Origin of the sequence: Mesorhizobium prunaredense, assembly GCF_900156895.1 — a bacterium.
Classification (GTDB): domain Bacteria; phylum Pseudomonadota; class Alphaproteobacteria; order Rhizobiales; family Rhizobiaceae; genus Mesorhizobium; species Mesorhizobium prunaredense.
Window position 1 is genome coordinate 265,248 of record NZ_FTPD01000056.1, and the last position, 57,671, is coordinate 322,918.

Genomic DNA, 57,671 nt, shown 5'->3' on the forward strand with positions numbered 1-57,671 from the left:
GATCGTCGACGCATATGAACCTATGCTGCCGCCGCGCATGCCGAACGAATATCGCAAGAACATGCGCACGGCGCTGCGGGAAACGCCGGGCCGCAAGGAGATCGAAGCAAACCTCGCTCGGGAGCCGCTGAAGACGATGATGGGCTGACGGCGCTTGCCTGTTTGGCGACCAAGCGCCGTTGACCTGCAGTGTTCCTGACCGGTCACTGCTTGGTGGCGCTGGATGTCTTTTCGCTCGCGGAATCTGGGCTGGATTGCCTGGGCGGGTCCTGCCCTTCGGATTGACGGGTTTTGGCCTCAACCTCGTCCCTTGACCGGGTCAGGCCCATGCCGCCGGCAGGCTTCTTGTTACCGGCCGCCTCCTGGGAAAATGATCCGACGCGTCCGCAAATTTCTTGGGAGGGTACTTGGTCGCGCCATGTTCGTAACGGGTCTTGTTTTCAGTCACGGCGTTTCTCCGATTGCCTGACTCGCTTGCATAGCGATTAAACGGTCCTGTGACGTCAGGGCTCCAACTGCCGGCACTCCTGATGGCCGCCAAATGCGACGCGGGCAGCACCCCGCGGTCACACGGCTGCCGAAGTTCGGCGACGCTCAGGCGTCCTGCGCCGGTCAGGCGTCCTGCCATGGCGCATGCAGGATGTCGGCGCCCGGCTGCTCGTCGAACAGAACCGCGCAGCCGCGCTCCCACGCCACCGGCGACAGTGCGTTGGCCACGATTTCGTCCGGCGAGATGAAATCACCGGTCAGCACCCGCAACTCTTCGACGGCTTTGGCCATCGACACCAATCGCCCTGCGGCGCGGTCGGTGGTGCAGGCCTCGATGACGGAAACGAGTTCGATTATTTGGAACTGGCCCATCATAGGCCTCCGCAAACAGCATCCCTTCGCGGCTATGAACGTCGTAGCGATCAACAATGTTCCCCGGCCTGGTCAAACGGAGGCGAGCTTTCCGAACTTTGCCGCCAACGATTCGGCTTCAGCGCAGTGCATGCTGCTAATTTAGGCGGGGTCTATCGCGTCCTTGAGCTTGCTCAGGAATGCCACCAGGGCATCCTCCGGCCGATCGGCCTCGTCGGTCAGCATGTCGATACCCCAGCGTCCGAGAACCGCTTCCTGGACGACGCTCGGTTGCGGCATGAAGACGAACGATTTCGGACGATTCCTTTCATAACCGGACCGGCGCCAGGTTTCCCAAAGCCGATACAGCAACAGGCGGATGTTCATGTCTGACATGCTGTAGCCGATGAACAGGACGGTGCGCCCCAATGCGTCGGCGCGAAACTTCACGTCCAACGGCGACTCGAACGACAGCCGCTCGAAATAGTCGGACTCCGCCAGAACCAGCGATGCGTCGTCGTCGAAATCGCCGTGGTATTTAATGATCTGGGTAACCTCGCCGTTCACCTTGGCGATATCCTTGGCATTGGCGACTTTTACGAACGCGCGGTCGTGGACTTCGAACGCAACCTCAAGGTTTCGATCATAGTTGGTGGTGTAGATGATCGGAAAATCGAGTGACACGATCAGCTTGTGGATCGCCGATCCCTTGACTTTTTCCCGCGAGACGCTCCATTCGCGATCCATCCAACTGCGCAAGGGGCCGAGACTGCCATGTTTTAGCCGGTAATATTCGGCAAGAGCCTGGTAGCTGGACTCGGGCCTGTCGACCACGTCTCGCTCGAGGCCGAGTTCATCCACCATATGCTCGATGAGCTTCTCCCAGGATGGCAGGCCGACGCTCATCGACACCCCCGCCCCGACGAACAGGATCGCTCGTCGCTCTTTCACGGATTGAGCCAGTTGCTCAAGTGCAGACGGCATGGCCAACTCACCGGGCAATGATCCAACACAACTGCGAACGGCGTCCTCTGTTCCGGAGAAGCCGGATCAGCGCCAGATCTGTTCAGAAAATCGGGTCTGTTCAGAAATCGGGTCTGTTCAGAAAATCGGTCTGCTCGGAAAATCGGGTGTGTTCAGCAAATGCGGCGCAGACTGGAACCGCTGAGCCAGATCGAAGTTTGGTTGCCAGGGAGACACCATTATGGCCGCACGACGAGATCAGACCAAAGCGAGAGGCGATATTCAGGCCGGCGCGACACAGGATAAGACCCCGGGGTTCGACCCTGCCGCGGCACCTGAAAAGACCGACGCCGAAGCGGCCGGCGTGCCAAATCCTGTCGCCGAGGCTCGTCCACGGCGACAGCCTGAGTTCACGAATGAAGCAAGTTTCGGCGATGCGATGCGGCCGGCAGGAAGCGAGCCTGGTCTTCAGCCTGGCAAGAACTGGCCGGTGCTGGTGATTGCGGCAGTCGTTCTCGTAGCGGCCGCGGCCTTCGTGCTAGCAGCCATGCTGCGCTAGCGAGGTAGGTTTCGAGAGCTTATCGGCCCCCGAACATGAAACGGGCACAGATATACGTGAGCCATCCCCCGTGAACTTCCGTAAGGATCTGGCCGGATCCCCGCGCTGCCCTATCACGCCCGGAAGCATAGCTCAGTTCGGTGAGCGCCGTGATGAACCTAGCCGATCTTGCCGAAGATCGAGCCGATGATGCCACATGACGGCAGGTAGATGCCGAACAGCGCCGAGGCCATAACGTGGATGGCACCCAAATAAATCGATTCACCAATTCACAAGCCACTCATGATCATTTTCCCGACTGCCAAAAGGCTCGGGTAATAGCCGCTGTACTTGGGCAGGCTACCGGGCATGTCCAGCACACGACGGTGATAGAATATATCCATCCGAACCGGCGGCAGCCGGGCCCCGGGCTCGAAATTGCTGGTCGGGATGAACATCACCTTGAACGGCCCAAAGCCGGCAACCTCCACAACCGGCTTGCCGCAAGTCCGGCAGACCCCGCGATTGAAGTTCGGCGGCGGACGGTATTTCTTGAATGAAATGTTGCCGGCGTTTTTCAGCACGACACCCTTGGCGCGAACGGCGACCACATCCGCGAACGGTTTGCCGTTGAACGCCTGGCAGATCAAACAGTGGCACCGGAACCTGGCTTTCGGCGACGTATGCACCTCGAACGAGCAAGCGCCGCATTCGCAGGAGCCGTGTAGCGGCAACGATGGGTCGGTGGTCATGTGCTGATGCTCCTCGGTTTCATTGGAAAACGGAATTCCGATCACCGAAGCATCATATTGAGGATGGTATCGATCGGTTGTCTGAACGGGGCGTGCGAGGAGACTGCCTAGCCGATCTGCGTCGGTGATTTTTTGCGATTGCGTTCATGGTCCACTCCGATGTAGACAGGAGAAACTTTCACCCTTGATGTAGCCGCTTAAGTAGCCACTGTCAACAATGTATTCACAAGAAACTTTGAGGTACCATGCAGGACGCACCCAACCGCCCCTATCACCACGGTGATCTCCGCCGTGCGGTTATCGAGACGGCGTTGGATATGCTTCGGGAGGAGAAGGGCTGGCAGTTCACGCTGCGGGAAGTCGCCCGCCGGGCTGGCGTAAGCCACGCGGCACCCTATAAGCACTTCCCCGACAAGGCCGCGCTGCTTGCGGAGATCGCAATGATTGGGTTCGACCGGCTGCGCGAGTCCCTATCGGCAGCGAAGTCTGAAGCGCCGAAAACTCTGCGCGACGAAATTACTCCGATAGCTCGAGCCTACGTCGCGTTCGGAACGGACAACCCGGCTCTCTACCGCCTTATGTTTAGCGCGGAGGAAGGGAAAGCGGTGGGCATGCATCTCAATGAGCGGGCGCTGGCGGTATTCGATGTTCTCCTCGAAATCCTCCGGCGCGGCCAGGCCGCGGGGAGCATTCGCAAGCGGCCGATAGAAGGTCAGGCGGCAGCCGGCTGGGGGCTCATCCACGGCATGACCATGCTTGCGATCGATGGGCTCCTGGTGCCCGAGAAGGTTGGATCGGCGCCCTTGGATGCGGCCTTGAGCACACTGTTGGAAGGGCTGGGGAACCCAGCAACACAACACTAGCTGGCGCCATCCCGTTCGCCCTATAATCCGCCTACCGTATATCTGTGCCCCTTTATTGTTCAGGGGCCTTATTCGTACCCGAAGGCAAAATCATTGTGCGCATCGGTCGCGGCGATCACAGCCTGGCCGAAAGCGACTGCGATCTGGTTCAGGGCACTGACCAGGTCGCCTATGGCATACACCCCATCGACCGAAGTCCGCTGATGCTTGTCGACGACGACATAGCCCTCGTCGCAGTATTCGATGCCCATTGCCAGCGCGAGTTCGGAACGCACCCGGCATCCCATCGCCGGATAGATGACGTCGAAATGGCGCATCTCGCCGTCCTTGAGGACGGCCTGGTAGCCGCTGTCGGTGGGAACAAACTTTTTGAACGCGTCGCAAACAGCAATGTTCTCTTCCATGGCCACGCGCCGTGTGCTGGCGGAGAAATCTGGAAGATAGCGTGCGAGCATTGTGACGTGCTGCGTATACTGCTTGAGGAACAAGGCCTCTCGCAGCACCTGCGCCTCGTGACCGATGACCGCGACCTGACGATCTATGATTTCGTAGCCGTCACAAACCTGGCAAAGGCGTACGCTGCCTCTGGCGATGGCCTCGCGCAGACGCGGAATTGCAGGCACGACGTCGACGATACCTGTCGCCAGAAATACCTTGCGGGCGACGATCCGCCCGCCGTTGGTCTCGGCGCCAAACCCGCCTACGGTCGGCTCGACGGATGACGCCTGGTCTTGGACCAGTGTCGCTCCGAACTTGGCGGCCTGGGCGCGAAGCCGCCGCAGAAGATCGGGACCACTGATCCCTTCCGGAAATCCCGGACAGTTGCGGCTTTCCGCAATCAGCATCGCGCGCGATTCACCCGCGTCGACCACGACGACCCGATGACGGAACCTGCCGAGATAGATAGCCGCCGCCAGCCCCGCAGGTCCACCGCCAACAATGAGAACATCCGCTTCAGTCGCGGATGAGGCTGAATGTCGGCGTTTGCGCGCGGGTTGATCCATCCGCGCCGAACGCATTCATGGGAAAGATGTTCCAGTGCCGAAATCGAGCCACGAAATCTGTCGCGGCAAGGCGTTACCACTCGATCGCCGGCCGCGCGATCATCAGCCAGAAAATCCCGAGGACGGCAGCAAAGGCGGGAAAGCCGAAGGCGAACCACAGCCAGAAAAGCCTGATGTACCGGGCCGGCAGCGGGGTCCCCGTTTTGGCGGCTTCGGACGCCAGATTGCGCATCTCCATCTGCATCCATACCACCGGCAGCCAGAATGCGCCGGTGACGATGTAAAGCGCGATGGACAGCACGATCCAGCCTTCGGAGAGCGGGTAACCCGCCTGCCAGGCGAGCGCGACGCCGGTTATCGGCTGCGCCACGACGGCAGTTGCCGTGAAGAGAAAATCGGCGACCACCACGATGCGCGCCACCGCCGCAATTGTTGCCGCATTGCCGGTCCTGTGGGCGAGAAGCATGAAGAAGGCAATGCCGGCGCCGGTGCCAAGCAGCACGCTGGCACCGATGACATGCAGGTATTTCAGCACGAAATAGAGCATCAGCGCTCCTCCAGGATCGCCAAGGCGACGAAATGAAGGACGATGATCGGCAAGACCTTCAGGAATGGCCCAAGCGGTTCGTTCCACAGGTCCGGGCGCAGGAAAGTGCCCACGACCAGGTAGAACAGCGAGAGCGCGATGCCAGAGTAGAGACCTTTTCGCGCCGTTGGCCGCCAGGCTATGAGTGCGCCGACGACGATGTCGGCAAGAGCGCCGGCGATCACGGCAGGCGCCGACAACATGCCAGCCCCCGTGCTTTGCATGAGGTCGATCCCGTTGCCGTAGCCAGTGGTCAGCGACACAATCCCTGTCATGATCCAGAACACCGGCAGCACGACGAAGATTGCAGGCTTGATGACATAAAGCCCGGCAAACCATTTTTCCTGCACCGTCGCAGGATTGAGCGCGAGGAACTGCGCCAGGCTTTGTGGCCGCATGCCGGTCAGGGAAATCCAGTCCGAGGGATCTCCGAGCGCGCCCCGTGCGATCTCCCTGGCGGCATTGGTGCGCATTGGAGGCCGCCAGCCGAGCATCGCGGCAAAATCGCCGAGGCGGTAGAGAAGCCGCGCACCCCATCCCGGCAAGTCCAGCCTGGCTGCAGGAGCCCAGCCGAGCCAGCGGCGGAAACTACCGACGATCTCATCCATGGTCAGCTGTTCGGGACCGGCAAGCTCCAGCGCGACACGAGACGGACTGCCGGGATTGAGAAAGAAGAGCACAGTCGAGACCACATCCTTGAGTTGCACAACCTGCAGCCGGCCGGTATCTGGCATTGACGGCAGGACCGGCAGCGAGGCCAGCCCGCGAAACAATGCACTGGCCCCAAACACAGGCCGGCCGAGCACCACGGAGGGGCGAAGGATTATCCAATCGAGGTCAAGCGCCATCAGCGCCTGATCGCCGGCATATTTCGTCGCCGAGAACGACGAAGGCTGTGCCCGATCCACACCCATTGCCGAGAAGTGGATCACCTTGGCAACACCGGCCCGCGCGCAGGCGAGAAAAAGAGCCGCCGCCGCATCGCGATGGACTTGCCCGGTCTTTTCGCGCGGGCTGTCCTGCAGAACGCCGGCACAGTTCACCACGGCATCGACGCCAGTCAGATGCGGCAGCCAATCTTCAGGGCGTAGCGCGGCGGCCATATCCAGCACCAACGTTTGATAATCACGGGCTGCATTTGCCCGAGGGCTACGGGCGATGCCGACCACCTCATGTCCTTCGGAAACGAGGCGGGTGCAGATCGAAGCGCCGATCAAGCCGGTGGCTCCAACAACGAGAATTCTCATCGGACCCCGATCTCCGGTAGCCACAAGATCGTCGCCGTTCTATTCGGCGCGGATCTCCTCCATATCATCGATGTCTCTCTGGCGCTGCGAAAGCACACGTCTTCGGGCATCTGCTCAGGGTTGATGATCAGGCATTCAAGTCGAAGGCGGTGACGTCTACTGCTGTTTATGGTGCGCGCTTGCAGCTTTGCTCCCACACAATTGTCCTCCCGAGGCCGGATGACCACGGTCTCTAACTCGAGGGCGCGGAATCCTCACAACGGCTGCTTCTCCGACCGAAACGCTGGGGCTGGTCCAGCTCTAGTGGTAGAAATCTGACGCTTGATACCCGGTGCGGATTACCTGTTCTGACCCAAAACGGAAGTTCGCTTCCGCTCGGTCGAGCTCACGCCCATACAGCATCGGTGGCTTCACTGTCGGCATTGCGAATGGCAGCAATGCGCCTGATTTTCGGTCGTTAGGCGGAGTTTGCCTCCGGCCAAAAGCAGACGATACCGGCTACCAGCCTGAGCCTGCAGTTGCACTGAAAGTTGCCTTGGTGATATGTAAATGTATGATATCGGACTTGCAGCCAATGGCCTTTCGGCACGTGGATCGAGTGCAATGAGCAGCGATGAGAAAAACAGCATCGCCCACATCGATCTGCGTAGACAAATGCATACGCAAATTCCAATATGATGGAAACTGCGGACGGTTTACTGGACGAGCCCCCGGCGTGGGTCGAGCGTCCCTTCCAGCTGATACATAGCTGCGGCCCTGCACCTTCATCTCCCACCATACGCCCGCCAATTAAACCAAAGGGGATCGAAAGTGACCAAGCTTGTTTTGAATCGCCGAAACACACTGCAATTGCTGGGAGGCAGCGCTGGCGCCCTGGCACTGCCCTACATCATTCGGCCGCTGCCATCCTGGGCGCAATCGAACGTGCTCAACGTGACCACCTATGACAAATTCTTGCCGCAGGAATTTCTCGACAAATTCCAGAAAGACAGCGGAATCAAGGTCAACGTCCGCCTGACCGACGATCAGGGCAAGCAGTACAATTTGCTGGCGGCAGAGGGTGCCAACCCTTCGACGGACATGGTGACAGTGGCTGGCCACAGATATTCGCAGTTCATCAGTTCGAACCTTCTGCAGGCTCTCGACACCGGCAAGATCCCGAATTGGAAAAACTTGAACCCCGCCTATCAGAACGCGCCTTGGGCTCAGGTCGACGGCAAGCTCTGGGGCCTGCCGATCCTCGCCGGCTATGAGGGCCTGGCCGTCAACACCAATTACGTGAAGGACCCGCAGAGCTGGGACGTCATGTTCGACCCTCAGTTCAAGGGTCTGACTTCCTACATTGTCAGCGACTTCATGACGATCACGATGCAATATCTCGGCTTCGACGGCGACTTCGTAAGCTACACGGACAAGCCCGAGGAGGCTTTGAAGGCCACCAATGCCGCGCGCGATCACCTGATCAAGCACAAGGACATGGTGCGCAAATATTACGACGCGGGTTCGGAAGTGCAGCAGATGTTCATCAACGAGGACATCTATCTCGGGCACGCATGGTCGGGTCCGGCCGCGAAGCTCATTGCCGACGGCCATCCGATCAAGCTGTCGGTTCCGAAGGAAGGCACATACGGTTTTTGCTATACGCTCAATGTCGTCAACAACGCGCCCAATGCAGAGAATGCCTACAAGCTGCTCGACGCGATCCTGGCAACCCCGGAGGTCGGCGCCTCGATGCAACGCCAATCGGGCTTCGCCTCGACGATTTCCGGCGTTCCGGAGGCGCTGACCGACATCGAGCGTGCGGCCGGCACGCTGCCGCAGGAACAGGTCGAGCGCATCGTCTTCTTCTCGCCGGTCAACCGCGACATGAAGAACGAGATGATCGACAAGGCGACCGCCGAAGTCAAGGCAGCCTGATCTTCTCCTAAGAGTCGCCGCCCGCGATCATTTGCGGGCGGCAACCATCAATCGTCCGGCGGGGTCGGGCGCCTCCTTGCGCAGGTGGACAAATAATGGCTAGCAACTCGACCCTTGCCCGTGGCGGAGCGATGCCAGCTGTCACCGCGCCGGCGTATTCGACGCGGCTTTCCGCACTCTTCAACTCGGGTCTCTACCAGTCGACGCTTGGCGCGCTGGTCTCAAACAAGACGACGCGGATGGTGCTGCTTGCGGCGGTTCCGATCGTGTGGATCGTCATGATGCATATCGGGCCGATTTACCAGATGCTGAAGATCAGCCTGCTCAGCAACTATCCGATCCAGCATGGCCGCGCGCCAACCTTCACCTTCGCCAATTACGCGATTTTCTTTTCCGAGCCGCTGTATTTCATGCCGCTCATTCGCAGCTTCGTCTATGCGACTTCGGCGACCGCGGTGACGCTGCTGGTCGTCTATCCCGTCGCTTACTATGTGGCGAAGATCGTGCAGCCCGATCGCAGGTCGAAGGCGCTGCTGCTTCTGCTGGTGCCGTTCTGGGCGGGCGAGCTGATCCGGACCTTCTCCATCATCATGCTGCTCGCCAATCGCGGCGCCCTCAACGTTTTTCTGCGCGACATTGGCATGATCGACCGGCCGATCCCTCTGCTTTATACGCCGTTCTCGCTGGGTTTTGGCCTGGTCTACCTGATCAGCCTCTACATGCTCCTGCCGCTCTACTCGGCCATCGACAAGATCCCCAAACATCTGCTCGACGCTGCAGCCGATCTCGGCGCTGGGCCGTTCACGCGCTTCAGGCGCATTGTGCTACCGTTGTCGCGCGACGGCATCGTGTCGGGATGCTCGCTGGTGTTCCTGACCTCGATCGGCGTCTTCGCCACGCCGATGCTGTTGGGCGGCCCAACCACCGTGCTGTTCCCTGAGACGATCAGCGGCTTCTTCCACGGCGCCAGCGACAAGTGGCCTGTCGGTGCAGCCTTTGCCATGATCATGCTGGTCTCGGCACTTACCACCGCTGCCATCTTCATGCGGATCGTTGGCGGTAAATCGACGAGGCTGATGTGATGCGCACGATGCTTGCCGACGCGCCGCGCACCGCGTTGACGATGGCCTATTGGGGCTTCGTGCTCTACCTCTTCCTTCCGCTCACGCTGATGATGGCAATGAGCTTCAAGAATGCCGCCTTCATCGCCTTCCCCATTGGTGACTGGACCTTCGACTGGTACTTGAAGGTTATGCAGGACAAGCCGTTCCTGGAAGCCTGCGCCTATTCCGTGCTGGTGGCGGGGCTCACCACGCTTGCGGCGACGGTCATCGGCGTGTGGATCGCGATGCTGATCGCAACGACCGAAGGGCGCTGGGGCGCCGTGCTGTTCGCGCTCGCCTGCCTGCCCGCGGTGGTGCCAGGAATGATTTCCGCCATTTCGCTGCGCATCTTCATCAGCACCATCGACATGCCGACCGGCACGTCCGCGATCGTGCTTGGCCACACCGTTCATGCGGTGCCTTTCGTCGTCGTTATGGCGCTGACGAGGCTGCGCTCGATGCCGGCCAACCTGGTCGACGCGGCACGAGATCTCGGCGCCGACAGCGTCGTCGCGTTCTTCCGTGTCACCCTGCCTTATCTGGGGCCTGCCATCGGCGGCGGCATGATCTTTTGCATCCTGTTGTCGATCGACGATTTCGTGCGCACCTTTTTCCTCGGCGGCTATCGCCCGACGCTGCCGATGCTGATTTTCGCCAAAGTCCAGGGCGGCATGTCGCCAGAGATCAATGCGATGGCGACACTGGTGCTGCTGGTGACCGGGGCGGTTGGACTTTACGCCGAATATTACACACGCCGTTCGAGGAGCCGCTGATGGATCCGGTCGTTCAATTTCAGAATGTGACCAAGGCCTATGGCCAGGCAGTCGCGGTCGATGATCTCAACCTCACAATCCAGGCCGGCAAGTTCGTCACGCTGCTTGGGCCGTCCGGCTGCGGAAAGTCGACCACGCTGCGCATGCTCGGCGGCTTCGAAATCCCCAATTCGGGACGCATCCTGCTGGCCGGAAAGGACGTGACGCGGCTACCGCCGAACAAGCGCAACGTCAACATCGTCTTCCAGGACTACGCGCTATTCCCGCACATGAACGTCGCGCGCAACATCGCCTTCGGGCTCGAATTGAAAGGGCTCGATTCATCGGCGATCCACAAGCGCGTCATGGAACTGCTGGCGCTCGTGCAGTTGCAGGACTACGCGGCGCGCATGCCGTCGGAGCTGTCCGGCGGGCAACGACAGCGCGTCGCGCTGATGCGGGCGCTGGCGCCAGACCCGCAGGTCTTGCTGCTCGACGAACCCTTGAGCGCGCTCGACGCCAAGCTGCGCCAGCAGATGCAGATCGAGCTCAAGTCGATCCAGGAGCGAACAGGCAAGACTTTCCTGTTCGTCACGCATGACCAGGAGGAAGCGCTGACCATGTCGGACCAGATCGTGGTCATGAACAATGGAAAGGTCGAACAGATGGGCGACCCGCATACTCTGTACTCGCGACCGCAGAGCGTCTTCGTGGCGAACTTCATCGGCGACGCCAACCTGCTGCGGGCCAAGGTGGTTGGCGCGGACGCGCAGGGAACCGCCCTGACCTGGAACGGCAGGCAGGTCGGCGCACTGCCCAGCGCGCATGCGATGAAACAGGGCGACTCTGTCCTGATCGTCGTGCGGCCGGAAGCGCTTCGCTTCTTGTCCGTGCCGAGCGGCGAGGGCTTCGCCGGCAAAATCAGAAAGCGTGTCTTCAAAGGCAACCACACGTCGATGACGATAGAGGTCGACGATGGTAGCCAGTTGAACGCGCTCGTCCATCCCGGCGAAAGCGAAGCCATTTCCGGCGAGGATGTGTGGCTAGGCTGGAACCCGCGTGCTGCCACCGTCATCCGTGACGAGTCTGCCGCGGGATGACCAAGGTTCGCCACACCGACATGGCGGATAGCCTGGAAAAGCTCGCTCGACGTGTTCGGGACGATCTGGCGTGTCTGTGCGCGCCACCAGTCAACTGGGTGGCGCCGAGAGCGCCAGCAGACGGCCGGCCGGTGCATGACGTGGTGGTAATCGGCGGCGGCATGTGCGGGCTGGTCGCCAGCTTCGCGCTCCAGAACGCCGGCATCAGGAACATCCGCATTTTCGATCGCGCGCCGCGCGGGCTCGAAGGGCCATGGGTGACCTATGCCCGCATGGAGACGCTACGCTCGCCGAAACAGCTGACCGGTCCCGCCTATGGTATGGCCTCACTGACGTTTCGGGCGTGGTTTACCGCGCAGTTTGGCGAAGGTGCATGGGAAGCGCTCGACAAGATCCCGCGGCCGATGTGGATGGACTACCTGCGCTGGTACAGACAGGTGCTTGCGCTGCCAGTCGAGAACGACGTCGATGTCAAGCGGATCGTTCCCGAAGGCGATCTGCTGAGGCTTGATCTGGCTGGAACCGGGCGACGCGAGGACGTCGTGCTGACGCGCCGCGCCGTGATGGCGACGGGACGCGACGGCACTGGCCGGCCGAACATACCCGACTTTGTGCAACATCTGCCCAAGACGCTTTGGGCGCATTCGTCCGAGACGATCGACTTCGCCGCGTTGAAGGGCAAACGCGTCGTCGTGATTGGCGTCGGTGCTTCCGCTGTTGACAATGCGGCCGAGGCGCTGGAAGCAGGCGCCGCCGAAGTGCGGCACCTCGCGCGGCGACGCGAGATGCCGACCGTTAATAAGCTGATGGGTATCGGCTCGATAGGGTTTACGGCAGGCTTTCCCGACCTGGGCGACGACTGGCGCTGGCGCATCATGCACTATTCCTTCCAGACGCAGACGCCCGCGCCGCGCGGCTCGACCTTGCGGGTCAGCCGTCACGCCAACGCCCATTTCCATTTCGACGCAGGCATTGACCGGGTCGATCTTGCGAATGGTGCGCTGGAGATCACGACGACATCCGGCAAGGTGCTGGACACCGACTTCATCATCCTCGGAACCGGCTTTATCGTCGACCCTTTGGCGCGTACCGAGCTCGAAGGATATGCCGACCGCATCGCCCTGTGGCGCGACCGCTACCAGCCCCCGGCCGGACTGGCAAACGAGCAGCTCGGCGCCTTCCCCTACCTCGCCGACGATTTCAGCTTCATCGAGCGCAATGCGGGCGAGGCGACGTGGCTGTCTCGCATCCATTGTTTCAACTATGGCGCCAGCGTGAGCCTCGGCAAGACCAGCGGTGACATCCCCGGCATCAGCGAGGGCGCAGGCTGGCTGGCGCGGGCCATTGCCGCCAAGCTCTACAGCGAGGACATCGAGGTCCATTGGCAGCGACTGCTCGACTACGAGACGCCTGAACTCAAAGGCGACGAGTGGACGGCGTCCGAGCTTCCCGACCGCGGCTTCGATCGACCATCTCAGAAGCGAGGTGCGCTATGAACGATGTCGTTCTGCGCCTGTCAGGAATCGATCCCCAGAGCGAACTCGCCAAAGTCATTGCCAAACGCGCCGACATTTTCGAGCTGACGGAAAAAACCCATGACGCGGCCTTGCGTCCCTCCGATCCCGGTGGCCTGTCGCATGCGATGCGCGCGGCCATCGCCTGCCGCATCGCCAGCCTGAACGACGATGCGGCGTTTCGCGACCATTTCGGCGCGATGCTCGATCAGGCCGCTCCTGATGAAACTGAGCGGCAGGTCAGTGACCTCGACTTTAGAGCTAGCGACCCCCGCATCAGCGCGTTGATCCGTCATGCCGACCTGGTCGCGGCCAACCCGCGCGCGGCGAGCGGCAGAGATATCGAACTGTTGCGCCAGGCTGGTATCGTCGAGGCGGATGTCGTCCGTCTCTCCGAACTGGTGGCCTTTGTCAGCTACCAGATCCGGGTCGTGGCCGGACTGCGACTGATGAGGCAATCGGCATGACACGCGTGTTGCAGGATTTCACCACCAAAGTTCCGATCTGGAAGCCGCATGTCATGCCGGTCGATCTGGATCATGCGACGCCAGCGCAGCTGGACGCTTTGCAGGTGACGCCGTCGAACCGAAAAATCTCAGACTATGTGCTTGTTCTGGCGCATGATGCCGAGACGCTGAAGCACCGGTCGCCGCTGTTCAATGGCATCATGTATAATCGCGGTGGCATGTCACGCGCCGAGCGCGAAATCGGCGCGGTCGGTGCCTCGCTGGTCAACCGTTGCATCTACTGCGCCGCCGTCCACGCGGAGCGCTATGCCCAGCTTTCCAAAGACGAAACCTCCATCGGCAAAATCTTCGCTGACGGCGTGGATGCCGAGCTTGCGCCCAGGCTATCGGCGATCCTGCAATTCGCCGTCAAGCTTTCGCAATGTCGGCCCGCGGCCGACGGCGAGGACCTTGCGCGGCTGAAGGACTGCGGCCTTGGCGACGAGGAAATCCTCGATCTGGTGCTTTCGGCCTCGCTGTTCGGCTGGGCGAACCGGTTGATGCACACTCTTGGGGAGCCGGTCGCGGAATGAACCAGCCGCCCGCCATAAGGCCGCGCCTGCAGATGCAGCGCAAGTGCGCAACCTGACGCTGGAGGAGCTTGCCTTCGACGTCACCAGGCCCGCGTCGACGAGATAGAAATCGAGCACATCGAAAGGCATGACATGCGAGTTGGTATCGTGGGCGCCGGGTCGATCGCGTTTGGAGTTGCCTGTCTGCTGGAGCAGATGGGACATCAGGCCATGCTCTGGTCGCCATCGGGCGAGCGCACGAAGGAACTCGCGACGGGCAAGGCGCTCACCGCTTCCGGCGCGATCACGGGAAAGTTTCATCCGAAGGTCGCAGCAGGTGCTGCCGACCTTGTGGACGGTGTCGAGGTAGTCGTGGTCGCTCTGCCCGGCTATGGGCACAAGTTCGCATTCGACGCGATTGGGCCGCATGTGCGTGCCGACCAGACCGTCATCATCAGCTCGCACGCCTCGTTCGGCGCGCTCTATCTGTCGCGCGAACTCGCGGCACACGGCGTGACGGCAACCATCATTGCCTGGGGAACCACAGTCGTTGCAGGACGGCAGAAGGGCCAGGCCGAAGTCAATGTCTCGACTGTGCGCAAGAAAGTAGACATCGCCACTGTTCCCCATGCGCGCGGCACCGAAGGCCTGGCGCTGTGCGAAAAGCTGTTCGGCGATCGCTTTGTCGACCGTGGCAGCCTGATGGCAATCGCGGTCAGCAACCTCAACCCGCAGAATCACATGGGGATCGCGCTCTGTAATCTGACGCGCATGGAGCGCGGCGAGACCTGGAGCCAGGGCCAGAACGTCACGCCCAAGGTTGGACGGTTGCTCGAGCAACTCGACGAGGAGCGGCTGGTGATCGCTGCCGCGCTCGGGCAGGACGTGCGCACCATCTTCCAGCACTTCCATCTTTCGTTCCACGTGCCGCTGGCCTCGATCTCGCAGATGAACCAGGCGATGCATGAAGCCGGCAATGGCGGGCAAGGACCGACGACGGCGGACAGCCGCTATGTTCTCGAGGACGTGCCCTTCGGTCTGGTCGCAACAGCCAAGCTGGGCCGTCTCGTCGGCAAGCCGGCTGCGTTGCATGAATCCGGTATCCAGATTTTTTCGGCGCTTTATGGACGCGATTTCGTCAGCGAGAACGATCTTCTCCCGGCGCTGGACATTGACGCTATGTCGCTCGACGATCTCTGTCGGCTTTCGCGCGACGGCTACGGTCTCCCGGCCTGACATGGAAGAAGCGCCCCACCCAACGGGGGCCATGGACTGGAACCGCCGGGTGGTGACGCTGGCGCTTCCGATCATTCTGGCCAATCTCGCGCTACCGATACTTGCCATGGTCGATACGACCGTGGCCGGGCACCTGAGTGGCCCTCAGCACCTCGGTGGCGTTGCGCTGGGCGGCATCCTGTTCAGCTTCCTGTTCTGGAGCTTCGGTTTCCTGCGGATGGCAACAACGGGTCTCGCTGCGCAGGCCTACGGAGCCAACGACCATGTCGAATTGCGCAAGCACCTCCTGCGTGCCTTGCTGATCGCTACTCTGTCGGGCGTCGTGATCGTTTGCTTGCAGTGGCCGATCATCAGCGCAGGCATCACTCTGATGGGCGGCAGCGGGGCGGTGCAGCATAGCGCGGCGGACTACGCTTATGCGCGGATTTGGTCGTCGCCGGCGTCGCTGGGCAATTTTGTGGTGCTCGGCTATCTGCTCGGCAGCCAGCGCGTGTCCTTGGCACTGGTCCTGCAGATCGGCATGAATATTCTCAATCTTGCGGCTACTCTCTTTCTCGCCATTGGCCTGAATTGGGGCGTCGCCGGCATCGGCGCAGGCACTGCAGTCGCGGAATGGGCGACATTCCTCACAGCGCTGCTTTTTGTAAAACCCTTCAAGGGAATGAACCCGGCGATACTTGGGGCCATCCTCAACCGGGCAGCCTTCGTAAGATTGTTCAGGGTCAACATAGACATTTTCCTGCGCAGCTTCTTCCTGCTGGTCTCGTTCGGCTGGTTCACGCGTGCGGGAGCCGCCGAAGGCGACGTCGTACTGGCTGCGAACGCGGTACTGATGAACCTGCACAGCTTCATGGCCTACGGCCTCGATGGATTCGCGCATGCGACGGAAGCGCTGGTCGGCTCGGCCATAGGCTCCAAGGACCGGACGGCATTGCGCGGCGTGATCAGGGCTGCGGGCATCTGGTCGCTGGCAGTGGCGCTGCTGTTCTCACTGTCCTACTGGTTGGCGGGCGATGCGATCGTCAGCCTGCTGACCGACCAGCAGGCAATCAGGGAAACGGCAGCCAGGTTTTTGCCCTATGTCGTCATCCTTCCAATCGCGTCATTTGCAGGCTTTCTCCTGGACGGTGTTTTCATCGGAGCACTGCGAACCCGCGAATTGCGCAACAGCATGTTCCTGTCGACCGTGGTGTTTCTCGCGGTTGCCTGTCTGCTGCAGGCTTCATTGGGAAACCACGGGCTTTGGATCGCGATGATCGCGTTCATGTTGTTTCGCGCCGGCGCGCTCGGAAGTTATCTCGGCCGCATATTGCGAGCTTAGTTCCTGGTCGGCCAGACCGAGTGAGTGTCGTCGATTACGAATGGGTGCGAATGCCGGCGGCCGTGCGCCTGGACCAGATGCGGATGATCGATGGGGAGGTCGTCATGATCGTGCTCCACCACCTCCGGATCGGCCGAGGGCCAGAGGCTCAATGCCAAACCCACCGATGCCGCGCGAGACACGCGAGGATAATAGCGGCGACCGGCAAGCCAGTCCGCTTCCGGCCCAGACTGCCGGGCGGCAATGCCTCTGGAGGTCATGGATGCGCCCAACTTCGGTCGTTCAGAGCGGCCGCTACAATGTCGGCTGCTTGGGGCATTCATGACATTGAGGCAAAGAGCCACAGCTGCGCACCTTGCCGATGTCGACAGCGACGCGCAGTATATACTTAATGTGGGAGAATTAGAGAGACGTTTATGCGAGGTGCGAAAAAGCAACGCCAATACAGCTGATTAGTTACGACGTAAGTACTCTCGCAGATGTGGTATTGGCCGTCCGGGGATTCCTGTACACGGTCCCGTGGGATGGTGAAATTATGCGGCAAGTAAGTGTAACCACCGTCTATCCTGGACCGTACCGACGACCGAGGTATGGCGCGGCAATCAGAGCCACCGCAACACCTGAATTTCGTCAGGGGGTCAATCCTGTCCTCGTACCAATCATGGGCGCTAGCGGCAGTTGCGGTGGCGATACACATTGCCGTGAAGACGAGGCTTCGCATGGCGTTCCCCAGGTATTTGGCAGGCGCTGCTCTTTCGAGCGTCTATGTATATTAGCGTACCATTAAAAATACCATTGGCCTCCGACCGACTGACGCAGCTCCAGCAAGCGACGCTCGCGTTGAAAGACCACATTGGGTCGGCAGTTCTGGTGGTCGCTCCGGAGTGTCGCGGAGATTGGCATCTCCTGCATCAGCTATCGTGTTCAGGGTAGCAACCATCCTTGGCAGCGGCCTCCAAGGCCGTCCTTACGTCGTCGGGTGTGCCCTCGCCTTCAAGGCCTTAGCTGCCTCCCTCCTCCCTCCACTTCGGCCCCTGCGTGGCCCACTCAAGAATTCCGCAGGCGGCACCTGCGACGTCGCTGCGGCCGCAGGTGAGCCAGGTCGTCGGTCTCGATGTGGACCGGAGGGCTGAAACCAATGTGGGCGTAACCTAGGGGCGGCTAGGGAGCTTTGTCGTCCTTGGCCTTACCAATGGCCTCGAGCAATGAAGCCAGTGTTGGAGGTAATTCTGGATCAACCGCCAGCCCCAACAGCTTGTGTACGTGACGACGATTGTCTTCGGTGCCGATCAATTCGCGAACGGCGTCGGCAAGGGTCTTATGGCCTGCTCTGTCACGCGTTGCCATCTACGGACACCGGAATGAGTTACCATGAGGAACTTCAGGGCGATGGGGGGTTCTCGTCAGCCACCTCTTGCTCTCGCCGCTCAAGCTCCTTCTGAAGCTCCAGAGCTAATGCGACAAGCCTCGGCGACAGGGTTTGATCGCCTTCCAGTCCTAATCGCTTGCGTAGACTCCGACGATTGTCTTCCGAACGGACCAGTTCTCGGAAGCCACGATCGCTCTCTCTGGTTGCCATGACGGTCACCTTTAGCTTTGAACGCAACTCGTCGATTGCTAAAGGGTTCCATGAGGGGCCGGATTATTAGCTAAAGCGCGCGTCGCGGCTGAATGGATCCACGCGACGCGCTTTAAGTTCTTGTTTTATGCATTGTCGTTATCGCAAAGCCGCTGCGCACCCTCGGTTCAAGCCCGAGGGCATGCTTTTGCGCGACATGCATTAGACCTTCCGAGCGGTGATCGGATAACTAAGCGGGATTGAGCGGATACTGCTCGTGCTCATCGAAAGCCACGAACAGGCCCAAAGCGGCAGCGACTTCGAGGATAGCTTCGATCAGATCGTCATTGGATGCGACCAAACCAGGCGCAGCCTGCCGAACCTGGATTAATGCCGCTCTGACCGAGACGGTGTCGCCATAGCCGGCCCTGTTGAGGACTGCGGCAATCGCCTGATCTAGAACTGGACCGACCCTATGGACGATGCTCATCCACCTTCCCCCCCGGGAACGCGAGAGAGTAATAGTAGCGTGTCTGAGGCCGGGATGCAACCCCTGCGCGAAACCACACCAAATCGGCTCTGGTGCTCGGGCGCCAAATGCGAACGGATCAACCCTGAGCGGTCCCACGGCTCCGGCTAACCACAGATTGCTCCAGAGCTATTCGAAGGAATAGGTGAAACCTCCTTCGGAGGCTCCGACCGTCACCTTCGTCATCTTTTCGCCCTCGAGCGACCGGTTCAGCACGCCGCGGCTCAATTCCGGCAGAAGCGTGTTTGTCAAAATGGCGTCGATCATTCGCCCGCCGGATTCGATCTCGGTGCAGCGGGCTTTGACCAGATCCATGACACCGTCACCGATCACCAACTCGGCATCGTTGCTCGAGCGCAGGCGGCGGGCGATCTTGGCGAACTGATGGCGGGTGATCGCTTCGATCATCATGTCCGAGAGCGGGTAGTAAGGGATGGTCACCACCCGGCCAAGAAAGGCCGCTGGGAAAACCTTCAGCAACGGGGCGCGCAATGCCGTGTCGAGATCATCGAGCCCCGCCCGTACCGTGCCGCTTCTGGTCCGGTCCATGATGACTTCGGAGCCAACGTTCGAGGTGAGCAGGATCAGCGTGTTCTTGAAATCGATCCGCCGGCCTTCACTGTCGTCCATCATTCCCTTGTCGAAGACCTGGAAGAAGATCTCATGCACGTCCGGGTGCGCCTTCTCGACCTCGTCAAGCAGGATCACCGAATAGGGCTTGCGCCGAACCGCCTCGGTGAGGATGCCGCCCTTGCCGTAGCCGACATATCCGGGTGGTGCGCCCTTCAAGGTAGAGACCGTATGCGCCTCCTGGAACTCGGACATATTGATCGAAATGAGGTTCTGCTCGCCGCCATAGAGCGTCTCGGCCAGGGCCAGCGCGGTTTCGGTCTTGCCGACGCCCGAGGGACCGCAGAGCAGAAAAACCCCCACCGGCTTTTCGGGCGCGCCGAGCCCGGCGCGGCTGGTCTGCACGCGCTTGGCAATCATTTCCATGGCGTGATCCTGACCGACCACGCGCTCGGACAGTGTGACGGCGAGCCGCAGCGCCTTTTCGGTCTGGCTCGACAGCATCCGGCCAGTCGGGATGCCGGTCCAGTCCTGCACCACCGCCGCCACGGCGTTGCGGTCGACCGACGGCAGGATCAGCGGCGTCTCGCCCTGCGCTTCTGTCAGTTCGGCCATCAGCTCGCGCAGCCGCGCGAGATCGGCAGCCGGATCGGGTGGAGAAGGATCGGCAGTAATCGTTGCTGCCGCATCGGATTCAGACGCATCGGTTTCAGGCGCATCGGTTTCAGGCGCTTTGACCTCGGGGGCATCGGCGCCTGCGGTTTCGGCGACCGCCCCCGAAGGCTCCACGGCGTCGAGCGGCACACCCTCGCCGCGCAGCCTGGCGCGCAGTTCGAGTATCTCGCCAACCAGCGCCTTTTCCCGATCCCAACGTTGCTGCGCGGCAGCAAGCGTGAGTTCGGTCTCGGCAAGCCCGGTTTCGACCCGAGCCTGCCGGTCGGCCACGTCGATGCCGATCGCTGCCTCGCGGCCGATGATCGCGCGCTCGACCTCCAGCGCCTGGCGGCGGCGCATGATGTCCTCCACCTCCGCCGGGGTGGCATGCTGCGAAATGGCGACACGGGCGCAGGCGGTGTCGAGGAGGCTCACGGCCTTGTCGGGCAGTTGCCGTGCCGGGATGTAGCGGTGGGACAGGCTGACCGCAGCCTCGATCGCCTCATCGAGTATCTGCACCTTGTGATGCTGCTCGAGGACACCGGCGACACCACGCAGCATGAGAACGGCGACCGCTTCCGACGGCTCATCTATCTTGACGACCTGGAAGCGACGGGTAAGCGCCGGGTCCTTCTCGATGTGCTGCTTGTATTCGGCCCACGTCGTTGCTGCGATCGTGCGAAGCTCACCGCGCGCCAGCGCCGGCTTCAGCAGATTGGCCGCATCACCGGTTCCTGCGGCGCCGCCGGCGCCGATCAAGGTGTGCGCTTCGTCGATGAAGAGGATGACCGGCATTTCGGAGGATTGAACCTCGTCAATGACCGCCTTCAGCCGTTTTTCGAATTCACCCTTTACGCTGGCGCCCGCCTGCATCAGGCCGACATCGAGCATGCGCACGCTGACGCCCTGCAGCGTCGGCGGCACGTCGCCCTCGGCAATGCGCAAGGCAAAGCCCTCGACGACCGCGGTTTTGCCGACCCCCGCCTCGCCGGTCAGGATCGGATTGTTTTGCCGGCGCCGCATCAGGATGTCGACGATCTGCCTGATCTCGGGATCGCGCCCGACGACCGGATCGATCTTGCCGTCGCGGGCGCGCTGGGTCAGGTCGGTCGCATATTTGGCCAGCGCCGAATCCCCGCCCGCAGCCCGCCGCGGTATTTCGGCGGCGGCAACCGCAGTCGCGGCGCCGGCTTCGAGTGAACCCTCCATGACGTCGGCGAACCGCGCAATAACGGCCTGCGCATCGATCTTGTCGAATTCGCCGCTGATCTTCGACAGCAGGCCTTCCAGCACCGGCGTCTTCAGGCAGGCGAGCAGAATATGCGCACTGCGGACTTCGTCGACGCTGAATTCCAGCCCCGCCAGGCCCCAGGCCTCCTGGATGGCGTGAAAGATATGATCGGAAAATTCCTCGATTGAAGTGGCGCCATAAGGCAGCTTGTCGACGGCGCGGGTCATATCGGCCGTGAGCCGGCTCGCATCCACCCCGGCGTCTGCCAGTATCAGTTGAACATCCGAGCGCTCGGAAAGCACCAGTTGCTCGACGAAGTGAACGAGCTCGACATAAGGATTGCCGCGCAGTTTGGCGGTGTCTGCCGCAGCCTTGAAGGCGCGCAAACAGACAGGGTTGAGCTTGCCGACCAGTTCCTTGCGTTTGAAGCTCTGCGACGACCGGCGCTGTTCCATCGAACCTGCTCCTCCAATCTGCCAGCCAATAAACTGCCACATAAGCAGCGACTTGACAAAGAGCGTTATGGACGGGGCGACCGGTGCTCGATTCAGTCGACTTCTTCCGTCCCAGCAAAAGCCCACGCCATCGGCTACAAACAGCCATATAATGCCCGCCTCTTTGCGATAGATTCACATACAGGGTTCGACAATCGCGCCACCGATTTCGGGCTCCGGGACCCGGCTTGCAAGCTCCCATTAAGATTGAGCAGCAACTAAATTGTGGTAAAGTGTCGCGGTGTGGTAACGTTGCGTTACGCACGGCACAAGGGCCGTTTGCTGGGGGTTGGTGTGATTGATCTCGCACTCTGGCTGAATCCGCTGGACGGTGAAAATCCGTCAGGGGAAGATTTGCGCAACGATCCAGCCTTTCATGAGCTGGAGCGTCTGACGGAACAGCAGAAAAAGGTCGAGTATCAAGGGAACGCCAAGTTAGAAGTTGCCGTTCCGATCGACTGGTCCACCGCGCTCACCAAGGCCGAAGAGCTGCGTCCACACGGCCGGGACCTGCGCCTCCTCGTCATCGTTACGCGTGCTCTGGCCAACGAGTATCGGCTGGCCGGGCTGGCTGAGGGCCTGACCCTCATAGCGCAGACCTTCGATCAGCACTGGGCAACCATGCACCCGGCCCTGCGGTCCGGTGCTACGCCGCGCGACGCCGCACTGCGCCGCATCAATGCGCTGACTGACCTCCAGAACAGTCAGGATGGCCTGCTCAAGGATTTGCGGAAAATGACGTTTTTCGCGCCGCGTGCAATCGGCCCGATCCTCGGCGAGGATCTGGAGAAGGGCGCGCTCGACGAGCGTGTCATGCTTCAGGAAGCGGCCTCGGGACTGAACGCGACCGAAAAGGCGGCTCTGGCGAGCGCGCACAGCCAATTGGTGAACCGGGTGCGCAGCGCATGCGTCGCACAGATCGATCAGGCCGGCGCGGAGATGACGTCGCTCTTTGCCAATGCGCGCGCCGCGATCGCGGCCCTCGAGGCGGTGGAGACCGCCCTCAATGCCCGCATCGAGGGCAGCGGCGCCACCGTTCCAGAATTAAAGCGGTTTCTGCAGCGTTTGCTGACGACCCTCGAACGAAACTCGGCCGCCGGCGCCACCGCGAATGGCGCCGCAGAGCCTGTTTCGGCGCCTGCAGAACCAGCAACGCCTGTTCGAAACGGTAATGGAGCCGATACGATGGCAAGTATGGCAAGTTACGCGGAACCGAGCACGGGGCTCCCTGATCGGATTTCCTCGCGCGACGACGTCGTGAAATGCCTCGACCTCGTCGTCGCCTTCTATGACCGCACCGAACCGTCGAGCCCGATCCCGCACCTTGCCCGCCGCGTGCGCCGGATGGTGCATATGGATTTTGTTGAACTGATGGAAGATCTCGCGCCGTCGGGGCTGAAGGAATTCCGGCTGCTTGCCGGCGTTCCCGATGCCAAGAAGACGGCTCAGAAGGATGAAAGGTAACAAGCCATGGCAGCCGAAAGTAAAGCGAAGGTCATCGAACGAAATCGCGCACCGCGCGTGCAGATCGCCTATGACGTGGAAACCTACGGCAGCCCGACGACGATCGAATTGCCGTTCGTCATGGGCGTGATGGCCGACCTTTCCGGCGCTTCACAGACCAGGGAAGCGATGAAATCGGTACTGGACCGCTCCTTTGTCGAGACCGACGCCAACCGCTTCCCCCGTTTCATGGAGGCGCTCGGGCCGCGCGTCAAAGCCCGTGTGAAGAATACGCTGCCTCAGGCTGAGGGCGCCGAGCGGGACGAAGAGCTTGCACTCGATCTCACCTTCACCAAAATGGGCGATTTCGCCCCGGACAAGATCGCCGAGCAAGTCCCGCAATTGGCCGAGATCCTCAAGATGCGTCGTCAGCTCGAGGAGCTGCTCGGTTTCATGGACGGCCGTGTCGACGCCGAAAAGCGCATCGCGCAACTTCTGAACAACGAGCCGCTTCTCGGCAAGATCGCCAACCAGGCATTATCCGACGACGACAAGGTTCAGGAGTAAATCATGGCCGAACAACAAAAAACCGCAGCCGTCGCCGCTGAGGCGGAAGCCATCGATCTCGGAGAATTCAGTGGGCTCCTCGAGAAGGATTTCAAGGTCAAGAAGGACGACAGCGAGAAGCTGCAGCAACTCGTCCGTAATCTCGCGCTGGCGGCGCAGTCCCGCTCCGATACCACGACCATCTCGTCCAACGCGATCAAGTCGATCAAGTCGCTGATATCAGGCATCGACAAGATGCTGACTACCCAGGTGAACGAGATTCTGCATGCGCCGGAAGTGCGCGAAATGGAAGGCACATGGCGCGGCCTCTGGTATCTCGTCAACAACACCGAGACGGATCAGAAGCTGAAGATCCGGGTGATGAACATTTCCAAGGTTCAGCTTGCCGACACGCTTGAAGACTACGAAGGCCAGATGTGGGATCAAAGCCCGATCTTCAAGAAGGTCTATACGGACGAGTATTCGATGCTGGGTGGCGAGCCGATCGGCTGCCTGATCGGCGCCTACGAATTCTCGAACCATCCGCGTGACGTCGGCCTGTTGCGCAACATCTCGGGCATCTGTGCCTCCGCGCATACGCCGTTCATCGCAGCCGCCGACCCGCGGCTGTTCCGCATGGACAGCTGGCAGGAACTGCCGAACCCGCAGGACCTGCAGATGATCGTCTCGAACCCGGCCTATGCCTCGTGGCAATCGCTGCGCGAGAGCGAGGATGCGCGCTACATCGGCCTGACTATGCCACGTGTTCTGGCGCGACTGCCGTATGGCTCGGAAACCGTTCCGGTGAAGGGCTTCACCTTCGAGGAGGAGGTCCACGGCGACCACAACAAATATGTCTGGATGAACGCCGCCTTCCCGATGGGCGTCAACATAAACCGCAGTCACAAGCTCTATGGCTGGGGCACGCAGATCCGCGGCGTCGAGAACGGCGGCACGGTGATCAACCTGCCGGTGCACTCCTTCCCCACCGACGACGGATCGATCGCGATGAAATGCCCGACGGAAGTTGCCATCGACGACCGGCGCGAGGCAGAACTGGCCAAGCTCGGCCTGATGCCCATCCTGCACCGCAAGAACACCGATCTCGCAGCCTTTATCGGTGCGCATTCGCTGCAGGACGACGAGACACGTGCCGGGCGGCTGGTCGATCCCGACGCCCAGTCAAATGAACGGCTGAGCGCCAACCTGCCCTATCTTTTCCCGGTTTCGCGCTTTGCGCACTACCTCAAGGCCATTGCGCGCGACAAGATCGGATCGTTCAAGGAACGCTCCGATATGCAGATCTGGTTGACCGAGTGGATCAACCGATACGTGCTGGCCAACCCGGCCTTTGCCGACGACAAGGCGCGCGCCAAGCGCCCGCTTGCTGCCGCGGAGGTCCAGGTCGACAGCGTGGAGGGGCGGCCGGGCTATTATAATGCCCGCTTCTATCTGCGCCCGCACTACCAGCTGGAAGGCATCAACGCCTCGCTCCGGTTGGTGTCGGAACTCCCGTCCGTAAAGACTTGATTCGCAGCAACCACACCTTGTTCTGTTTAAAAGCGGTGGAGAAAGACAATGCCAGTCAAAATTGATGGTTTTCTAAAGGTTCCGGATATCAAAGGTCCAAGCGTTCGAGACGGCCACGAGGATGAAATCGAAGTCCATGGGGTCGATTACAAGATAATCGCGCCGTACGATCCGAATTCACTCTCACGCCGCGGTCGTGTGTCCCTGGGGATGATCAAGTTCACCAAGCACTATGACAAGTCCTCGCCCTATCTGAAAAAGGCGCTGTTCGACAACAAGGCGCTGGACGAAGTTGTGTTCTCCGCCCGCCGGACCATCGATGGGGAGACCAGCGATTACCTGGTCGTTACCCTGACCGACGCCTCGATCATGGAATACGACATGTCGCAGGCCGAGGACGAGGAAGACCTGATCGAGGAGGAGGTCAGCTTCGCCTACAAGAAGATCAAGTTCGTCTATGACAAGGATGACGAAATCGAAATGGATGTCTATGTCGGCAAGTGAGGCGCGGCGGCCCGGCGCGGACAAGCTACAGGTTACCGGCAGTTCGCGAGCGAAACGCGAAGCGGTCCAGCCCTCGCTTTGGGACCGCCTCGTCAACGACCTGCCGGGCGTGACCTCCGAGATAGACGGGCTGCGCCAGACCTTACAGGACGAGCTTGGCGCGGAACGGCTGGATACCCTGCTTGCGAGCAGCACGCGGCTTATCGATGCCGACGCGGAGCTGACATCCGATCAGAAGCGGCGTCTGCACCGCCTGGCCTTTCAGACCCAAAACCGCGCAGAGATCGAAAGCCGCGGCGTGGTCGTGTCGGCCCGCGTCCTCAGGGAGGCGGTGCGGCGCGACATCGAGGCCTTGTTCAACACCGAGCGTTTCGAAGCTGTTCCGCTTCTTTCCGATTTCGAAAGCGAACAGGCCGCAGACAATCCGCCGTCGCTGGCCGATTTTCCGGAGGTGCGCCGAAGTGTGGTCAACTACGGCGTGCCTTCCTTTTCGGGCCGTTCGTCCCGCGACTTTGATCGCGAGACCCTGGCGCGCGAGATCCGCTCGGTCCTTGCCACGTTCGAGCCCCGTCTCAAGGAAAGCGCAACAAAGGTAACGGTGACCCTTGGTGACAAAAGTGTGGGCCTGAAGATCGAGATAGACGCCGTGCTGATCATGACGCCGACGCCGGAACGCATGCGCCTGCGCACCACGATCAATCTCGATAACGGCTTGGCGCGGACCGAATTCAGGGAAAGCTGAGATGGATCGGGTCTTCGTAGAATATTACGAGGAGGAACTGACCCATATCCGCGGACTCGCGGCGGAATTTGCCGACATGCATCCGGCGGTGGCGCGCAATCTTTCGCTGGATACGGTCCCCTGCCCGGATCCGTATGTCGAGCGGCTGCTTGACGGCGTCGCTTTCCTCGCTGCGCGCACCCGGTTGAAAGTCGATGCCGAGCGTTCGCGGTTTTCCCGCAGCGTCCTGGATGTCCTCTATCCCGATCTGGTTACGCCGGCGCCGGCAACGGCGATGGCAGTGCTGAAACCCGGCCAGCAGGTCCAGTCGATGATTGCCGGCCATGTCGTCAAGCGGAACACCCGGCTGGTGTCCAGTCTGCAACCCGGCCTGTCGACGCGCTGCACATTCACCACCGCGCAGGAAACGACGCTATGGCCGATAACGATCACGTCGGTCAGCTATTTCCAGGATCGCAGCGGGTTGGCGGCGGCCGGCATAACACCAATCGGCGGTGTCGGCGGCGAGGCGGCGCTGCGTATCACGCTGGGTCGGGCCGGAAAAGGCAAGCTCAACGAATTGGCGCTCGACCGGCTTGATTTCTATTTTGCCGGACGCACCAAGGCGCCATTGCTGTTCGACGCGATTTTCGGCGCCTGCTCGGCCGTTGGTGCCCGCGCCGAGGGCAAGGCCAATCCGCTATCGCCGTTGCCGGAACCCGAAATGGTCGGCATCAGCGACGACGAGGCGTTGATGCCTCGTACCCGTCCGACATTCGAAGGGTACCGTCTGCTGCGCGAATATTTCATGATGCCCGAGCGCTTTCACTACGTGCGGGTTTCAGGACTGCAATCGGTCGTGCGCCGATGCGAGGCCGGGGTCGAGATCATCTTCATGTTCCGGCGTCCGGTACCCGAACTTGCCGATGTGACGCCGGCGGATTTCGAACTCTTTGCGACGCCGATCATCAACCTCTTCGAGCGTGACTGCAACGTCATAGAGCTTGATCCGCGCAGAACGCGGCAAGTGCTGCATGCCGACCGCACGCGGGCGCGGGACTTCGAGATATATCGGGTGACCCACGTCGAGGACGCCGACGCCGAGGGCCCCGACGCCGAAATTCCGGAGCTCTTCAGCCTGGGGCAAAACCGCAGCAATGGCTGGGTCTATTCCACCGAACGGCGGCCTCGCCGGGCCACCGAAGATGAACGGCGCGACGGGTTGACCCGCACCTCATACACCGGAGACGACGTTTTCCTATCGGTTTCACGGCCGGCCGGAAGCCCGGCGAACCGGCCGCTGAAGCGTGTCGACATCATGGCGCTTTGCACCAACCGCGATCTGCCGATCCTCGACGACAACCCTACCTTGACGCTGGAGACAGGCGATCCGGTCGAAATGGTCCGGCTTCTCGGTGCGTTGCGCTCGCCCCAGCCGGCTATCCCGGCCGCGCTGCCCGCGGGCGCCGAAGGCGAATCCCGAGCCGACAATCTCGCCTGGCGGCTGGTGGCGCAGTTGGCACTCAACTTTCTCAGCCTTGCCAAGGAAGGCCGCGGTATCGATCCGCTGCATGCGCTGCTCGATCTTTATGCCGACCGGGGAGATCCGAGCCTCGCCCGCAATGTGCACTCGATCGTTCGCATCGACTCGCGGTCCGTCATCGAACGGCTGCAGATCGATGGGCCGATGTGCTTCGGACGGGGCACGGAAGTGACGCTGCATGTGGACCAGTCGGTCCTGGCTGGGCAAAGCACATTGCTGCTTTCAGCCTTGCTTGCACGGTTGTTTGCCCGTCACGCCGGAATAAACGGCTTTGTGCGGACCCGCACGCGGCTGCTGCAGAAGCAGGAGGATGTGCCATGGCCGATGACGCCCGGCAATCGCTACCTGATCTAGACAAATTCGACCTGGACCGGGTCGAAGAGCTGGATGATACATTCGATTTTTTCGAACTGTTGCGCCGGCTCGAACGCAGGGGCGGGCTGTTCGGCTATTCCGGCCACGCGGATCGCGAGCCGGCAAGGCTCGGGCAGCATGTGCGTCTTAGCTTTTCCGCCAAGGACGTGGTTGCGTTCCGCCAAGCGAAGGACAAGACGCCGGCCCGGGTTACCGTTGCAAATCTCGGGCTGATGGGACCGGAAGGCCCGATGCCGCTTCATTTGACACGTTGGGTGCTCGATCGTCTGTCGCAGCGCTGGTTCACCGGCGCTGACGCACGGCAGACCAGCGACACGACGTTCGTGGACTTCGTCAATATTCTCCAGCACCGCATGATCGCCCTGTACTATCGGGCCTGGGCCGACGCGCATCCGGCGGTACAGGTCGAACGTGCGGTCGGCGGCCGGGTAAGAGCCATGCTTGAAGCCATGGCGGGAATCGGACTTCCCGGCACCCACAATCCCGATCTCGACGCCGTGAAGCTTCGCCAGGCGGCGTCGCTCGCCAGCCAGGTCGACGGTCCGGAGCGGCTGACGCTGTTCCTGGTGGAAGCGTTCAAGGTGCCGGTCCAGATCAAGGAGTTCGTTGCCACCTGGATGACCATACCGGCGACGCTCCAGACCCGCCTTGCCCAAGCTTACGCAGTGCTGGGTCGCGGGGCGACGATCGGCCCGCGCGTTTTCAGCCGCCAAAGCAGGATCGAGCTCCGCGTCGGCCCACTCGGCTATGAGGAGTTCAAGACGTTCCTGCCGGGCGGCCAACGCCTGAAAATGTTCAAGCAGGCGGTTCGCGACATGGTCGGGGAATCGCTGGACGTCGATCTGCGGATCGTGCTCGCGCGTGAAGCAGTGCCGCCGCCGCGTATCGGAGCGGTACAGCTCGGCCGAACCACCTGGCTTGCGCGGCCCATCGAAAGGGGCGATGCTGACGATATGCGGCTGCGGACAATCGTCGGATGGCGGCCGGAAATGGCGGAGGTCGCGGCATGAGTCTGCTGCTGACGCTGGAGCACGGGCCACGCACCCAGGCGGTACGGCAGACCCGGCTGGACGAGGGTGAACTGGTGATCGGCCGTAGCGCGGACGCGGACTGGCAGATCGACGATCCCGACATGTTCGTTTCACGCGCCCATTGCAGGATCACCGGCGGGCCGGATGGGTATTTCGTCACCGACACATCAAGCAGCGGTTTGTTCATAAACGATTCCGACAGCCCGCTCGGCACCGGCACGTCGGTCCGTCTTCAGAACGGCATGCGGCTGAGGCTGGGCGACTACATCGTAGGCGTCGATCTGCAGACGCCGGTCGCTCATACACCAGCGGCCAGCCAATCGTTCGCCGAACCGCCACCGCCGGCATCGCGAGCGCCGGTAAGCATCGGCCGCGATGACTTCTTTTCAGCCACGGTCGAAGAAGAGCCGCGCCGACCGCGTCCCGCCGATCTGCCGAACCCGTTCGAGCAACCCGTTCCAGGAGCGTTCGAGCGCGCCAACCAGCGCAGTTCGCCTGCCTTCGACGACCCGTTCAGCCTCGACCCGGTATCGACGCCGGCGCCGAATGGCGCTGGCTATTCCGAGCCACGTGGTGCGCCGGACGCCGCAGACCCATTCAGCTTCGATCCGATGCCTTCCGGTGCAAGCGAGCCCGTTCCAGGCCAGCCCGTTTCAAGAAAGTCCTCCGAATTCGATGACGGTTTCGGTTTCGGGCCGGCCGCGTCGCCCGATTTGAGAAACGGCGCCGGCTCGGCCGGTCAACGCAAACACGTCGTCGGAGAGCCACAGCCGGCCAATCCCTGGGATTTGCCTGGCCCCGCGGCAGCTATCCCTTCTCCGCCACGTGCTGGCGTTGCCCCCAGACCCGCGCCCTCCCCGGCGGCGGCGCCGGCGAACATGGCCTTTCGCACCGCGTTCCTGCGAGGCATGGGCATAGAGGAAGCCGAGTTTCCCGGTCGCGACAGCGTCGCGGAAATGGAGAAGTTCGGTCGCGAGTATCGGCTCATGATGGAAGGCCTGATGCAGCTGCTGCGCAAGCGAGCTGAGGAAAAAGGAAACGCGCGCGTCGCCCAGACGGTGGTTGGGGCCTCTGAAGTCAATCCGCTCAAGTTTCTGCCGACGGTCGACGACGCCATCGTGACCCTCATCGCGGAGCGCAGCCCCGGATTTCTGGCCGGTGAAGCGGCAATCGCCGACGCGGTCCGCGATCTCGCGCAACATCACGTGCGCGCCTGGCGAGGCGTGCAATCCGCCTTGCGGCGAATGATCGACCGTTTTGACCCGGCAGTGATCGAGGAAGAGCTCAAATCGAGTTCCGCGATCGGCACCCTGCTTTCGGGCGGGCGCCGCGCCAAGCTGTGGGAGCTTTATCAGAAACGCCATCGTGAAATCGCCCAGAGTGCGGAATCGAGCTTCCTCGGCGAAATCGGCGCTGATTTTCGGGATGCATATGAGGAGGAGTGAAACATGATCGATCGCCGCGAATTTATCGTTGCCCTGGGCGCAACCGGGCTGCTTGCTGCTTGCCAGAGCGGTCCGCCAAAACCATCCGCGGTGACCGTCAACCTGACCGGCGCGGCCGGCATGAACCCGGGACCAGGCGGCGGCGACCGGCCGGTGACGGTCCTCGTGATGCGGCTGCGCAGCACCGGTAAATTCAATTCGGCCGATTATTTCGCGCTGCAGGGGGATGCCGGCTCCGCACTCGCAGGCGATCTCATCGGATCCGACCAGATCTCCGTCGGGCCTGGAAAGACCGCATCCAAAACCATCACGGTCGAGCCGGACGCGGCTGCGCTGGGCTTCGTTGCCCTGGTTCGCGAGCCCGGCGGCCGGAACTGGCGTACAACCAAGTCGGTGTCGTCGGGATCAAAAGTTACCGTCAACGTCACGCTTGGCAGCGGCGGCATTTCCGCCTAGCGGCCAGGGCAAGGGGTGCTCGATGCAGGAAGTAGCGGCATGAGCGATGCAAACAGGGTGCTGTGGTCCGAAGGCCTGTTTCTCCGGACCCAGCATTTTCAGCAGCAGGATCGCTTTTTCGAGGCGACGGTGCGCGGCGCGTTGCAGGCCGGGCAGTTGCATACGTTCGGCTTTCAGCAGCTGACGCTGGACCAGGCGATGCTCGATGCCGGCCAGGTCTCGATCCTGTCGGCACGGGGCATCTTTCCGGATGGAACCCCCTTCTCCATCCCTGACCTGATGGACGCGCCGCGACCGCTGCCGGTCACCGCCGATACCGGCGCCGGATCGGTGCTGGTCGCCCTGCCGCTCGAGCCTGCCGGCGGTGTCGGCTTCGATCCGGCGCACGCCGCATCGACAGGCGCACGCTATCATGGGCGGATCGTTTCGGTGCGTGACGCCGTCCAGGGCGGTTCGGATCCTGAAGAAATCGAAATCGCCCGCCCGCAGGCGCTGCTGATTGCACCGGGAAAATCGGTTGGCGGCTACACCGCCCTGCCGATAGCCGACATCAAAGGGGTTCGAGCCGACGGCGGCGTCTCGCTGGACGAGACGTTCCTGCCGCCGACACTGGTTACCGGGGCGGTGGCCTGGTACCGGCAGTTGCTTCTGGAAGTTGTCACCGGCCTCGACCAGATCGCCGAGGCGCATGGCAAGATGGTCATGGGCGGGCCAGGGCGCAGCGTCGAAGACCTGTTGATGCTCAATCTCGCCAATGCGGCGCGTCCGCGACTGGCGCACATGCTGGCTCAGGATGTTTTCCATCCGGCCGAGCTTTACCTGGAGCTTGCCGGTCTTGCCGGTTCAATGGCGACGTATGGCTCGAGCGCGCGTCGGCTGAGCGAGTTGCCCGCCTACGATCACATGGCGCCCGGCCCCGCCTATTCGGCGCTGGCCGACGCCTTGCGCTCGCTCATCCTGAGCCTGCGTTACATCGAGCCTAAATCACGCGCACTGCCGGTCATGCGGCATTCGACCAATGTCTGGAAAATCCGCATCGATAACCCGAAGCTGCTGGTGGCCAGCCGGATCGTCATCCGGGTCGGCTCCGAGCTGTCGGAAGATGCCTTGCGCAAGATTTTCGTCAACCAGGCGACCGTCGGTTCGGCCGATCAGTTCGAGGGCCTGTGGAAATCCCGTCTACCCGGCATTCCACTGAAGCCGCTTCATTCCCAGCCGCGCGAAATCCCCTATGATGGCGATCGGCTGTGCCTTGAGCTGGACCAGAAAAGCGAGCACTGGGCCTCGCTGCTCGATGCCCCCGGCTTCGTCATCGGCGTGTCGGGTGTGCTGCCGAGCGAGCCGCAGGTCGACTGCTATTCGGTAAACAGGTGAGATGATGAGCCGGGATGATCCTTTCGGACTGTCGGAGGATCGCGAACGCACTCGCATACGACTGACCGGCGCGCCGATGCCGCGACCGATGACGCCACTGTTGTCGGGTGTGCCAATCAAACGCTCGCGCACGCATCCGAACACGCTGGTCAACGCATTCGCGCCCCTGCTTGAGTTCGCGCCCGAGCTTGAAAGCGCGCTGCCGCCGGAAAATCCGGAAGCGTTGCGCACCCGGTTGCTCGATGAGCTGGTTCGGGCACGTGACGCGGCAATGGCGGCGGGTTCCTCCCTGGAGCGCGCCGACCAGGCAGCCTGGGTGGTGGCGGCATTGCTCGATGACCTGGCCCTGAACACGCCATGGGGCGGCGCCAGCGCATGGCCGCGCCAGCCGCTTGTGGTGATGCTGCGAGGCGATGTCGATGCCGGCACGCAGTTCTTCACCCGTCTCGACGAACTGGAGCGGCATCCGAACCGGGATCGCGAATTGCTCGAACTGCAATATCATTGCCTGGCGCTCGGCTTCCGCGGCAAATATCGTGTTCCAGGCCGGTCGGGCGACCGCTCGCTCAATGCCGTTCGCGTTGCTGCAGCGCGCTTTCTGCGCGATGCCGATGCCGACGGCGCGCCGCTGTCGCCGAACTGGAAAGGTGTGATCGCATCCGACGAGCCGCAGCGCTTCATCGTGCCGATCTGGGTGATGGGGCTCGGCGCCGCGGTTCTCGCCACTGCAATCTATCTCGGCCTGTCGATGGGACTGAGCAGTCAGGCGGTCGAGCTTTCGACGCTGGTTCGTGCTTTGCCGCCGCCGGCCCGCGGCGAGATCAGCCGGACATCGCCACAGGCCGACGCGCCGCCGCCGGAGGCAGTGGACTTCGCGCTGGTGCCGGAGTTCCAGGCCGGAGCGCCGGACAACCTCAGGGCCGCGCTCAGCGGCACCGAGAGCGTTTCGCTGGCCAGGCTGATCATCCAGGCCTCCAATCCCGAATTGTTCCAGTCGTCGCGGCCGACACTGACGGAAGGTTTCGAACCGCTGATCGGCTCAATCGCCAGAGTGATCCTCGCCAATCAGGAACTGATCGGAAACATCACCGTGGTCGGCCATACCGACAGTATTCCCTTGCAACGGTCCAATCCGCTTTCCACCAACCAGCGGCTGTCGGAAGCGCGCGCAGCAACCATTACCGAGATGCTGGTCCAGAACGGTGTGCCGCAGGACCGCATTCGCTTCGAAGGACGTGCAGCTACCGATCCAGTGGCCGACGACAGCACCCGCGCGGGACGGGCCTTGAACCGCCGCGTCGAGGTGCTGGTCGAAAAGAGGCTGTGAGATGTTCATCCTGCGCTTCCTCTGGGCGGTTCTGACATCGCGCTGGCTGTGGACGCTGATCGGCATCACGCTGCTTTCCCTGGTCATCTGGGTGTTCGGCCCGATCGTCAGGGTCGGTGCTTACGAACCCTTCGCCTCGGAAAATGTCCGCATCGTCATCATTGCGCTGCTGGTCATCTTCTGGCTGATCTGGCTGATCGTCGCGCAGCGCCGGGCGATCCGGGCCAACCGCATGTTCGTCGCCGAAATCGCTGCGCCCGTGGTGGAAAAACCGCTGAGCCCCGGCGAAGAGAACGTCGCCGCCGTCGGCGCCAAGTTCGCCGAGGTGATGGTCGAATTGAAGCGCCGCAAACTGGGCGGTCGCAAGTTCCTGCGCGAGATGCCCTGGTACGTGATCGTCGGGCCGCCGGCCACCGGCAAGACCACGGCCTTGCGCCAGTCCGGCCTGAACTTTCCGATCGATCTCACCGACGATCTGCAGGGGGTAGGCGGCACGCGCAACTGCGACTGGTTTTTCTCCGAAAACGCGGTTCTGATCGACACGGCGGGCCGCTACGTACAGCAGGAGAGCCAGCCGGACGTCGATGCGACGGAATGGCTGGGCTTCCTCGACCTCTTGAAAAAGCATCGCGGCCGCCGGGCGCTGAACGGCGTGATCGTCGCGCTGTCGATCGATGCGCTTTCAGAGGGCGACGAAGCCATCAAGGCGCATGGCCGCAAGATCCGTCGGCGCCTGGCAGAACTCAACGACCGGCTCGAAATCCGCCTTCCAGTCTATCTGATGCTGACCAAGGCCGATCTGATCAAGGGTTTCGAGGCTTTCTTCGGCGGCCTGTCGACGGCCTCGCGCGAGCAGGTCTGGGGGACGACCTTCGCGCTGGATGCGCGTGTCGACGCAAAGACCATTGAACGGGAAATCGCCACCCTTGCGACGGAACTCGAGCGGCGGCTGGTGCCGCGCCTGGAGGACGAGGACAAACTCGCCGCCCGCGCCGAGATTTTCAGGTTTCCCGCCCAGCTGACGAGCTTGTCCGAGCCGATCCAGGTGCTGGTCGAGGCGATGTTCGGCGAAAGCCGCTACGAAGAAGCCGCCTGGCTGCGCGGCCTCTATCTGACGTCGGCGACCCAGGAAGGGGCGCCCATCGACCGGCTGACCGCGGCGCTGTCGTCATCCTTCGGTCTTCCGCCGCGACGGGCGATGCCGGCGCCGCGCGTGGAAAAACGCAGCTTCTTCCTGAAGAACCTGCTAACCGAGGTCATTTTCAGGGAAGCCGGCCTGGGGACGTTCGATCCGCTGGCGCAGCGCCGCCGCGCCTGGATCTGGCGTGGCGCCGCGGCCGCCTGTGCCGCCGCCGCCCTGCTGGCCGGTGCGATGTTCACCTGGTCCTACTATGACAACCGCAATGCGATCGCAGCGCAAGCGGGCCAGTTCGAAGCGCTGCAGGCGCCGCTGACCGCGGCAGCCGCGAGCCCGGCATCGGTGGAGCAGCCCGCCATCGACAGCGCGCTCAATGCGATGGCCGAGGTCGCCAATGCCCGTACCGCACCGCCGAGCAGTGCCCAGGACCTGCTGGGGCCATCGGCATCTGCAGAGCTGCTGCGGGCGCAGGCCGACACTTACGAGCACGCTTTGCGCAACGTCCTCGAGCCGCACATGGTCGCCCTGCTCGAGGCGACCATGTGGCGGCAGATCCGCGATCCGGATTTCATGCTTGGGGCGCTGAAAACCTATCGCATGATGACGGGCCTGTCGCAGATGGACGCCGATTTCGTCCAGAACTGGTGGGTCAACGACTTGCCGGAATTCGCACCGGCGGCGCCCTTTCCGACTGCCGACGCGGAAGAGCACCAGCTTGCCGCGATCCGCCGCATGGCGGTCGACGACAGCTACATCGCCGCGGATCAGGCGCTGGTTGCCGAGGCGCTGAAAACGGTTTGCACGATTTCGCTGCCGGCGCGTGCCTACAGGCAGTTGCTGGCCGACCCGGCGGTGGCCGACCTCAAGGAATGGATCCCGGCGAATTTCGCCGGCCCCAACGGCGCCAAGGTTTTTGCACGGCGTTCCGACAAGACGCTGCGCGTCGGCATTTCAGGCGCGTTCACCTATTCCGGCTTCCACGATGCCATTCTCGAACGGGTCGAGGACGTCGCCGCCCAGGCCGCACTCGATCGGGCGGTTTTTGCCGGAGGCTGTTCGGAAAATTCCGAAACCTCGGTCTCGGCGCTGTCCGAGGATATTCTAAAACTCTATTACGAAGACTACATCGCGCAATGGGACAGCATCCTGCGCGATATCAGGCTCGCGCCGTTGGCCGACCTGAATGTCGCCAGCGAGAACCTCAAGGACCTTTCGAGTGCCGACTCGGCGCTGAAGCGCCTGCTTACAGCGGTGGTTCAGGAGACCGAGCTGACCCGATCCGATGAAGCGCCGGCCGCCGACAACAAGGCGGCAGCCAAGGGCACCTCGAAACTGCTCAGCAAGCTGGGGAAGCTGGGAAAGATCGTAAAGACAGGGGCAAAACTGCTGCCGCGCGCAGGCTCCGCCAACGAGGTGGACCTTACCGGCAGTCTGGTGGCCGAACATTTCAAGCCGCTCAAGGGGGCGATCGCCGAGGTCGACGGCCAGCCGCCGGCACTCGATGCCGCGGTGGTGGCGCTGACCGCACTTTCGAACGTGCTGCAGACGGTCACGGCCAATCCCGACCCGCAGGACGCCATCAAGAAGCAGGGCGGGCTGGCCGAACTGACGGGAGCGGTGGCCAGGCAAGCGCAGATCCTGCCCGATCCGGTCGACGACTGGCTCGGCGGCATCGCCGGCGACACCAGCGGCCTGACACAGAAGGCGGTCACCTCGGAACTCAACGCCATCTGGCGCGCCGACATCCTGCCGTTCTGCCAGGCGGCGCTGAACGACCGCTATCCGTTCAGCCCCGAAAGCGCGGTCGACGTCAATGTCCGCGATTTCGCTCGCCTGTTCGGGCCGGCCGGGATGATCGACAGCTTCATCAACGACCATTTGATCAGCTATGTCGACACCGCCAGCCAGCCATGGAAATGGCGCGCCGATTTCGGCCTCGATGCGGCGGCTCTGGCGGCGTTCGAGCAGGCCAGGCGGATCCGCGACGATCTGTTTCCAGGCGGTACCGGCCCGGTGATGAGTTTTACGCTGCAACCGACGGACCTGTCGCCCAATGTGACGCGCGTGACGCTCAATCTCGATGGCCAGAACCTCGTCTATTACAACAACGCGACGCGGCCGCAACCGATGACCTGGCCCGGCAAGGACGGCACCGGCGTCATCTCGCTCGCCTTCCAGCCGATCGACGGCTCGCCCGAAGTCATGTTGAACGAAACCGGCAGCTGGGCGTGGCTGAGGCTGCTGCGCAGCGGCCGCTTCACCGGCACTTCGCTGTCCGACGTCTACAGCCTGCGACTGGGCACGCAAGGCATGTACGCCGATTTCGAGCTCAAGGCGGCAAGCGTCGAGAACCCCTACAATTTGCAGATGTTCAAGAAATTCTCATGTCCGCCGCAGATATGATCCGGCCCGGCTTTTACGGCAAAATGCCTGCCACCGGCGATTTCGTCACGCGGCGGCTGCCGGGAGATTTTGTGCGCATATGGGACCGCTGGCTGGCGCAGCACATCGTGCCGCTGATCGGCTCGGAAACCTGGCCGCGCACCACCGCGCTGCGCTTTTTAGCCGGTCCGGCTTCTTTCGGCGCATCGGCAGGCATTATTCTGCAAAGCGCCGACAGGGTCGGCAGGCTGTTCCCTTTGAGCGTCGTCGTTCAGCTTGCTGACGCTTCCATTCAACTGGCTCGCGCCGATGCGTGGTTTGCCGGGATTGAAGAGGCTGCCTTCGCCGCCCAGAGGGGCGAGCTGACGCCCGACGAACTGGATGCCGCTTTGGCCACACTGCCGGTGCCGCCTGTCGAGGCGGGCGAAGAGATCATCAGCGACATGGTGATGTGGACTGCGCACTCCGACATTTTCGATGTTGATCCGCCGTCGCCGCAAGCGACGCTGGAGCAGATCTTTGTGGCCAGCTGGGAGACCAGCTGATGCAGATCTGGAACCAGATGGGCTATCCGCACCAATTCACCATGGGCACGGACAAGGCCGGCCATGAGTGGATCGTCGTGGTGGTAAAAGGTACATTCGACTTTCCCACGACACCCGGCGGACCGGTGCGCAAATCTGCCGAGCAGGTGCCACTCGTCTTTGCCGACACCCAGACGGGCGAGCCCGGCTATTCGGCCACGCTGTGGGAAACCGATTTCGCCTTCCGCAAGCCGCGCTGCGACGTTGTCGCCAATGGCTGTGCATACGCACCAAACGGCAGACCGGCCGAGCGTGTGCCGGTCGGTATCAAAGTAGGCAACTGGTCAAAACTGTTCGAGGTCGTCGGCCACCGCGAATGGCGCTCCATCGGCCCGGTCTTTACCGCCACGTCGCCGCAGCCCTTCCTGAAATTACCCATCTCCTATGACGTTGCCTGGGGTGGCGTCGACAGGCTGGACCCGGAGGACAAGCTCCCCGCCAGCTACAAATACAACCCGGTCGGAACCGGCTGGTCGCGGACCAAGAACCAGCGCCTCATTCCCGGCCTGCGGCTGCCGAATACGCAAGCTGTCGGCGAAGAAATCCGCTCTCCGTTCGGCGACTACAAGCCGATGAGTTTCGGGCCGACGGGGCGTGGCTGGCCGGGACGCATCGAATATGGCGGCACCTATGACCAGAACTGGATCGACAATATTTTTCCGTTCCTGCCGCCGGATTTCGATGAACGCTATTTCCAGATGGCGCCGCCGGACCAGCAGATCGACCATCCAAGGGGCGGAGAGGACGTGCAGTTGATCAACCTGACGGTGGCTGGAAAAGAAAGCTTCCGCCTGCCCAACACAGCGCTGCCGCTGACGCTGTTCAAAGCTCGCGAAAAAGCGTTCGAGGGCGAGCTTCTGCCAGATACGGTGTTGTTCGATCCGGAGAAGCGACGGCTTTCGCTGGTCTGGCGGGTGCAGCGGCGCCTCCAGCGCACAATCCTCGATTTTTCGGAATGCTGGATCGGTCCGCCGACACGCGGCATGCTGCGCGCCTATGCCAAGCGCAAACGTTACATCCGCAAGTTCAACACTCCGCTTCGCTATGAAGAGGACGAAGCCGCATGAACGCTGACCTCGACATCGTCTCGGCGGGCATGGTAACGGCAGTCGGCCTAGACACGCCCTCGAGCTGCGCCGCGATGCGCGCCCGTCTTGACGGTTTCCAGGAGACGCGCTTTCTTGGCGCCGCCGGCGAGTGGCTGATCGGTGCGCCCGTCCCGCTGCCGCGCAACTGGATGGGCGCAAAGCGCCTTGCCCATATGGCCGCCGCAGCCATTGTCGAAGCGTTCGAAGCGATGCCCGAGGCCCGGGGCAGCACGGCCCTCGTTCTTTGCCTGGCTGAGGAGGATCGCCCCGGGCGTCCGGCGCCTGACAGCCGACACCTGCTTACTCACATCGAGCAAATCACAGAATTCGCCGGTCCCATTGCCTCCCGCGTCGTCGCCTATGGCCGCCCATCAGGCCACGTTGCCTTAGACGCGGCCCGTCGCCTGCTCGCCTCCAATGCGGCTCCTTTTGTGATAATTGTCGCGGTGGACAGCTATCTGACCTCCCAAACTATCAACCATTATCTCGCCCGGCAGCGGTTGCTCACACCCCGGAACTCGAACGGATTCATTCCGGGAGAGGCCGCTGCTGCGATTCTCTGCGCGCGCAGGGGCGGCACCATGCACCTCACGGGGCTCGGTCTGGCACGGGAGAAAGCTCATATTTACAACGAGATGGATATTCCTTTCCGAGGGGAAGCGATGGCAACGGCCTACAAGGAAGCATTTGCCGGTTCAGGGCGCCTCCATTCAGATATCACTCTCAAGATTGGAGATCTCGTCGGCGAAGCGTATTGGTTCCAGCAGTCCGCCCTCGCCATGCTGCGAACTCAGCGCGAGCACTCGGAGGTGCGGCCAATATGGGCGTTGGGCGCGAGCTTGGGGAATATCGGGGCGGCCGCTGTACCGGTCATGCTGGGCTGGGCGCTGTCGGCGATACAACGTGGCTACGCGCCATCGGGACCGATCCTGATCGAAGCCTCGGGCGATGACGGCGCATGCGGCGCGGCCGTGGTGGAGGCAAGATGACTGTCTTCGCAAACGGGCGAGAAATCTCGGCAGAGGCGCAAGGATGCAAGGTCATTGCAGACTTTCCCGACACATGTTTCACCCCGCCCGAGAATCCGGCAACCCCGCCAGGCGTACCCGTCCCGTACCCTGATTTCGGCTTCGACTCCGATCTGACGTCAGGTAGCGGAACCGTGAAGATCGGCAACAAGCCTATCAGCCAAGAAAATAGCAGCTACTACAAGAAATGTAGTGGCGATGAGGCTGGGGCGGCGGCAAAAAAAGGGCTGATCACTTCAACAAATACGGGCAAGGTTTACGCTCACGGCTGGTCGTCGGACGTCAAGGTCGAGAGCAAGGGCGTCGTTCGACTCGGCGACATGGCCACCAGCAATCACGGAACCGATCCCGGCGATACGCCTCCAATGGTGATCGTCGGAAAGCCGGCATTCGGAATTCCTGGCGATGCAGACTGCATGGTCGGCAGCTTCGAGGACATCCACGACAAGTGTAACCAAAAAAAGGACCCTACTGATCCATTGGCTAAGCCGGGGACAAATGGTGTAGCGTACCAAGCTCACCATATCGTCCCAGACCGCTGTTTTCGCGTCAATAGTGAGGATCGAATGGGGAACCCACCGTTTCCCAGCCGGGACCAAGGCATTTGCATCTGCATCCCGCGCGTGAACCACTCGGCCGCTCGACCGCCGACCGGCGAGGACGTTACTGTGCACCATCACCTGGACAATGCTTTGACCGAACTCGGCGAGCAAGTCGCAACAAGAGCCAACCCACGCGGCGTCGAGAAGGTAGATAAAATAAGAAACCAATGTTTGGATGCTCTTGCTGAGCTGGTCGATGATCCTGTGTCCGCCGACTGCTTCGAAGTGGCATCTGAAAAGGTGACCGAGCAAACAGAGGCAATCAAGGACAAGTATGCTCGTGCGGAGAAGAGTTCCAGCAATATGAGTTCCGCCGCCAAGGGCGTGCTGAACAGGCAGCATTTGCCCGCATAAGATCGATGCCAAGGGAGTATTGAACAACCAATGAGGCGAAAACCAGAGATAACAGGAGGTGTCGTGAGCGTGGACAGGACCCTTTACATCCTGTTCAAAGCGACGCCGGGAGAAGACGATGACCGGCTCGTCGCCTCCGGCCGCGTTGCCGATGATTCAGTTGTGCTTCGGCGTCGGGAGGAGGTTGCGGACCTGATCTCTTTCACAGCCTTGCAACCGCCCTTCAAGGCCCAAGCCGTTGGACTGACTGGAGAGGGGGAGGTGGCATATTTTTCCGAAGCCGTCAGTCAACGTGAGCAGATACCCGGAGCTGGATTCGCCTCCAAAGGTGCGATGAAGTTCGGCCGCATGACAAAAATACTGCAGATCGGCAATCGACTATTGGCGCTCGGCTATGGGGGGCAAGTCTACATGCGGACGCCGTCGGAGGGCTGGAGGTTTCTCGCGGGCCCGAAAGGCAGCGATGATGGGTCAACGAACCTGGTCTACTTCTGCGCCGTCGAACACAAAGGCCGACTATATTTTGGCGGAACGGAGACGAAGCGATTCAAGAGTACAGCAGAGATTGATGCTGCGAGCCAAGCCGGCGATGGCCGACGTCTCGCGCGCGCGATCTTGGCGGCGAAGGTTCCGGATAAAGCTGTGGTTTGGGCATACGACGGTTCGTGGAGCCAAGCGGACTTTGATCATCCTGGAACTGTCGTCGAGATGCTGGAGGCAGGCAGATCCATCGAGATTTTCACAACCAATGGACGGATTGTCTCGACACCCGATTTCCAGGAATTCAGCGACGTATTCGCATTCGGCAAGAAGAAGTCGTTCTGGGACATCAAAAGAACAGAACAAGGGAACCTTGTGTACTTCGACGGCACACTTTTCCGGTGGACCGGCGTGATGGAGCCGTTCGAACCGTCGCTGCCTAGCGTCGACGAAAGTTTCATAAACGTCTCGAGCTATGCCGGATTGCTGGTGGCGTTCGCCCCGCATCAAATCTACAAGCTGGATGGAGACGATTGGGTCGAGGTTACCTACACTTTGTCGTAAGTGGCAGAGGGAAGGCCGCACAAACGTTCTTCAGATACCACCCACTGGCAACTTGGCAGTCAGGTATTTGCGCACTTGTTCGAGGTTCAACTGCTTGAGAGGAAGAGGACTAGTCGCTTCCAGCATCCGGATCACAAAAAGTTCCCCTGCTTCGGAAAACTCATCGAAACGCTCCTTTGCGATACGCTTGCCGTCGACACCCGCAATACGCAGCCCAAGCAAATGTGCCTCCAGTCGCTCTATGAGCCGCTCCACGCGCTCCTCGTCGACCTCGGGGTTTTCGCCGGGATGGAGTAGATGGTGGTCGTAGACTGTCCAGAGGAAAGCCGCCATTTCCGCGTGCTGACGTACAATGTGTTCGAGAATAGGCGGCCTTGGCATCAGTTCAGATTCACCGAGCCGCCACGGATGCGGTTGGAGGCGCTGGCGTGGCTGACCAGATTGGTGCCCCGTATGGTGAGATGGCCATCCTTTTCCATAATGATGACCGACTTGCCGCACCTCAGCTCAAGCCGCTCGCTCGAACTGATCTTCACCGTTTCACCGTCGCGCACCACATGACTGTCGCTCCGGCGGCTGTTTGCCTGTCGTTTTGCGGGATCGACAATTCGCCCAACGATTAGCGGCTTACGCGGATTGGCGTTTTCGAACAACAGCGCCACTTCCATCCCGATCATGTCAGACGACAGTTCGGTCAGACTATTTGCCGGCAAGGCTGCTTCTACTGGATTGCCGGGAAATACCACGAGCGGTATGCCTTGGTCGAACCCAAGCAGCAGACCAATCACCACTCCATTGATCCGTTCGTCGATGTCGTTCATGGGCGCGTCCTCAGTTCTGCTTTATCTCCGAGCCTTTCATGATGATGTCGCTCGAAGCATTGACGTTTATCTTTCCCGAACCCTTAACAGTGATATCCTTACCCTTGATGGTAATCGTTCCGTCCTTTTTCATAACGATCTCGGCGCTCCCGGTTTTGATCGTGACGGACTCCTTGGCCTCGATGGTCAGGTTCTTGCCGACCACGATGCCCGCGTCCTCGCCGACCTGGGTGAGGCTCTTTTTACCGATCTTGAGCTCGTGCGCCCCATTGACCTGAGTCGAAGCGTCCTCGCCGACCTTGATGATATGCGTCTTACTGATCTGCGTGTTCTGGGCACCGCCGATCTTGACGCCCTGATCGGAGCCGATCTGTATGCTTTGGCTGGCTCCGACTTTCCAACTGTCCGACGCGCCGATATCGTGGCTTTGACCGATGCCGACAGTCACCGAGCGTGACGCGCCGATGGTGTTGGTCTGCACCGCACCCACAGTCCTGGTCTCGGCGGCGCCGACGCTGTCGATGCGCGCGGCGCCAACCGTGATGGTCTGGATCAGCGCCACAGTCTGCGTGTGGTTGGCGCCGATCGTCTCCGTCGAATTCGACCCAATATTGATCGTCTCGTTCGACCCCACCGTCAGCGACCTGTTCACCCCCACCGTCTCGGTATCGTTGTTGCCGATATCCGTCGTCTGGTCGACGCCAACCTTGACCGTCTTGTTGTTGCCGACGTCCTCGTCGAGGTTGTGGCCGACGGAGTGCTTGGCGTCGTGGTCGATGCGGTCGGACTGGTCGTGCTGCACCAGCTTGGTGCGGTCGTTCTTGATCAGAAGGTTGTGGTCCTTCTGAGCCTGGAAATTGACCAGTTCGGAGCCGGCCTTGTCCTCGAACATCAGCTCGTTGTAACCGCCGCCGCCTTTCGAGGAGTCGGATTTCCAACCGGATTGCGTGGCGCTGCCCGGCAGCCCGTAGGGCGGCATCTGCGAGGCGTTGTAGACGCGGCCGGTGATGATCGGCAGATCGGGGTCGCCTTCGATGAAGTCGACGATCACCTCCTGGCCGATGCGCGGGATCTGAATAAAACCCCAGCCGCTGCCGGCCCAGGTCTGCGACACGCGCACGAAGCAGGAGCTGTTCTGGTCCTTCTTGCCGAGACGATCCCAGTGGAACTGCACCTTCACCCGGGCATATTTGTCGGTGAATATTTCCTCGCCGGACGGGCCGACCACCGTCGCCGTCTGCGGGCCGCGCATGATCGGCCGTGTCGTGACCCGCGGCGGGCGATAGGCCAAGGCGGTCGGCGCCACGCCGAGGATCACCTTGAAGTTCTCGCTTTCAACGTCGGCAAAGGCTCTGTAGCCGGGATCGAACAGCCTGTATTCGGCGCTGACCACCAGATATTCCTGGTTCTGGTCTTCCCTCGGGAAGCCGTCCAGCTTGAACGTGCAGCCGGAATACAGGCCGCGCACGGTACCGACTGCAGCAATGCGCTGGTGCACGGCCTGGATTTCCTCGCGCCGTATCGCGGCCAGGCTGTCGCCGCGGCCAACGTCGAGATGCGCGCCGGGCTGGCGGTAATTCTCGCCCGCGGCCAGCTTGTGACTGAACGGCTGGGCGGATTTGGCCATCAGGTCGGCGCCCGGCTTCTCGAAATCATAGTCGGTATGGACATAGGCGCCCGGCCGCACCGAGCTGCCTGGAATCCATTCGGTGATGTATTCGACATCGCGCCGGGAGCCCTGCCCTTCAAAGTGATAGGGCACCTTTTCATAGCCCGGCGCCGGCTTGAGCTTGTTCATGGCATCGGCCAGCACAAGCGTGTGCTTGCCCTCGTCGTGCTCGAAGAAATACAGGATGCCTTCGTGCTCGAGCAGCCGCTGCACGAAATCGAGATCGCTCTCGTCATACTGGACGCAATACTCACGCGGCGGATAAGTGCCTTGCAGGCGCTTCTCGAATTTTGCCGTGCTGTATTTCGAGAAAACCTCCTCGACGATTTCGATGACGCTCATGTTCTGGAAAATGCGGCAGTCGGTGGTGTTGCCGAGAAACCAGAGCCATGGCCTGATGACGGCTTCGTAGTAGGCCAGGCGGTCCTCGATCCGGGTCAGCCGAAACTCGGAGACAAGGCCGCTGAACCAGCGTTTGGGATCGGATTCACCTTCGATCGAAACCGCACCACCCAGCATCTTCAGCGGATCGATATCAGGGCTGTTGCTTACGAACCCGACCGTATAGGCCAAACAACGACTGATCTCATCGCGCCCGACAAGATGCGTGAAGGTCAACAGCTCAGCGCCAACCGGCGTCTGCACAACCGTGGCACGTTCGTTCGGCATGGGTCGTGCCCCCTCCCGCCGCTCGTTTCCGCCTGAGCCTAGCACATGTCTTGCACCGACCAAAGGGGACCCTTGGTGACTGCAGCCTCGTCGCGTTCAGATTCATCGACTTGAACGCTTCTGTGCCGCCGCGCTCAGAAATTGCTGGTATAATGGGGTGTCCTGGGTGAGTTTCCCGACAGGATCGACGGCGATTTTGAATGTTCATCAGGCTGCAGATCAACAATGTCGTCTCGCTGCCCGCCGGTATGTCGACCGGCTACTCCGCTCGTGATCGCAGCTTTGAAATCGGCCGCGAGGCCTGTGACTGGACCTTGCCCGATCCCGACAAGTTCATCTCCGCCAGACACTGCGAAGTGCGTTACCAGGCAGGCGCGTTCTGGCTGCACGACATCTCGCGCAACGGCACATTCATCAACGGATCGACCCAGCGCATGGCCGGCCCTCACCGGCTTGGTCAAGGCGACCGGTTGCTGATCGGTCGCTATGTCGTCCTGGTTTCGATTGATGACGAGCGCGCCGCGACAGGGCATCCTCAAAGCAGCCACGGTTCGACGCAGCGGCAAATGCCTGTCGCAACCGGCCGGCCGCAGGATTTCGGAGACCAGCCTTTCTTCGATCCGGTGGAGCAACGGCCCGGGCAGAGAGCACCGGTGTCGACGCCTTCGCCGCCCGCGCCGCTCGCTTCGACGAGAGACGAGGTGCTGCGGGACATCGCGATCGCAGCCGGCATCGCGCCGGAATTGCTTCAATCGCGTGATCCGCATGAAGCGGCTGCCGAAATCGGCGCGGTGCTTCGGACCGTTGTCGAGGAGCTGGCCCAGCTGCTGAAGGCACGTGCGGCGGCGAAAATACTGGCCAAGAGCACACAACGGACGATGATCAGTGCTGCCGATAACAATCCCCTAAAATTCGTCCCGGGAACCGATGACATCCTCGAAATCATGTTTGCGCGGCGCAGAGCCGGCTATCTTGATGCCAGGCACAGTATCGAAGACGCATTTCGCGATCTCAAGACGCACGAGTTCGCCACCTATGCAGCCATGCAAGCTGCGCTCTCTCGGCTGCTTGACGAGTTGTCGCCTGAGGCGATCAGCAAAAAACTCCCACCGACGTCATTCACATCGAAGAAGGGCCTGGCTTGGGATGCCTTCGTCGCCAAATGGCGGACCATGGAGGAAGCACACGAAAACGGAATGCTGGACATATTCCTGGCCTATTTCAGCGAAGCCTATGCCAAAGCCGACAAGCAAAAGTAGACCGGGAGGACTGAACCTGGCAGATGCCCCGGAAATCGGATCGGTCTGCTGGTGGAATGTATCAGAGCGTCCTTGGCGAGCCCAAAGATGTGGCGCTGTCGTTGGCGAAGAAAAATTCTTTCGCAGCGCTGCATCTGGTTCCAATCGACCATTTCTAAGCTTACGATCACTTACGACAGTTCGCCAGCGGGTAAGGCTGATTGACCTGGGGTCTGCGGCACATGTCATGTTACGGCGGGATAGAAAGATATAGCCGACCTTTCTCCAGACACTGCCCTCGTCAGCAGCGCCTGCAGTTCCTGCGCCTGCAGTCCCTGCGCTTGACCGGGGACCGTTTTGCCCGGTTATGGCGCACACGCGGCACCCGCGCGTGGATGGACGTTTGGCGATGAGCTCGAAGGACGATCCTTTCGGCCCAGCGGGCAAGACAGTTATTCGCGCACCGCGCCGCGCTGAGAAATCAGCGCCCGATCCTCAGGCGGCCGTTCCCGACGCCGGGCGCCCCGGTCCCTCGCCGGTCAAGGATTCAACGGTTTTCGATCCGGTCGCTCGGCATGCACCGCCGGGCTGGACATCCGGAACCGTGCTTTATCAGGGTGCAGACCCCGGCGCAGCGGCGGCAACCGGCTCCTTTGCGGCGGCGCCGGGCATTCAGCAGGACATCCTGCTGCATGCCACGGACAGCGTCAAATATTCCGCAGCAAATCAGATCCTCGCCGCGGCCGCGCCTTTGCTGATGCTGTTTGGCCAGCTCAGGCTTATGGCTGTCGAAAGACAGGCGGAGCAACTGGCGGAACATGTCGCCGAGGCGATCGAAAAATTCGACCGGACGATGGAGAAAGCCGGTGTTCCCGAAGAAGATGCACGGATCGCAAAATTTGCTCTCTGCGAAACCGCTGACGACCTCATCGGCAACCTGCCTTGGCCCAAGACAGACGCCTGGGCGCAGCACAGCATGCTGTCACAGTTCTTCCACGTCGCGCCCACCGGCTCGGGCTTCTACCAAGCGCTGAACAAGATATTGGCCGCGCCGGAGGCTCACTACGATTTGCTTGAACTGATGCATGCCTGCCTGTCGCTGGGGTTCGAAGGCCAGTATCGAGGCCTTGCGCGCGACGACAACAATCTCGAACGCGTTCGACGCGACGTCTACGAGACGCTTCGTTACTTCAGGGCGCGCGCCGACGACGACATCTCGCCCCACTGGCAAAGCCTGGCGGTGTCCAGCCCACAGTCGTCGGCCCGGTTGCCGCTCTGGGTGATTGCGGCGGCTGCGTCGGCGCTGCTGACGGCGGCATTCTTCGCGTTGCGGGTCTTCATCACCAGCGAGGGCGATGCCCTTGCCGGCAGGTTGCTGGCGCTCGATCCGTCGACGCCGATCGCCATCGAACGCGCCACCGTGGTGCCGTCGGCTGCGCCGGTGAAGGTCGCTCCGCCTGTCGCCCCTACCCGTTCCCAGATCGATCGCATCCATGCGGCACTGGCCAAGACCATCGCGCGCGGCGGGCTGAGCGTCGGCACGCAGGGCAGGTTCATCATCGTGGAGATCAACAATGTCCTGCTGTTCCCGTCCGGCAGGGCGGAGATAAAACCGGAGTTTGCAGCAATCGCCGCGGACATTGCCGCCGCACTGGAACCGGAGCCTGGACCGATCATGATCGTCGGCCACACGGACAATGTGAAGCCGCGGAAATCGAGCCCGTTCAAATCCAACTTCGACCTTTCCATCGCCCGGGCGAAGGCCGTCGCAGCTGTCATGGCGCCACGGTTCAGCAAGCCTTCCCGGATCACCGTCGACGGCAAGGGTGAAGACGAACCGATCGCCGACAATGCGACGCCGGAGGGCCGCGCCCAGAATCGCCGTGTCGATTTGATGATCCCCAAGGAGGAAACACTGTGAGCACGGCCATTTGGACGCGCCCATGACGCGCTGGCTGCTGCGGATATTCAGCGCGATCGCGCTGGCCGGTTTCGCGGCAGCCGTCTGGTTTGCCGGACCATTGATCCGCTTTGCCGACACTCGTCCGCTGGCACCCGTCTGGCTGCGCGTGACGATCATCGGCGTGATCGTTGCGATCGCGACGCTGTTTTATGGAGTGCGTTTCTGGCAAAAGCGAAAGGCGCAAAAGGCGCTCGAGACGATCGTCGCCCGCAATGACGACAGGGATGACGACTCGCAGGTGCTCGAGGCTCGTATGAATGAAGCCATCGCTGCGCTCAAGCGGTCGAGCGGCAAGCGCAATTTCCTCTACGAGGTTCCCTGGTACGTCGTCATCGGCCCGCCCGGTGCCGGCAAGACAACGGCGTTGGTCAATTCGGGCCTGAATTTTCCGCTTGCTGGTTCCGGGAACGCCCAGCCGGTGGCCGGCGTCGGCGGCACACGGTCCTGCGACTGGTGGTTCACCGATCAGGCGGTGCTGATCGACACCGCCGGACGCTACACCACGCAGGATTCCAATGCGCAGAGCGACAAGAAGAGCTGGCTCGCCTTCTTGTCGCTGCTGAAGGGATACCGCACAAGGCAACCGATAAACGGGGTTATCCTGGCCATCAGCCTTGCCGATCTCATCAGCCTCGATGATCGGCAGCTTGACGTCCATGTCGTCGAAATACGCAGCCGTCTGCGCGAAATTCACGAAACACTGAAAATCCAGTTCCCGGTGTACCTGCTCTTCACCAAGGCCGACCTTGTCTCCGGTTTCATGGATTATTTTGGCGATTTTGATGAGCAGCGCCGCCGCAAAGTGTGGGGCGCGACATTCCAGACCGCCGATCGCAGCAAGAACATGGCCGGTGAGGCAGCGGCCGAATTCGACGCATTGGCAAAGCGCCTGGCGGAGGAGATGGCCGACCGCCTGCAGGAAGAGGCCGATCCGGTCGCGCGCATAGCCATCTTTGGCTTTCCAGCTCAATTTGACGCACTGAAAAGCCGTATTGCCAGTTTCGTCGCCAGCCTGTTCGATCCGGCCCGCAGCCAGGTGAATGTCAGCCTGCGTGGACTCTATTTTTCGTCAGGCACGCAGGAGGGCACGCCGATCGACCAGGTGCTGGGCGCAATCGGTCGCAGTTTCGGCAGCGCTTCTCGCGCCCATCTTTCCGGCACCGGCAAAAGCTTCTTCTTGCATGATCTTCTGACCGGCGTCATTTTCGCGGAATCCGGCTGGGTTTCATACGACAAATCGGCTGAAAGGCGTGCAGCGTTCGCCAGGTATGGCGGCCTTGGCGCAATAGCATTGATGGCTGCCGCGGCTCTGGGCACCCTGGCCCTGAGCTTTACGGCCAACAGGTCGCTGATCGCTTCCACCACGCAAGCTGCAAGTCAGTATCGCGAGACGGCAGACCCGCTCCTCAAAAGCACGACGGTCGCCGACGTCGACCTTGAAAACGTCATCGGCCCGCTCGACCAGTTGCGTGAACTGCCGGCCGGGTTCGACACCAGTGACTTGCCGACCCCGATCCAGGAGACGTTCGGCCTCAGCCAGCGGGAAAGACTTCTTTCGGCATCGATGACAGCTTACCGGCAGGCGCTGGAGCGCATGTTCCGCTCGCGCCTGCTGCTTCAAGCCGAACGGACGATCCAGGCCAGGATGGCTGATCCCACCGCGCTCTACGAACCGCTGAAGATCTACATGATGCTTGGCGGCAAGGCGCCCAAGGTCGATGACGAGTTGATCGTGTCCTGGATGCGGCAGGACTGGGAGCAGAACCGGTATCCGGGTGAAAACAACCGCGAGGGACGGGCGCAACTCGAAAAGCATCTGCGGGCCATGCTTGCGCTGGACGACGCCTATGATCCGGTCTTCGAACTCAACCAGCCACTGGTCGAAGCCGCTCAACGCTCGCTCGGACGCATGAGCCTTGCCGATCGTGCCTCTGCCCTGGTGCAGTCGGCGGTATACGCCGCAGCGCTGGATGATTTTTCCGTCTCCGTCAAAGGCGGCCCGGAAGCGCAGCTGTTGTTCGAACGTGTCGATGGCGGCGATCTGTCAGGCCTTCGCGTTCCCGGTATCTACACCTATAGCGGCTTCAACAACTTCTATCTCGGGCAACTCTCTCGCATTGCGCAGATGCTTGTCGATGACCAGTGGGTTCTCGGCGGCGGCGCCGAGCAAGGTGGCATCGACCAGGAGTTGCCAAAACTCGGTCCCGAACTTGTCGAGCGCTATGGCAGGGAGTTCGCCGCGGCGTGGAACGGCGTTCTCGACAGACTGAAGTTCAAGGCAATGCTGAAGGACAAGCCGCACTATATCGCGCTGTCCGCCGCCGCGTCACCAAGCTCGCCAATCGACCAGCTGTTTACGGCGATAGCCGACGAAACAGCGCTGACGCGAGACGCTGGTTCCGGCGAAGAGTCAGGCTCCGGGGCCGAAGCCGGCATGCTTCAAAACCAGCCGCAAAACGCTGCAGACATCGCCAGCGGATTGGCCCGCATCGGCATTCAAATCGCCGGCGGCAAATCGCAAAGCCGGGCCGGCACAGGGTCCGCCGGCGGGCAAAACCAGAACCCCGGGGCGAACATCGAAGCGCAATTCAGATCATTTCAGGCTTTGGTGAACGGTCCCGCCGGACGCCGCCCAATCGATGCACTGACCCAGAATTTCCGCGACATCCATCAAAGCCTGCAATTGGCGGCCGATGTCCCTTCGCAAACGGAACGCGCCAACATGAATCTGCAGCTGCAGATATCCACCCTTCGCGCCAATGTCTCGCGGCTGCCCAAGCAACTCGCCCGAATGGTTACTGCGACCGCCGACGAGCTTGACGGCAACGTTGCAGAAACCTCGCTGACGAATTTGAACCAGATGCTCGATGAGAGGGTCACGCGCGCCTGCGAGGAGATGGTCGAGGGCCGTTATCCCTTCGCCAGCGATGGCCCGGAGGATATTGCGATGGCGGATTTCGCGAAACTGTTCGCTCCAGGCGGACTGATGGACCGGTTCTTCGCACAGAATCTGGCATCGCTGATCGACATGACCGGCCAGGACTGGAACTGGAAGCAGGATGCGCGTTTCGGGCGCGACCTGTCGAAGTCGACCTTGAAAAACTTCCAGCTGGCGGCGGAAATCCGCAACGCCTTCTTTCCTTCAGGTAGTTCGGTGCCGTCGGTCAGTGTCACCTTTACGCCGTTTTCACTGCATGGCGATGCCGATACGGCGGTACTCGACGTCGATGGCCAGATCGTCCAAAGCAACCAGGCCGGCAACGCGCCAAGCACGGTGACCTGGCCGAGCGGCATGGCTTCCGCGTCCGCGAGCCTGAGCCTCATGCCGGAGATGCCGGGCCGTGAATCCGCGATCAAGTTCGACGGTCCGTGGGCACTGAAGCGCCTGCTGGACAAGGCCGATATCACCAGCACCGGCGGCAACACGCAAGCCCGCTTCGTGATTGGCGGACGCGATGTCGCCTATACGGTCCAGACCAGTTCGGACCAAAACCCTCTCTTCCTTCCAGCGCTTTCCGGGTTCAGCTGTCCAAAGGCGTTTTGAGATGATTTTTGAATTTTCCAATACGGTGCGGCTGTCCATCGGCAACAGATGGGCGGACGTTGATTTCGATACTCTAACGTTCGAGCCTGTGGCAAACTGGCGCGAGCGAGCGCCTGACGGTGCGCCGCAGAGGACGCTTGAGAAGCGCTTGGTGGCAAAGTGAACAATGTCGCCCTTCCCTTTGAAAGCTTCGGCGTTAGCCACAGAGGCTGTGTCCGTGAGCTCAACGAAGACAGCTATCTGGTCGAGCCGGAAACCGGCCTGTGGGTGGTGGCCGATGGAATGGGTGGACATGATGCCGGGGAAGTCGCTTCGGCCAGCATTGTCGATCATCTGGCAACGATCGGCATTGCAAGCTCTGCACCGGATCTACGCGCGCGCTTCGAGGACCGGCTGAGCCGGGCCAACGCCGAAATCCGCAGGATATCGCAATCCCGCGGCGTAACCATTGGCTCCACCGTCGCCGCCCTGCTGGCGATGGATGGGCGGTTTGCCTGCCTGTGGGCAGGCGACAGTCGCGTCTACCTGATCCGCAACGGCTCGATCTCGCAGATTTCGAAGGACCATACCGAAGTCCAGGAACTTCTCGACAAGGGCATGATCAGCGCGGCCGAAGCGCTCGCCTGGCCGCGCCGCAACGTGATCACGCATGCGGTCGGCGTCAGCGACGAGATCGTCATCGATTTCCAGCAAGGCGAAATCATGCCCGGCGACATATTTGTGCTGAGCACCGACGGGCTGACAGCGCATGTCACAGACGCCGAGATCGAGGCGGCGGCGGTGTCGGCGACACCTCAGGCGGCATGCGAAAACCTGCTGCAAATGGTGTTGGCGCGCGGGGGAACGGACAATGTCACGATCGTGCTCGTGAAGATCGGAGACGGGCGCAATGGGGCCTATCCCGGTCCTTCCAGAGCGGAAGGTTGAGGCTGATGAGCGCCGACGACAAGACGCGGATATCGCCTGACGTGGCCACCACAGCCGTAGGCACGCAACTCAGCGGCATCTATGAACTGGACGAGCGGATCGCATTCGGTGGCATGGGCGAAGTCTACCGTGGCCACAACATCCAGACCGGCGACCATGTCGCGATCAAGATTGTATTGCCCGAGTTCGCCCGTGATCAGACGATCCTGTCGCTGTTCCGCAAGGAAGCGTCGATCCTCAATCATTTGTCGCACGACGCAGTCGTGCGATATCACGTCTTCACGATCGACCCCGGTATCGGACGCCCCTACCTCGCCATGGAATTCGTCGACGGCCAATCGCTGTTCGATATCATGCGACGTGGCCCGATGCCGACGGAAGACGTGCGCAAGCTCTGCCATCGTCTGGCTTCCGGCTTGAGCGCCGTGCACCAGGCGGGAGCAATACACCGCGACCTCTCCCCGGACAACATCATCCTGCCGGGAGGCCGGGTCGACCGCGCAAAGATCATCGATTTTGGCATCGCGCGGTCGGCGACCATCGGCGGCGAGACGCTGATCGGCGGAAAGTTCGCGGGAAAGTACAACTATGTTTCTCCAGAGCAACTCGGGCTGTACAGCGGCGATGTCAGCGAGCAATCCGACATCTACAGCCTGGGCCTGGTGCTGGCTGCTGCTCTGCGCGGGAAACCGATCGACATGGGCGGCTCCCAGTACGAGATCGTGGAAAAACGCCGAACCGTTCCGGACCTCTCCGACATCGACGCCGATTTTCGTGGAATTGTCGAGGCCATGCTGCAGCCGGATCCACAAGACCGGCCGATCAGCATGGCCGATATCGCCAGGGCGACACGTGACGACACGGACGAGGAGACGAGGCCGCCAACGTCGATCACACCGCGCGACCGGACGCCGCGAACCGGGGGAACCGCCGCGCCTGGCCCCAAGCTTCCCGGCCCCAAGCTTGCCGGTCCCAAGATGGCAAGTCAGCCTCCGGCGGCTGCCGGTGAGCAGCGCTTCGTTCCGCATGTCCGGCCGGCGCTTCTGTCCGAGCCAAGGCCTTCGCCAGTTGCCGGTCCTGCTCGGGCGGTTTTGCCAAAGGTCCCGGCAAAGTCCACCAAGACCCGATCGATCGCAATCGCTGCCTTGGCGACATTGGCTGTCGCGTCGGGTGCAGGCGTTTATCTCAGCGGCCTGATGACGCCTTCCACGCCGACCGCCGGCGATACATCGGTTTTGTCTCCAAAAGCACCCAAACCGGCCGCGACGGACAGCGCTGCAAATTCGCCGGGCGATGAGCCGGCAAAGGCAGTTCCACCTGAGCAGTCACAAACAGAAGCCACTGCGCCGCCAGCTGAAAGTCAGGCAGGTGCCGCGGCGGATCAAAAGTTGGAGCCGGCACGGCCCGCCGAAGTACTCTCACCATCCGAGGACACCGCGGAGCCGGCGGCATCCGCAGAAATCTCGGAGCCGGCGGCAGCCGAAGCGCAGCCGCCAGCTGAAAGTCAGGCAGATGCCGCGGCGGACCAAAGGTTGGAGCCGACGCGGCCCGCCGAAGTCCTCTCGCCATCCGAGGAAACCGCGGAGCCAGCGGCAGCCGAGGCGCCATCGCCAGCTGAAAATCGGGCAGATGCCGCGGCGGATCAAAAGTTGGAGCCGACACGGCCCGCCGAAGTCCTTTCGCCAGCCGAGGAAACCCCGGAGCCGGTTGCGCCGCGCATCCAGGTCGCGCCCAAGCCGCCGGCCGACAAGGCTTCGCCCCCAGCGGTCCAGCCCGAAATGATGGAGAGCCGGAAGCCCGATCAGCCGGCCAGCCAGCCGGCACAACCCAAGGCGGCCGGGCGGGTGCCCGAACCCGCGGCAAGCCAGACGGATGATGCGAACGCAAAACGGCAGCGGTACGAGCCGGCGCCAGGCAAACAGCCGAGCGAAGCCACTGTTGCCTTGAACGTGCCGAAACCGGACCTGCCGCCCAAAAATGCCCTCGACCACGCTGCGCAACGGGTCTCCTGGGTGCGGGACTTCAACGGCGGCGACTGTTTCTATGCGACATTGACGTCGGCAACCGAAGCCGCCGTCGCGATCGAAGGGTTGGGCACCGAGGTCCAGCCGTTCGAACGAATGCTGTCCGATTTCCAGGCAAGATTCCGTGTCGAACCGGACATCAGCGTCCGCCTCATTGAGCCGGCTCAATGCGAAGTCACCAACTTTCTGCGCTTTCTGGACCAGATGCCGGCTGACAAGCCGCAGCTTGTTCTCGATCGAACGACGGTGCCGAGCGGCTCGCCGATCGGCGGCACGCTGGTGACGCATGGCGGCCTCATTTCCAGCGTGCTGCTGATCGACCACAGGGGCATGGCATTCAGCCTCGACGATCGTATCCTGGCGCAAGCGGACAAGGCCACCTTCAACATTCCGATCGATCTCGGCGCAGCCGACAAGGCGGCCGGCAAGGTCGTGCCGCAGATCATAATGGTGATCACGGGTCCACAGGATATTCAAGCTGCGGCGTTCTCCGCGCCGATACCAGCCGCGCAGCTGCTGCCCAGGATTCTCGACGAGATCGACGCCAACCGAGCTGAGTTCTCCGCAACGGCAAAGTACTTCCGGCTCGGCGGGTAGCATGGACGCCGATGGACCTCCGCCGCTCGCGTTTTTCCTTCCTGACCGCTGTGCCGCCCAACAATCAGCGTGACCGGCTTCGCGGCCTGCTTGCTCTGAGAGGCCGTATCAGACTTGCGGTGATGTTGGGCGCGACGTTGCTGGCTCTCCTGTCCTCCCACGAAGCGCGCGCCGAATTCACCGTCTGCAATCAGACGCTAGACGTCGTCAATCTCGCTGTCGGCCAGAAGGTCGACAATGCGGACCAGACCGATGGCTGGTGGACCATCGGCGCAAATCAGTGCGTGAACGTCATCCGCGAGGAACTTTCGAACCGCTACATCTACATCTATGCGACGGACGTCTTTGGCCATGCGACCCTGACCGGGTCGACCGAAATGTGCATCGACCGGCGGCGTTTCTCGATACGCGGCATCGATGAATGCTGGCAGCGCGGCCATATCGCCGCACGATTTCTCGAAGTCGATACGCTTGAACAGGTGCGGTGGACCTTTTTTCTGACCGGAAGCAATCCGTGACGCACAGTATCGACACAAGCTTCAGGTTGAAAAAGCAGGCGCGCGCCGCCCTGCGCAGACGCAGGCTCTGGCGCAGGCTCCTTGCCGGTCTTGCTGTCGCTGTCCTGTTGTCGATCGCTGCCGGCTTCTATCTCACTGCGGATTATTGGTCGTTTGGCGACGAGGATGAGGAGTTGCACGCCGTCGAGGGAACCGACGATGTGCCAGCCGACGCATCCGTCTATGTGCCTGCCATCATCGATCTCGCAGGCGACCCGATGTGGATCACCCTTGCGCCCGACACCGGCGCCGCGACAAAAAGCCAGGTGATCCCGCGCCCGGCAGAACTCGATCAGGCCGGCGTTTCTCCCCAGATCGAAATTCTGTCTGACGTGATGCTTAGTGCCAGCGAAAAGTTCATGACAACGATACCGTCGACGCAAGAAGATTTCGCATTCTTCCAGGCGCAGCGACAGACCGCGCCGGCGCCATCCAACGAGCTGCAAAACGATGTTCAGCCACCGCCCGTTGCGAACGAGGCTCCGGTTGCTTCGGAGCCGCAGGATGATGCCGAAGCAGGTTGGGGCGAAACAATCGATTCAGGCGAGGCAGCCCTTCCCGCGTTCCAGAAAACCCAGATCGAAAACAACACCAGCGTTGCAAATGTCGTCAGTGAACATCAACGATACCAGGCTACCGAGGACATTTTCGTAAAGATCCTCAACGACCGCAGCCTGGACAGCGTTGCGCTCGATGCGCATTTCTCCGCCGAGGATGCCAAGCTGGCAGGCGAAGCCCTGAAGGCGCTTTTCAATCGGGAGAGCCTTGAGCCAGGTCATGTCGTCGCGATGCGCGGTTTCAGGCCGACGCGCGAGACGACAACCATGTCCCTCATGCAGGTTTCGATCTACGCCAAGAACGTATTTGTCGGCACGCTGACCCGCAATGCCGCTGGTGCATTTGTGTCTGGTGTCGACCCTTGGGTGCGCGAAGACCTGTTCAACTACTCGGGTGCACAGGCGCAAGGCACGCACAAAAGGCAATACCGGCTGCTCGACGCGATCTACTCGACAGCAGCACGCAATAAAGTCCCGACCGGCGTGATCGGAGAGGCGATCATGTATCTGTCGCGAGGACAGGATCTGGATGCCTTCGCCAGCGAAGACCAGCGTCTGGTCCTGATCTATTCGCAAAAGCCGCGTGGCAAGGAAGAGACGGCCGGACGGGTGCTGTATGTTGGCGTCCAGGGTAGCGAAAAAAGCCTCGACTGTTTCGTGTTCCAGCAGACCGACGGCCAGTTTGCATGCGTTAGCGGCGACGATCAGGTTCGCTCGCTGACAGTCGCCAACGGCATGGTCACGCCGGTCAACGGGGTCATGACCTCCACTTTCGGCCCACGCAAGCACCCAATCCTCGG

The 57,671-nt window shown here is 61.6% G+C and carries 50 protein-coding genes and 1 pseudogene (2 of these 51 cut by a window edge); 38 read left to right on the forward strand and 13 right to left on the reverse strand.

From position 1 onward, the window contains the following. Positions 1-148, forward strand: a pseudogene (locus BQ8794_RS36860) (thiamine pyrophosphate-dependent enzyme) (its annotated part extends 249 nt beyond the left edge of the window); the annotation flags it as partial. A gap of 464 nt (positions 149-612) precedes the next feature. On the opposite strand, the gene BQ8794_RS28825 reads toward BQ8794_RS36860, so the two are convergent. Both BQ8794_RS28825 and BQ8794_RS28830 read right to left on the reverse strand, forming a co-directional pair. Beyond that, positions 613-861, reverse strand: coding sequence for a hypothetical protein (locus BQ8794_RS28825; RefSeq protein ID WP_077382118.1), 249 nt, complete (start codon positions 859-861; stop codon positions 613-615). A 141-nt stretch (positions 862-1,002) separates the two neighbouring features. Beyond that, entirely contained in the window at positions 1,003-1,824 is an 822-nt protein-coding gene (locus tag BQ8794_RS28830; protein WP_077382120.1) for an SIR2 family NAD-dependent protein deacylase, read from the reverse strand. Between BQ8794_RS28830 and BQ8794_RS35225 the strand changes: the two genes are divergently transcribed. Both BQ8794_RS35225 and BQ8794_RS28835 read left to right on the forward strand, forming a co-directional pair. Continuing rightward, a complete protein-coding gene (locus BQ8794_RS35225) occupies positions 1,823-2,008 on the forward strand; it encodes a hypothetical protein (protein ID WP_143744737.1) in 186 nt (61 codons plus the stop codon). The genes BQ8794_RS28830 and BQ8794_RS35225 overlap by 2 nt on opposite strands. A 36-nt stretch (positions 2,009-2,044) precedes the next feature. Further along, positions 2,045-2,362, forward strand: a complete 318-nt coding sequence (locus BQ8794_RS28835; protein ID WP_077382122.1) for a hypothetical protein — start codon at positions 2,045-2,047, stop codon at positions 2,360-2,362. Positions 2,363-2,631: 269 nt separating this feature from the next. Here the strand turns inward: BQ8794_RS28835 and BQ8794_RS28840 are convergent, their stop codons facing one another. Continuing rightward, positions 2,632-3,093 (reverse strand): GFA family protein, encoded by a 462-nt coding sequence (locus BQ8794_RS28840; RefSeq protein ID WP_077382273.1) that lies wholly within the window; start codon positions 3,091-3,093, stop codon positions 2,632-2,634. A gap of 245 nt (positions 3,094-3,338) precedes the next feature. Between BQ8794_RS28840 and BQ8794_RS28845 the strand changes: the two genes are divergently transcribed. After that, positions 3,339-3,956, forward strand: coding sequence for a TetR/AcrR family transcriptional regulator (locus BQ8794_RS28845; protein ID WP_077382124.1), 618 nt, complete (start codon positions 3,339-3,341; stop codon positions 3,954-3,956). A gap of 68 nt (positions 3,957-4,024) precedes the next feature. Here BQ8794_RS28845 and BQ8794_RS28850 read toward each other — a convergent pair whose 3' ends face one another. The 3 genes from BQ8794_RS28850 to BQ8794_RS28860 are packed head-to-tail and all read right to left on the reverse strand — an operon-like array spanning position 4,025 to position 6,793. Further along, positions 4,025-4,975 (reverse strand): NAD(P)/FAD-dependent oxidoreductase, encoded by a 951-nt coding sequence (locus BQ8794_RS28850; RefSeq protein ID WP_244555135.1) that lies wholly within the window; start codon positions 4,973-4,975, stop codon positions 4,025-4,027. A gap of 58 nt (positions 4,976-5,033) precedes the next feature. Continuing rightward, on the reverse strand, positions 5,034-5,507 hold the full coding sequence (locus tag BQ8794_RS28855) for a DUF2269 family protein (RefSeq protein ID WP_077382126.1): 474 nt from the start codon (positions 5,505-5,507) through the stop codon (positions 5,034-5,036). Further along, positions 5,507-6,793 carry an SDR family oxidoreductase gene (locus BQ8794_RS28860; RefSeq protein ID WP_077382128.1) on the reverse strand — a complete coding sequence of 429 codons (1,287 nt, stop codon included), beginning with the start codon at positions 6,791-6,793 and terminating at the stop codon, positions 5,507-5,509. The genes BQ8794_RS28855 and BQ8794_RS28860 overlap by 1 nt, the downstream gene beginning before the upstream one ends. Positions 6,794-7,603: 810 nt before the next feature. Here BQ8794_RS28860 and BQ8794_RS28865 point away from each other — a divergent pair. From BQ8794_RS28865 to BQ8794_RS28905, 9 genes are all read left to right on the forward strand, one after another. Further along, positions 7,604-8,710, forward strand: a complete 1,107-nt coding sequence (locus BQ8794_RS28865) for an extracellular solute-binding protein (RefSeq protein ID WP_077382129.1) — start codon at positions 7,604-7,606, stop codon at positions 8,708-8,710. 131 nt (positions 8,711-8,841) lie between these two features. Beyond that, the gene (locus BQ8794_RS28870; RefSeq protein ID WP_167378870.1) at positions 8,842-9,792 is read left to right on the forward strand and encodes an ABC transporter permease; all 951 of its coding nucleotides are present in this window, start codon (positions 8,842-8,844) and stop codon (positions 9,790-9,792) included. Beyond that, the gene (locus BQ8794_RS28875; protein WP_077382133.1) at positions 9,792-10,586 is read left to right on the forward strand and encodes an ABC transporter permease; all 795 of its coding nucleotides are present in this window, start codon (positions 9,792-9,794) and stop codon (positions 10,584-10,586) included. The genes BQ8794_RS28870 and BQ8794_RS28875 overlap by 1 nt, the downstream gene beginning before the upstream one ends. Beyond that, the gene (locus BQ8794_RS28880; RefSeq protein ID WP_077382136.1) at positions 10,586-11,665 is read left to right on the forward strand and encodes an ABC transporter ATP-binding protein; all 1,080 of its coding nucleotides are present in this window, start codon (positions 10,586-10,588) and stop codon (positions 11,663-11,665) included. Before BQ8794_RS28875 ends, BQ8794_RS28880 begins: the two co-directional genes overlap by 1 nt. Continuing rightward, positions 11,662-13,161 carry an NAD(P)-binding domain-containing protein gene (locus BQ8794_RS28885; protein ID WP_077382139.1) on the forward strand — a complete coding sequence of 500 codons (1,500 nt, stop codon included), beginning with the start codon at positions 11,662-11,664 and terminating at the stop codon, positions 13,159-13,161. The genes BQ8794_RS28880 and BQ8794_RS28885 overlap by 4 nt, the downstream gene beginning before the upstream one ends. Next, positions 13,158-13,646, forward strand: a complete 489-nt coding sequence (locus BQ8794_RS28890) for a CMD domain-containing protein (protein WP_077382142.1) — start codon at positions 13,158-13,160, stop codon at positions 13,644-13,646. Before BQ8794_RS28885 ends, BQ8794_RS28890 begins: the two co-directional genes overlap by 4 nt. Then, a complete protein-coding gene (locus tag BQ8794_RS28895; protein ID WP_077382145.1) occupies positions 13,643-14,218 on the forward strand; it encodes a peroxidase-related enzyme in 576 nt (191 codons plus the stop codon). The genes BQ8794_RS28890 and BQ8794_RS28895 overlap by 4 nt, the downstream gene beginning before the upstream one ends. 132 nt (positions 14,219-14,350) lie before the next feature. Further along, complete coding sequence (locus BQ8794_RS28900) at positions 14,351-15,433, forward strand: NAD/NADP octopine/nopaline dehydrogenase family protein (RefSeq protein WP_077382147.1); 1,083 nt, start codon at positions 14,351-14,353, stop codon at positions 15,431-15,433. Between the two features lie 31 nt (positions 15,434-15,464). Beyond that, the gene (locus tag BQ8794_RS28905) at positions 15,465-16,754 is read left to right on the forward strand and encodes an MATE family efflux transporter (protein ID WP_210189873.1); all 1,290 of its coding nucleotides are present in this window, start codon (positions 15,465-15,467) and stop codon (positions 16,752-16,754) included. On the opposite strand, the gene BQ8794_RS35230 is transcribed toward BQ8794_RS28905, so the two are convergent. The 4 genes from BQ8794_RS35230 to tssH all read right to left on the reverse strand — a co-directional run bounded on the left by BQ8794_RS35230 (position 16,751) and on the right by tssH (position 21,751). Next, positions 16,751-17,014 (reverse strand): hypothetical protein, encoded by a 264-nt coding sequence (locus BQ8794_RS35230; protein ID WP_143744738.1) that lies wholly within the window; start codon positions 17,012-17,014, stop codon positions 16,751-16,753. The genes BQ8794_RS28905 and BQ8794_RS35230 overlap by 4 nt on opposite strands. A gap of 901 nt (positions 17,015-17,915) precedes the next feature. Next, entirely contained in the window at positions 17,916-18,101 is a 186-nt protein-coding gene (locus tag BQ8794_RS35235; protein ID WP_143744739.1) for a hypothetical protein, read from the reverse strand. A 461-nt stretch (positions 18,102-18,562) separates the two neighbouring features. Continuing rightward, positions 18,563-18,802, reverse strand: a complete 240-nt coding sequence (locus BQ8794_RS28910; RefSeq protein WP_077382153.1) for a hypothetical protein — start codon at positions 18,800-18,802, stop codon at positions 18,563-18,565. A gap of 168 nt (positions 18,803-18,970) precedes the next feature. Beyond that, positions 18,971-21,751 (reverse strand): type VI secretion system ATPase TssH, encoded by a 2,781-nt coding sequence (tssH, locus tag BQ8794_RS28915; protein WP_077382156.1) that lies wholly within the window; start codon positions 21,749-21,751, stop codon positions 18,971-18,973. A 333-nt stretch (positions 21,752-22,084) separates the two neighbouring features. Between tssH and tssA the strand changes: the two genes are divergently transcribed. From tssA to BQ8794_RS29000, 17 genes are all read left to right on the forward strand, one after another. After that, a complete protein-coding gene (gene tssA / locus BQ8794_RS28920; RefSeq protein WP_077382159.1) occupies positions 22,085-23,254 on the forward strand; it encodes a type VI secretion system protein TssA in 1,170 nt (389 codons plus the stop codon). 6 nt (positions 23,255-23,260) lie between these two features. Beyond that, positions 23,261-23,800, forward strand: coding sequence for a type VI secretion system contractile sheath small subunit (tssB, locus tag BQ8794_RS28925; protein WP_023801313.1), 540 nt, complete (start codon positions 23,261-23,263; stop codon positions 23,798-23,800). A 3-nt stretch (positions 23,801-23,803) separates the two neighbouring features. Beyond that, the gene (tssC, locus tag BQ8794_RS28930) at positions 23,804-25,309 is read left to right on the forward strand and encodes a type VI secretion system contractile sheath large subunit (RefSeq protein WP_077382162.1); all 1,506 of its coding nucleotides are present in this window, start codon (positions 23,804-23,806) and stop codon (positions 25,307-25,309) included. Positions 25,310-25,357: 48 nt separating this feature from the next. Beyond that, positions 25,358-25,813, forward strand: coding sequence for an Hcp family type VI secretion system effector (locus BQ8794_RS28935; protein WP_023801311.1), 456 nt, complete (start codon positions 25,358-25,360; stop codon positions 25,811-25,813). Continuing rightward, positions 25,800-26,555 carry a type VI secretion system baseplate subunit TssE gene (gene tssE, locus BQ8794_RS28940; RefSeq protein ID WP_077382165.1) on the forward strand — a complete coding sequence of 252 codons (756 nt, stop codon included), beginning with the start codon at positions 25,800-25,802 and terminating at the stop codon, positions 26,553-26,555. The genes BQ8794_RS28935 and tssE overlap by 14 nt, the downstream gene beginning before the upstream one ends. 1 nt (position 26,556) lies before the next feature. Beyond that, on the forward strand, positions 26,557-28,431 hold the full coding sequence (gene tssF / locus BQ8794_RS28945) for a type VI secretion system baseplate subunit TssF (protein ID WP_077382168.1): 1,875 nt from the start codon (positions 26,557-26,559) through the stop codon (positions 28,429-28,431). After that, positions 28,395-29,462: a type VI secretion system baseplate subunit TssG gene (tssG, locus tag BQ8794_RS28950; protein ID WP_077382170.1), complete on the forward strand. Its 1,068-nt coding sequence runs from the start codon at positions 28,395-28,397 to the stop codon at positions 29,460-29,462. Before tssF ends, tssG begins: the two co-directional genes overlap by 37 nt. Continuing rightward, on the forward strand, positions 29,459-30,928 hold the full coding sequence (gene tagH, locus BQ8794_RS28955) for a type VI secretion system-associated FHA domain protein TagH (RefSeq protein WP_077382279.1): 1,470 nt from the start codon (positions 29,459-29,461) through the stop codon (positions 30,926-30,928). Before tssG ends, tagH (BQ8794_RS28955) begins: the two co-directional genes overlap by 4 nt. Before the next feature lie 3 nt (positions 30,929-30,931). Continuing rightward, positions 30,932-31,384, forward strand: coding sequence for a type VI secretion system lipoprotein TssJ (tssJ, locus tag BQ8794_RS28960; protein WP_077382172.1), 453 nt, complete (start codon positions 30,932-30,934; stop codon positions 31,382-31,384). A 39-nt stretch (positions 31,385-31,423) separates the two neighbouring features. Continuing rightward, positions 31,424-32,758, forward strand: a complete 1,335-nt coding sequence (gene tssK / locus BQ8794_RS28965) for a type VI secretion system baseplate subunit TssK (RefSeq protein WP_077382175.1) — start codon at positions 31,424-31,426, stop codon at positions 32,756-32,758. A 4-nt stretch (positions 32,759-32,762) separates the two neighbouring features. Continuing rightward, the gene (gene icmH / locus BQ8794_RS28970; RefSeq protein WP_077382282.1) at positions 32,763-34,085 is read left to right on the forward strand and encodes a type IVB secretion system protein IcmH/DotU; all 1,323 of its coding nucleotides are present in this window, start codon (positions 32,763-32,765) and stop codon (positions 34,083-34,085) included. Position 34,086: 1 nt separating this feature from the next. Continuing rightward, the gene (tssM, locus tag BQ8794_RS28975) at positions 34,087-37,626 is read left to right on the forward strand and encodes a type VI secretion system membrane subunit TssM (protein WP_077382178.1); all 3,540 of its coding nucleotides are present in this window, start codon (positions 34,087-34,089) and stop codon (positions 37,624-37,626) included. Continuing rightward, positions 37,623-38,150: a type VI secretion system-associated protein TagF gene (gene tagF, locus BQ8794_RS28980; RefSeq protein ID WP_077382181.1), complete on the forward strand. Its 528-nt coding sequence runs from the start codon at positions 37,623-37,625 to the stop codon at positions 38,148-38,150. The genes tssM (BQ8794_RS28975) and tagF overlap by 4 nt, the downstream gene beginning before the upstream one ends. Beyond that, the gene (locus BQ8794_RS28985) at positions 38,150-39,256 is read left to right on the forward strand and encodes a DUF2169 family type VI secretion system accessory protein (protein ID WP_077382184.1); all 1,107 of its coding nucleotides are present in this window, start codon (positions 38,150-38,152) and stop codon (positions 39,254-39,256) included. The genes tagF and BQ8794_RS28985 overlap by 1 nt, the downstream gene beginning before the upstream one ends. Further along, complete coding sequence (locus BQ8794_RS28990; protein WP_077382187.1) at positions 39,253-40,266, forward strand: 3-oxoacyl-ACP synthase; 1,014 nt, start codon at positions 39,253-39,255, stop codon at positions 40,264-40,266. The genes BQ8794_RS28985 and BQ8794_RS28990 overlap by 4 nt, the downstream gene beginning before the upstream one ends. Beyond that, positions 40,263-41,261, forward strand: a complete 999-nt coding sequence (locus BQ8794_RS28995; protein WP_077382191.1) for a DUF4150 domain-containing protein — start codon at positions 40,263-40,265, stop codon at positions 41,259-41,261. Before BQ8794_RS28990 ends, BQ8794_RS28995 begins: the two co-directional genes overlap by 4 nt. Positions 41,262-41,324: 63 nt before the next feature. Continuing rightward, a complete protein-coding gene (locus BQ8794_RS29000) occupies positions 41,325-42,305 on the forward strand; it encodes a hypothetical protein (RefSeq protein ID WP_143744740.1) in 981 nt (326 codons plus the stop codon). A gap of 30 nt (positions 42,306-42,335) precedes the next feature. Here the strand turns inward: BQ8794_RS29000 and BQ8794_RS29005 are convergent, their stop codons facing one another. Genes BQ8794_RS29005 through BQ8794_RS29015 form a run of 3 tightly spaced genes read right to left on the reverse strand, consistent with a single transcriptional unit; the run spans position 42,336 to position 45,464 of the window. After that, positions 42,336-42,686: a hypothetical protein gene (locus BQ8794_RS29005; RefSeq protein WP_077382197.1), complete on the reverse strand. Its 351-nt coding sequence runs from the start codon at positions 42,684-42,686 to the stop codon at positions 42,336-42,338. Next, a complete protein-coding gene (locus tag BQ8794_RS29010) occupies positions 42,686-43,126 on the reverse strand; it encodes a DUF6484 domain-containing protein (RefSeq protein ID WP_077382200.1) in 441 nt (146 codons plus the stop codon). Before BQ8794_RS29010 ends, BQ8794_RS29005 begins: the two co-directional genes overlap by 1 nt. Positions 43,127-43,136: 10 nt before the next feature. After that, complete coding sequence (locus BQ8794_RS29015) at positions 43,137-45,464, reverse strand: type VI secretion system Vgr family protein (RefSeq protein ID WP_077382203.1); 2,328 nt, start codon at positions 45,462-45,464, stop codon at positions 43,137-43,139. 200 nt (positions 45,465-45,664) lie between these two features. Here BQ8794_RS29015 and tagH (BQ8794_RS29020) point away from each other — a divergent pair, with 200 nt between their 5' ends. The 8 genes from tagH (BQ8794_RS29020) to BQ8794_RS29050 all read left to right on the forward strand — a co-directional run. Next, positions 45,665-46,723 carry a type VI secretion system-associated FHA domain protein TagH gene (tagH, locus tag BQ8794_RS29020; RefSeq protein ID WP_077382206.1) on the forward strand — a complete coding sequence of 353 codons (1,059 nt, stop codon included), beginning with the start codon at positions 45,665-45,667 and terminating at the stop codon, positions 46,721-46,723. Positions 46,724-47,111: 388 nt separating this feature from the next. Beyond that, positions 47,112-48,623: a type VI secretion system protein TssL, long form gene (tssL, locus tag BQ8794_RS29025; RefSeq protein WP_077382209.1), complete on the forward strand. Its 1,512-nt coding sequence runs from the start codon at positions 47,112-47,114 to the stop codon at positions 48,621-48,623. Between the two features lie 22 nt (positions 48,624-48,645). Next, positions 48,646-52,209: a type VI secretion system membrane subunit TssM gene (tssM, locus tag BQ8794_RS29030; protein WP_077382212.1), complete on the forward strand. Its 3,564-nt coding sequence runs from the start codon at positions 48,646-48,648 to the stop codon at positions 52,207-52,209. Position 52,210: 1 nt separating this feature from the next. Then, on the forward strand, positions 52,211-52,372 hold the full coding sequence (locus tag BQ8794_RS35820; protein WP_167378871.1) for a hypothetical protein: 162 nt from the start codon (positions 52,211-52,213) through the stop codon (positions 52,370-52,372). Next, entirely contained in the window at positions 52,369-53,136 is a 768-nt protein-coding gene (locus tag BQ8794_RS29035; RefSeq protein WP_077382214.1) for a PP2C family protein-serine/threonine phosphatase, read from the forward strand. Before BQ8794_RS35820 ends, BQ8794_RS29035 begins: the two co-directional genes overlap by 4 nt. A 5-nt stretch (positions 53,137-53,141) precedes the next feature. After that, positions 53,142-55,757 carry a serine/threonine-protein kinase gene (locus tag BQ8794_RS29040; protein WP_077382285.1) on the forward strand — a complete coding sequence of 872 codons (2,616 nt, stop codon included), beginning with the start codon at positions 53,142-53,144 and terminating at the stop codon, positions 55,755-55,757. Between the two features lie 11 nt (positions 55,758-55,768). Next, a complete protein-coding gene (locus BQ8794_RS29045; RefSeq protein ID WP_167378872.1) occupies positions 55,769-56,275 on the forward strand; it encodes a DUF1036 domain-containing protein in 507 nt (168 codons plus the stop codon). Then, on the forward strand, positions 56,272-57,671 hold the 5' portion of the coding sequence (locus BQ8794_RS29050; RefSeq protein WP_077382216.1) for a M23 family metallopeptidase. It continues 925 nt past the right edge of the window; only the first 1,400 of its 2,325 coding nucleotides appear in the window; the start codon lies at positions 56,272-56,274; its stop codon lies beyond the right edge, outside the window. Before BQ8794_RS29045 ends, BQ8794_RS29050 begins: the two co-directional genes overlap by 4 nt.

Coding starts and splice junctions, on each gene's coding strand:
- tssJ (WP_077382172.1), top strand. CDS start 30,932: ATGATCGATCGCCGCGAATTTATCGTTGCCCTGGGCGCAACCGGGCTG.
- BQ8794_RS28905 (WP_210189873.1), top strand. CDS start 15,465: ATGGACTGGAACCGCCGGGTGGTGACGCTGGCGCTTCCGATCATTCTG.
- BQ8794_RS28855 (WP_077382126.1), bottom strand. CDS start 5,507: ATGCTCTATTTCGTGCTGAAATACCTGCATGTCATCGGTGCCAGCGTG.
- tssM (WP_077382212.1), top strand. CDS start 48,646: ATGACGCGCTGGCTGCTGCGGATATTCAGCGCGATCGCGCTGGCCGGT.
- tssL (WP_077382209.1), top strand. CDS start 47,112: ATGAGCTCGAAGGACGATCCTTTCGGCCCAGCGGGCAAGACAGTTATT.
- BQ8794_RS28990 (WP_077382187.1), top strand. CDS start 39,253: ATGAACGCTGACCTCGACATCGTCTCGGCGGGCATGGTAACGGCAGTC.
- tssG (WP_077382170.1), top strand. CDS start 28,395: ATGGCCGATGACGCCCGGCAATCGCTACCTGATCTAGACAAATTCGAC.
- tssM (WP_077382178.1), top strand. CDS start 34,087: ATGTTCATCCTGCGCTTCCTCTGGGCGGTTCTGACATCGCGCTGGCTG.
- BQ8794_RS28825 (WP_077382118.1), bottom strand. CDS start 861: ATGGGCCAGTTCCAAATAATCGAACTCGTTTCCGTCATCGAGGCCTGC.
- BQ8794_RS28995 (WP_077382191.1), top strand. CDS start 40,263: ATGACTGTCTTCGCAAACGGGCGAGAAATCTCGGCAGAGGCGCAAGGA.
- BQ8794_RS35225 (WP_143744737.1), top strand. CDS start 1,823: ATGGCCAACTCACCGGGCAATGATCCAACACAACTGCGAACGGCGTCC.
- icmH (WP_077382282.1), top strand. CDS start 32,763: ATGAGCCGGGATGATCCTTTCGGACTGTCGGAGGATCGCGAACGCACT.
- BQ8794_RS29015 (WP_077382203.1), bottom strand. CDS start 45,464: ATGCCGAACGAACGTGCCACGGTTGTGCAGACGCCGGTTGGCGCTGAG.
- BQ8794_RS28900 (WP_077382147.1), top strand. CDS start 14,351: ATGCGAGTTGGTATCGTGGGCGCCGGGTCGATCGCGTTTGGAGTTGCC.
- tssK (WP_077382175.1), top strand. CDS start 31,424: ATGAGCGATGCAAACAGGGTGCTGTGGTCCGAAGGCCTGTTTCTCCGG.
- BQ8794_RS28875 (WP_077382133.1), top strand. CDS start 9,792: ATGCGCACGATGCTTGCCGACGCGCCGCGCACCGCGTTGACGATGGCC.
- BQ8794_RS28840 (WP_077382273.1), bottom strand. CDS start 3,093: ATGACCACCGACCCATCGTTGCCGCTACACGGCTCCTGCGAATGCGGC.
- BQ8794_RS35230 (WP_143744738.1), bottom strand. CDS start 17,014: ATGACCTCCAGAGGCATTGCCGCCCGGCAGTCTGGGCCGGAAGCGGAC.
- BQ8794_RS28885 (WP_077382139.1), top strand. CDS start 11,662: ATGACCAAGGTTCGCCACACCGACATGGCGGATAGCCTGGAAAAGCTC.
- BQ8794_RS28870 (WP_167378870.1), top strand. CDS start 8,842: ATGCCAGCTGTCACCGCGCCGGCGTATTCGACGCGGCTTTCCGCACTC.
- BQ8794_RS29045 (WP_167378872.1), top strand. CDS start 55,769: ATGGACCTCCGCCGCTCGCGTTTTTCCTTCCTGACCGCTGTGCCGCCC.
- BQ8794_RS28890 (WP_077382142.1), top strand. CDS start 13,158: ATGAACGATGTCGTTCTGCGCCTGTCAGGAATCGATCCCCAGAGCGAA.
- BQ8794_RS35235 (WP_143744739.1), bottom strand. CDS start 18,101: ATGGCAACGCGTGACAGAGCAGGCCATAAGACCCTTGCCGACGCCGTT.
- BQ8794_RS29040 (WP_077382285.1), top strand. CDS start 53,142: ATGAGCGCCGACGACAAGACGCGGATATCGCCTGACGTGGCCACCACA.
- BQ8794_RS28850 (WP_244555135.1), bottom strand. CDS start 4,975: ATGCGTTCGGCGCGGATGGATCAACCCGCGCGCAAACGCCGACATTCA.
- BQ8794_RS28830 (WP_077382120.1), bottom strand. CDS start 1,824: ATGCCGTCTGCACTTGAGCAACTGGCTCAATCCGTGAAAGAGCGACGA.
- BQ8794_RS35820 (WP_167378871.1), top strand. CDS start 52,211: ATGATTTTTGAATTTTCCAATACGGTGCGGCTGTCCATCGGCAACAGA.
- tssF (WP_077382168.1), top strand. CDS start 26,557: ATGGATCGGGTCTTCGTAGAATATTACGAGGAGGAACTGACCCATATC.
- BQ8794_RS28880 (WP_077382136.1), top strand. CDS start 10,586: ATGGATCCGGTCGTTCAATTTCAGAATGTGACCAAGGCCTATGGCCAG.
- tagH (WP_077382206.1), top strand. CDS start 45,665: ATGTTCATCAGGCTGCAGATCAACAATGTCGTCTCGCTGCCCGCCGGT.
- BQ8794_RS28935 (WP_023801311.1), top strand. CDS start 25,358: ATGCCAGTCAAAATTGATGGTTTTCTAAAGGTTCCGGATATCAAAGGT.
- tssB (WP_023801313.1), top strand. CDS start 23,261: ATGGCAGCCGAAAGTAAAGCGAAGGTCATCGAACGAAATCGCGCACCG.
- tssH (WP_077382156.1), bottom strand. CDS start 21,751: ATGGAACAGCGCCGGTCGTCGCAGAGCTTCAAACGCAAGGAACTGGTC.
- BQ8794_RS29005 (WP_077382197.1), bottom strand. CDS start 42,686: ATGCCAAGGCCGCCTATTCTCGAACACATTGTACGTCAGCACGCGGAA.
- BQ8794_RS28985 (WP_077382184.1), top strand. CDS start 38,150: ATGCAGATCTGGAACCAGATGGGCTATCCGCACCAATTCACCATGGGC.
- tagH (WP_077382279.1), top strand. CDS start 29,459: ATGAGTCTGCTGCTGACGCTGGAGCACGGGCCACGCACCCAGGCGGTA.
- tssC (WP_077382162.1), top strand. CDS start 23,804: ATGGCCGAACAACAAAAAACCGCAGCCGTCGCCGCTGAGGCGGAAGCC.
- BQ8794_RS28910 (WP_077382153.1), bottom strand. CDS start 18,802: ATGAGCATCGTCCATAGGGTCGGTCCAGTTCTAGATCAGGCGATTGCC.
- tagF (WP_077382181.1), top strand. CDS start 37,623: ATGATCCGGCCCGGCTTTTACGGCAAAATGCCTGCCACCGGCGATTTC.
- BQ8794_RS28860 (WP_077382128.1), bottom strand. CDS start 6,793: ATGAGAATTCTCGTTGTTGGAGCCACCGGCTTGATCGGCGCTTCGATC.
- BQ8794_RS28895 (WP_077382145.1), top strand. CDS start 13,643: ATGACACGCGTGTTGCAGGATTTCACCACCAAAGTTCCGATCTGGAAG.
- tssE (WP_077382165.1), top strand. CDS start 25,800: ATGTCGGCAAGTGAGGCGCGGCGGCCCGGCGCGGACAAGCTACAGGTT.
- BQ8794_RS28845 (WP_077382124.1), top strand. CDS start 3,339: ATGCAGGACGCACCCAACCGCCCCTATCACCACGGTGATCTCCGCCGT.
- BQ8794_RS28835 (WP_077382122.1), top strand. CDS start 2,045: ATGGCCGCACGACGAGATCAGACCAAAGCGAGAGGCGATATTCAGGCC.
- BQ8794_RS29010 (WP_077382200.1), bottom strand. CDS start 43,126: ATGAACGACATCGACGAACGGATCAATGGAGTGGTGATTGGTCTGCTG.